Source organism: Pseudomonas sp. GW821-FHT02B10 (assembly GCF_059421865.1).
The window spans coordinates 113134-169507 of record NZ_JBWKVU010000007.1; the positions used below are offsets into that span (position 1 = coordinate 113134).

General features: G+C 61.9%; 56 protein-coding genes and 1 other RNA gene (1 of these 57 cut by a window edge). 21 read left to right on the plus strand and 36 right to left on the minus strand.

Annotation, left to right across the window (positions count from 1 at the left end; translation table 11 throughout):
- Nucleotides 1-93: 93 nt before the first annotated feature.
- Complete coding sequence (gene hmpA, locus AC07VU_RS16910) at nucleotides 94-1275, minus strand: NO-inducible flavohemoprotein (RefSeq protein ID WP_009045495.1); 1182 nt, start codon at nucleotides 1273-1275, stop codon at nucleotides 94-96.
- 156 nt (nucleotides 1276-1431) lie between these two features.
- Between hmpA and norR the strand changes: the two genes are divergently transcribed.
- From norR to AC07VU_RS16935, 5 genes are all read left to right on the plus strand, one after another.
- Nucleotides 1432-2985: a nitric oxide reductase transcriptional regulator NorR gene (norR, locus tag AC07VU_RS16915; protein ID WP_274304565.1), complete on the plus strand. Its 1554-nt coding sequence runs from the start codon at nucleotides 1432-1434 to the stop codon at nucleotides 2983-2985.
- A 272-nt stretch (nucleotides 2986-3257) separates the two neighbouring features.
- Complete coding sequence (locus AC07VU_RS16920) at nucleotides 3258-4160, plus strand: chemotaxis protein CheV (protein WP_009045497.1); 903 nt, start codon at nucleotides 3258-3260, stop codon at nucleotides 4158-4160.
- Nucleotides 4161-4163: 3 nt separating this feature from the next.
- Nucleotides 4164-4655, plus strand: coding sequence for a GNAT family N-acetyltransferase (locus AC07VU_RS16925; protein ID WP_457274839.1), 492 nt, complete (start codon nucleotides 4164-4166; stop codon nucleotides 4653-4655).
- Nucleotides 4656-4870: 215 nt separating this feature from the next.
- A complete protein-coding gene (locus AC07VU_RS16930) occupies nucleotides 4871-5206 on the plus strand; it encodes a hypothetical protein (RefSeq protein WP_274304567.1) in 336 nt (111 codons plus the stop codon).
- Nucleotides 5207-5298: 92 nt separating this feature from the next.
- Nucleotides 5299-6048 (plus strand): YkgJ family cysteine cluster protein, encoded by a 750-nt coding sequence (locus AC07VU_RS16935; protein ID WP_277589562.1) that lies wholly within the window; start codon nucleotides 5299-5301, stop codon nucleotides 6046-6048.
- 244 nt (nucleotides 6049-6292) lie between these two features.
- Here AC07VU_RS16935 and AC07VU_RS16940 read toward each other — a convergent pair whose 3' ends face one another.
- Nucleotides 6293-6535 (minus strand): hypothetical protein, encoded by a 243-nt coding sequence (locus tag AC07VU_RS16940; protein ID WP_495030173.1) that lies wholly within the window; start codon nucleotides 6533-6535, stop codon nucleotides 6293-6295.
- Nucleotides 6536-6774: 239 nt separating this feature from the next.
- Here AC07VU_RS16940 and AC07VU_RS16945 point away from each other — a divergent pair, with 239 nt between their 5' ends.
- From AC07VU_RS16945 to AC07VU_RS16975, 7 genes are all read left to right on the plus strand, one after another.
- Nucleotides 6775-7944 (plus strand): efflux RND transporter periplasmic adaptor subunit, encoded by a 1170-nt coding sequence (locus AC07VU_RS16945; RefSeq protein WP_495030174.1) that lies wholly within the window; start codon nucleotides 6775-6777, stop codon nucleotides 7942-7944.
- Nucleotides 7941-11036, plus strand: a complete 3096-nt coding sequence (locus AC07VU_RS16950) for a multidrug efflux RND transporter permease subunit (protein WP_495030175.1) — start codon at nucleotides 7941-7943, stop codon at nucleotides 11034-11036. The genes AC07VU_RS16945 and AC07VU_RS16950 overlap by 4 nt, the downstream gene beginning before the upstream one ends.
- 9 nt (nucleotides 11037-11045) lie before the next feature.
- Nucleotides 11046-11723 carry a heavy metal response regulator transcription factor gene (locus tag AC07VU_RS16955; RefSeq protein WP_007922121.1) on the plus strand — a complete coding sequence of 226 codons (678 nt, stop codon included), beginning with the start codon at nucleotides 11046-11048 and terminating at the stop codon, nucleotides 11721-11723.
- On the plus strand, nucleotides 11713-13077 hold the full coding sequence (locus tag AC07VU_RS16960; protein WP_495030176.1) for a heavy metal sensor histidine kinase: 1365 nt from the start codon (nucleotides 11713-11715) through the stop codon (nucleotides 13075-13077). The genes AC07VU_RS16955 and AC07VU_RS16960 overlap by 11 nt, the downstream gene beginning before the upstream one ends.
- A 226-nt stretch (nucleotides 13078-13303) precedes the next feature.
- On the plus strand, nucleotides 13304-13528 hold the full coding sequence (locus tag AC07VU_RS16965; protein ID WP_053262556.1) for a hypothetical protein: 225 nt from the start codon (nucleotides 13304-13306) through the stop codon (nucleotides 13526-13528).
- A 231-nt stretch (nucleotides 13529-13759) separates the two neighbouring features.
- Nucleotides 13760-15040 (plus strand): OprD family porin, encoded by a 1281-nt coding sequence (locus AC07VU_RS16970; protein WP_495030204.1) that lies wholly within the window; start codon nucleotides 13760-13762, stop codon nucleotides 15038-15040.
- A 150-nt stretch (nucleotides 15041-15190) separates the two neighbouring features.
- Nucleotides 15191-16678: a diguanylate cyclase gene (locus tag AC07VU_RS16975; RefSeq protein ID WP_495030177.1), complete on the plus strand. Its 1488-nt coding sequence runs from the start codon at nucleotides 15191-15193 to the stop codon at nucleotides 16676-16678.
- A gap of 126 nt (nucleotides 16679-16804) precedes the next feature.
- On the opposite strand, the gene lpxC is transcribed toward AC07VU_RS16975, so the two are convergent.
- The 18 genes from lpxC to rsmI form a co-directional block, all read right to left on the minus strand.
- Nucleotides 16805-17716, minus strand: coding sequence for a UDP-3-O-acyl-N-acetylglucosamine deacetylase (gene lpxC / locus AC07VU_RS16980; protein WP_009045509.1), 912 nt, complete (start codon nucleotides 17714-17716; stop codon nucleotides 16805-16807).
- A gap of 112 nt (nucleotides 17717-17828) precedes the next feature.
- Nucleotides 17829-19019, minus strand: coding sequence for a cell division protein FtsZ (ftsZ, locus tag AC07VU_RS16985; protein ID WP_007922129.1), 1191 nt, complete (start codon nucleotides 19017-19019; stop codon nucleotides 17829-17831).
- A 65-nt stretch (nucleotides 19020-19084) separates the two neighbouring features.
- A complete protein-coding gene (gene ftsA / locus AC07VU_RS16990) occupies nucleotides 19085-20344 on the minus strand; it encodes a cell division protein FtsA (protein WP_007922131.1) in 1260 nt (419 codons plus the stop codon).
- Nucleotides 20345-20358: 14 nt separating this feature from the next.
- On the minus strand, nucleotides 20359-21225 hold the full coding sequence (locus AC07VU_RS16995; RefSeq protein ID WP_007922133.1) for a cell division protein FtsQ/DivIB: 867 nt from the start codon (nucleotides 21223-21225) through the stop codon (nucleotides 20359-20361).
- Nucleotides 21226-21229: 4 nt separating this feature from the next.
- The gene (locus tag AC07VU_RS17000) at nucleotides 21230-22198 is read right to left on the minus strand and encodes a D-alanine--D-alanine ligase (protein WP_007922135.1); all 969 of its coding nucleotides are present in this window, start codon (nucleotides 22196-22198) and stop codon (nucleotides 21230-21232) included.
- Nucleotides 22195-23652: a UDP-N-acetylmuramate--L-alanine ligase gene (gene murC / locus AC07VU_RS17005; protein ID WP_274304574.1), complete on the minus strand. Its 1458-nt coding sequence runs from the start codon at nucleotides 23650-23652 to the stop codon at nucleotides 22195-22197. The genes AC07VU_RS17000 and murC overlap by 4 nt, the downstream gene beginning before the upstream one ends.
- On the minus strand, nucleotides 23645-24715 hold the full coding sequence (murG, locus tag AC07VU_RS17010) for an undecaprenyldiphospho-muramoylpentapeptide beta-N-acetylglucosaminyltransferase (RefSeq protein WP_009045512.1): 1071 nt from the start codon (nucleotides 24713-24715) through the stop codon (nucleotides 23645-23647). Before murG ends, murC begins: the two co-directional genes overlap by 8 nt.
- The gene (ftsW, locus tag AC07VU_RS17015) at nucleotides 24705-25922 is read right to left on the minus strand and encodes a putative lipid II flippase FtsW (RefSeq protein ID WP_007928477.1); all 1218 of its coding nucleotides are present in this window, start codon (nucleotides 25920-25922) and stop codon (nucleotides 24705-24707) included. The genes murG and ftsW overlap by 11 nt, the downstream gene beginning before the upstream one ends.
- Nucleotides 25919-27265 (minus strand): UDP-N-acetylmuramoyl-L-alanine--D-glutamate ligase, encoded by a 1347-nt coding sequence (gene murD / locus AC07VU_RS17020; protein ID WP_277589567.1) that lies wholly within the window; start codon nucleotides 27263-27265, stop codon nucleotides 25919-25921. Before murD ends, ftsW begins: the two co-directional genes overlap by 4 nt.
- 5 nt (nucleotides 27266-27270) lie before the next feature.
- A complete protein-coding gene (gene mraY / locus AC07VU_RS17025; protein WP_007928475.1) occupies nucleotides 27271-28353 on the minus strand; it encodes a phospho-N-acetylmuramoyl-pentapeptide-transferase in 1083 nt (360 codons plus the stop codon).
- Complete coding sequence (locus AC07VU_RS17030; RefSeq protein WP_053262559.1) at nucleotides 28353-29720, minus strand: UDP-N-acetylmuramoyl-tripeptide--D-alanyl-D-alanine ligase; 1368 nt, start codon at nucleotides 29718-29720, stop codon at nucleotides 28353-28355. The genes mraY and AC07VU_RS17030 overlap by 1 nt, the downstream gene beginning before the upstream one ends.
- Nucleotides 29713-31176 (minus strand): UDP-N-acetylmuramoyl-L-alanyl-D-glutamate--2,6-diaminopimelate ligase, encoded by a 1464-nt coding sequence (locus AC07VU_RS17035; protein ID WP_102678599.1) that lies wholly within the window; start codon nucleotides 31174-31176, stop codon nucleotides 29713-29715. Before AC07VU_RS17035 ends, AC07VU_RS17030 begins: the two co-directional genes overlap by 8 nt.
- Complete coding sequence (locus AC07VU_RS17040; RefSeq protein WP_164523783.1) at nucleotides 31176-32900, minus strand: peptidoglycan D,D-transpeptidase FtsI family protein; 1725 nt, start codon at nucleotides 32898-32900, stop codon at nucleotides 31176-31178. Before AC07VU_RS17040 ends, AC07VU_RS17035 begins: the two co-directional genes overlap by 1 nt.
- Nucleotides 32900-33193 carry a cell division protein FtsL gene (ftsL, locus tag AC07VU_RS17045; RefSeq protein WP_009050721.1) on the minus strand — a complete coding sequence of 98 codons (294 nt, stop codon included), beginning with the start codon at nucleotides 33191-33193 and terminating at the stop codon, nucleotides 32900-32902. The genes AC07VU_RS17040 and ftsL overlap by 1 nt, the downstream gene beginning before the upstream one ends.
- A complete protein-coding gene (gene rsmH / locus AC07VU_RS17050) occupies nucleotides 33190-34137 on the minus strand; it encodes a 16S rRNA (cytosine(1402)-N(4))-methyltransferase RsmH (RefSeq protein WP_053262562.1) in 948 nt (315 codons plus the stop codon). The genes ftsL and rsmH overlap by 4 nt, the downstream gene beginning before the upstream one ends.
- On the minus strand, nucleotides 34134-34589 hold the full coding sequence (gene mraZ, locus AC07VU_RS17055; protein WP_003205355.1) for a division/cell wall cluster transcriptional repressor MraZ: 456 nt from the start codon (nucleotides 34587-34589) through the stop codon (nucleotides 34134-34136). The genes rsmH and mraZ overlap by 4 nt, the downstream gene beginning before the upstream one ends.
- Before the next feature lie 308 nt (nucleotides 34590-34897).
- Nucleotides 34898-35251, minus strand: an RNA gene (gene rnpB / locus AC07VU_RS17060) — RNase P RNA component class A.
- A gap of 73 nt (nucleotides 35252-35324) precedes the next feature.
- The gene (gene rsmI / locus AC07VU_RS17065; protein ID WP_178081121.1) at nucleotides 35325-36179 is read right to left on the minus strand and encodes a 16S rRNA (cytidine(1402)-2'-O)-methyltransferase; all 855 of its coding nucleotides are present in this window, start codon (nucleotides 36177-36179) and stop codon (nucleotides 35325-35327) included.
- Between the two features lie 237 nt (nucleotides 36180-36416).
- Between rsmI and AC07VU_RS17070 the strand changes: the two genes are divergently transcribed.
- The 4 genes from AC07VU_RS17070 to AC07VU_RS17085 all read left to right on the plus strand — a co-directional run bounded on the left by AC07VU_RS17070 (nucleotide 36417) and on the right by AC07VU_RS17085 (nucleotide 39875).
- Nucleotides 36417-38228 (plus strand): penicillin-binding protein activator, encoded by a 1812-nt coding sequence (locus AC07VU_RS17070; protein WP_274304577.1) that lies wholly within the window; start codon nucleotides 36417-36419, stop codon nucleotides 38226-38228.
- Nucleotides 38228-38599, plus strand: a complete 372-nt coding sequence (locus AC07VU_RS17075; RefSeq protein ID WP_007928464.1) for a YraN family protein — start codon at nucleotides 38228-38230, stop codon at nucleotides 38597-38599. The genes AC07VU_RS17070 and AC07VU_RS17075 overlap by 1 nt, the downstream gene beginning before the upstream one ends.
- Nucleotides 38600-38706: 107 nt before the next feature.
- On the plus strand, nucleotides 38707-39300 hold the full coding sequence (locus AC07VU_RS17080; RefSeq protein WP_007928463.1) for a phosphoheptose isomerase: 594 nt from the start codon (nucleotides 38707-38709) through the stop codon (nucleotides 39298-39300).
- Nucleotides 39297-39875: a BON domain-containing protein gene (locus AC07VU_RS17085; RefSeq protein ID WP_007928462.1), complete on the plus strand. Its 579-nt coding sequence runs from the start codon at nucleotides 39297-39299 to the stop codon at nucleotides 39873-39875. Before AC07VU_RS17080 ends, AC07VU_RS17085 begins: the two co-directional genes overlap by 4 nt.
- Before the next feature lie 55 nt (nucleotides 39876-39930).
- Here AC07VU_RS17085 and AC07VU_RS17090 read toward each other — a convergent pair whose 3' ends face one another.
- The 7 genes from AC07VU_RS17090 to rplM all read right to left on the minus strand — a co-directional run bounded on the left by AC07VU_RS17090 (nucleotide 39931) and on the right by rplM (nucleotide 44811).
- The gene (locus AC07VU_RS17090) at nucleotides 39931-40347 is read right to left on the minus strand and encodes a ClpXP protease specificity-enhancing factor (RefSeq protein ID WP_053262566.1); all 417 of its coding nucleotides are present in this window, start codon (nucleotides 40345-40347) and stop codon (nucleotides 39931-39933) included.
- Between the two features lie 16 nt (nucleotides 40348-40363).
- Entirely contained in the window at nucleotides 40364-40981 is a 618-nt protein-coding gene (locus AC07VU_RS17095; protein WP_495030178.1) for a glutathione S-transferase N-terminal domain-containing protein, read from the minus strand.
- A gap of 151 nt (nucleotides 40982-41132) precedes the next feature.
- The gene (locus AC07VU_RS17100) at nucleotides 41133-41915 is read right to left on the minus strand and encodes a cytochrome c1 (RefSeq protein WP_007928459.1); all 783 of its coding nucleotides are present in this window, start codon (nucleotides 41913-41915) and stop codon (nucleotides 41133-41135) included.
- A complete protein-coding gene (locus AC07VU_RS17105; RefSeq protein ID WP_007928456.1) occupies nucleotides 41915-43126 on the minus strand; it encodes a cytochrome b in 1212 nt (403 codons plus the stop codon). Before AC07VU_RS17105 ends, AC07VU_RS17100 begins: the two co-directional genes overlap by 1 nt.
- The gene (gene petA, locus AC07VU_RS17110; RefSeq protein WP_007928454.1) at nucleotides 43126-43719 is read right to left on the minus strand and encodes a ubiquinol-cytochrome c reductase iron-sulfur subunit; all 594 of its coding nucleotides are present in this window, start codon (nucleotides 43717-43719) and stop codon (nucleotides 43126-43128) included. Before petA ends, AC07VU_RS17105 begins: the two co-directional genes overlap by 1 nt.
- A 256-nt stretch (nucleotides 43720-43975) precedes the next feature.
- Nucleotides 43976-44368 carry a 30S ribosomal protein S9 gene (gene rpsI / locus AC07VU_RS17115; RefSeq protein ID WP_003228056.1) on the minus strand — a complete coding sequence of 131 codons (393 nt, stop codon included), beginning with the start codon at nucleotides 44366-44368 and terminating at the stop codon, nucleotides 43976-43978.
- A gap of 14 nt (nucleotides 44369-44382) precedes the next feature.
- Nucleotides 44383-44811 carry a 50S ribosomal protein L13 gene (gene rplM, locus AC07VU_RS17120; protein ID WP_007928449.1) on the minus strand — a complete coding sequence of 143 codons (429 nt, stop codon included), beginning with the start codon at nucleotides 44809-44811 and terminating at the stop codon, nucleotides 44383-44385.
- Between the two features lie 246 nt (nucleotides 44812-45057).
- On the opposite strand from rplM, the gene AC07VU_RS17125 reads away from it, so the two are divergent.
- Nucleotides 45058-46095 (plus strand): NADP(H)-dependent aldo-keto reductase, encoded by a 1038-nt coding sequence (locus AC07VU_RS17125; RefSeq protein ID WP_277589572.1) that lies wholly within the window; start codon nucleotides 45058-45060, stop codon nucleotides 46093-46095.
- 54 nt (nucleotides 46096-46149) lie between these two features.
- Here the strand turns inward: AC07VU_RS17125 and AC07VU_RS17130 are convergent, their stop codons facing one another.
- Nucleotides 46150-47286 carry an acyl-CoA dehydrogenase family protein gene (locus tag AC07VU_RS17130; protein WP_007928433.1) on the minus strand — a complete coding sequence of 379 codons (1137 nt, stop codon included), beginning with the start codon at nucleotides 47284-47286 and terminating at the stop codon, nucleotides 46150-46152.
- Nucleotides 47287-47530: 244 nt separating this feature from the next.
- Between AC07VU_RS17130 and AC07VU_RS17135 the strand changes: the two genes are divergently transcribed.
- Nucleotides 47531-48430 (plus strand): GlxA family transcriptional regulator, encoded by a 900-nt coding sequence (locus tag AC07VU_RS17135; RefSeq protein ID WP_172963002.1) that lies wholly within the window; start codon nucleotides 47531-47533, stop codon nucleotides 48428-48430.
- A gap of 47 nt (nucleotides 48431-48477) precedes the next feature.
- Here AC07VU_RS17135 and zapE read toward each other — a convergent pair whose 3' ends face one another.
- The 3 genes from zapE to AC07VU_RS17150 form a co-directional block, all read right to left on the minus strand.
- On the minus strand, nucleotides 48478-49572 hold the full coding sequence (zapE, locus tag AC07VU_RS17140; RefSeq protein ID WP_007928431.1) for a cell division protein ZapE: 1095 nt from the start codon (nucleotides 49570-49572) through the stop codon (nucleotides 48478-48480).
- Between the two features lie 87 nt (nucleotides 49573-49659).
- Entirely contained in the window at nucleotides 49660-51015 is a 1356-nt protein-coding gene (locus AC07VU_RS17145; protein ID WP_457274859.1) for a tryptophan--tRNA ligase, read from the minus strand.
- Nucleotides 51016-51039: 24 nt separating this feature from the next.
- Nucleotides 51040-51669 (minus strand): alpha/beta hydrolase, encoded by a 630-nt coding sequence (locus tag AC07VU_RS17150; protein WP_277589573.1) that lies wholly within the window; start codon nucleotides 51667-51669, stop codon nucleotides 51040-51042.
- 144 nt (nucleotides 51670-51813) lie between these two features.
- On the opposite strand from AC07VU_RS17150, the gene AC07VU_RS17155 reads away from it, so the two are divergent.
- Nucleotides 51814-52248: a Z-ring associated ZapG family protein gene (locus AC07VU_RS17155; RefSeq protein WP_007928428.1), complete on the plus strand. Its 435-nt coding sequence runs from the start codon at nucleotides 51814-51816 to the stop codon at nucleotides 52246-52248.
- A 183-nt stretch (nucleotides 52249-52431) separates the two neighbouring features.
- On the opposite strand, the gene AC07VU_RS17160 is transcribed toward AC07VU_RS17155, so the two are convergent.
- The 5 genes from AC07VU_RS17160 to AC07VU_RS17180 all read right to left on the minus strand — a co-directional run bounded on the left by AC07VU_RS17160 (nucleotide 52432) and on the right by AC07VU_RS17180 (nucleotide 55093).
- Entirely contained in the window at nucleotides 52432-53163 is a 732-nt protein-coding gene (locus tag AC07VU_RS17160; protein WP_009045527.1) for a YiaD family glycine zipper/OmpA-like lipoprotein, read from the minus strand.
- Nucleotides 53164-53277: 114 nt separating this feature from the next.
- Complete coding sequence (locus AC07VU_RS17165) at nucleotides 53278-53922, minus strand: MBL fold metallo-hydrolase (protein ID WP_009045528.1); 645 nt, start codon at nucleotides 53920-53922, stop codon at nucleotides 53278-53280.
- Nucleotides 53923-54038: 116 nt separating this feature from the next.
- A complete protein-coding gene (locus AC07VU_RS17170) occupies nucleotides 54039-54539 on the minus strand; it encodes a methylated-DNA--[protein]-cysteine S-methyltransferase (protein ID WP_009045529.1) in 501 nt (166 codons plus the stop codon).
- 148 nt (nucleotides 54540-54687) lie between these two features.
- Entirely contained in the window at nucleotides 54688-54933 is a 246-nt protein-coding gene (locus AC07VU_RS17175) for a hypothetical protein (RefSeq protein ID WP_172963001.1), read from the minus strand.
- Nucleotides 54923-55093 (minus strand): hypothetical protein, encoded by a 171-nt coding sequence (locus AC07VU_RS17180; RefSeq protein WP_495030179.1) that lies wholly within the window; start codon nucleotides 55091-55093, stop codon nucleotides 54923-54925. The genes AC07VU_RS17175 and AC07VU_RS17180 overlap by 11 nt, the downstream gene beginning before the upstream one ends.
- Nucleotides 55094-55227: 134 nt before the next feature.
- Between AC07VU_RS17180 and AC07VU_RS17185 the strand changes: the two genes are divergently transcribed.
- Both AC07VU_RS17185 and AC07VU_RS17190 read left to right on the plus strand, forming a co-directional pair.
- The gene (locus AC07VU_RS17185; RefSeq protein ID WP_007928422.1) at nucleotides 55228-55911 is read left to right on the plus strand and encodes a response regulator transcription factor; all 684 of its coding nucleotides are present in this window, start codon (nucleotides 55228-55230) and stop codon (nucleotides 55909-55911) included.
- Nucleotides 55896-56374 carry the 5' portion of a sensor histidine kinase gene (locus AC07VU_RS17190; protein ID WP_274304583.1) on the plus strand. It continues 862 nt past the right edge of the window, so only the first 479 of its 1341 coding nucleotides appear in the window; the start codon lies at nucleotides 55896-55898; its stop codon lies off the right edge, out of view. The genes AC07VU_RS17185 and AC07VU_RS17190 overlap by 16 nt, the downstream gene beginning before the upstream one ends.

The window sequence follows — 56374 nt, forward strand, 5'->3', positions numbered from 1 at the left end:
GCTTGAGTACTCGGGGGAAAGCATTGCGAGCGCTGCGCGCTCGATCGCAGGCTGCGAAGAGGCCAGCCTCCGGGCGGAGGCTGGCCGGTGGGGTTACTCCAGCGCCGCGGCCGGGCCGAAGAACTCGTAGCGGCTTTGTTTTTCCGGTACGCCCAGGGCCTTGAGGTGGCGCTTGATCGCCGCCATGAAGGCTTTCGGGCCGAGGAAGTAGGCGTCCAGGTCACGCTCCTGTGGCAACCATTCGGCCAGTTGCTCCTGGCTCAGCAGGCCGACCTTGTCCGCCGCCGGGCTGACGCCGTCGTCTTCGGCGTAGCAGTAGAAGCGCTTGAGTTGTGGATGACGCGCGGCCAGGCCGTCGACCCAATCGCGGAACGCATGCACCCCGCCGTTGCGCGCGCAGTGGATAAAGTGCACCGGACGCTCGGTGGCCAGCGCGGCTTCAAGCATCGGCAGGGTCGGGGTGATGCCGACGCCACCACTGATCAGCACCAGCGGCTTGTCGCTGTCCGCCAGGGTGAATTCGCCCGCCGGCGGGAACAGCTGGATGCTGGCGCCGATCTGCAGCTGGTCGTGCAGGTAGTTGGAAGCGCGGCCACCGGCCTCGCGCTTGACACTGATACGGTATTGGCCGGCGTCGGACAGGGCCGACAGCGAGTAGTTGCGGCGGATTTCCTCACCCTCGAGGAACAGCTGCATGCCGATGTACTGACCCGGCTCGGCGGCGAGAATCGGGCCGTTATCCACAGGCTCGAAATAGAACGAGGTGATTTCCGCGCTCTCCTGCTCGCGGCGGACCAGCTTGAACTCCCGCGCACCACGCCAGCCGCCCGGGGCCTGGGCCTTCTGGTCGTAGATCGCGCCTTCGGCACCGATCAGGATGTCCGCCAGCTGGTTATAGGCCGCGCCCCAGGCGTTCATCACCGCCGGCGTGGCGATCTCTTCGCCCAGCACTTCGGAAATGGCGCGCAACAGGCAACTGCCGACGATCGGGTAATGCTCCGGCAGGATCTGCAGGGCCACGTGCTTGTTGATGATCTTGGCCACCAGGTCGCCCAATTGGTCGAGCTGGTCGATGTGCCGGGCGTACATCAACACGCCATTGGCCAGGGCCCGAGGCTGGTCGCCGCTGGCCTGGTGCGCCTGGTTGAACAGCGGGCGCACTTGCGGATACTCGGAGAGCATCATCCGGTAGAAGTGGGTGATCAGGGCTTCGCCACCGCTTTCCAGCAACGGAACGGTGGATTTGATGATGGCACGATCTTCGACGCTAAGCATAAGTACAACTCCTGAGCTTTCTGACTACTTGCAGGTTGCCCTTTACCAATCAGTTTTCGTGCCAACAATAAAACCTATATAAATCAATTATTTAAAATACATGTAGTCATATCGACAAAGCCGCATTTATAGTCATTAAGACCATACGGAGTCATTATGACCGCAAAATCCCTGCTCACCGCCTTGTTGCCCCTGGTCTCCGACCTGTCCCGCGAACTGCCCGAAGGCGAACGCTACCGCCGCCTGCTGGAAGCCATGCGCGCCCTGCTGCCCTGCGACGCCGCCGCGCTGCTGCGCCTGGATGGCGAATGGCTGGTGCCGCTGGCGGTGGACGGCTTGAGCACCGACACCCTGGGTCGACGCTTCAAGGTCAGCGAACACCCGCGTTTCGCCGCCCTGCTCAGCCACCCCGGCCCTACCCGCTTCGCCAGCGACAGCGAGTTGCCGGACCCTTACGACGGCCTGGTGGATGGCCTGCACGAACACCTGGAAGTCCACGACTGCATGGGCTGCCCGCTGTTTATCGACGAGCGCCCCTGGGGCCTGCTGACCCTGGATGCCCTCGACCCGCAGAGCTTCGAACCCATCGAACTGGATGCCCTGCAGGCATTCGCCAGCCTGGCGGCGGCCACCGTCAACGCCGCCGAGCGCATCGAGCGCCTGGCCCTGCGCGCCGAAGACGAACACCAGCGCGCCGAGGTCTATCGCCAGGCCAGCGGCCAGAACCGCGAGATGATCGGCCAGAGCAAAGCCCACAAACGCCTGCTGGAGGAAATCGGCCTGGTCGGCGGCAGCGACCTGACGGTGCTGATCACCGGTGAAACCGGGGTCGGCAAGGAACTGGTGGCCCAGGCCATCCACGCCGCCTCGCCCCGTGCCGACAAACCGATCATCAGCCTCAACTGCGCCGCCCTGCCCGATACCCTGGTGGAAAGCGAACTGTTCGGCCATGTGCGGGGCGCCTTTACCGGCGCCACCAACGACCGCCGCGGCAAATTCGAGCTGGCCAATGGCGGCACGCTGTTTCTCGATGAGGTGGGCGAGTTGTCGCTGACCGTGCAGGCCAAGCTGCTGCGCGTGCTGCAAAGCGGCCAGCTGCAACGCCTGGGGTCGGACCAGGAACATCAGGTCGACGTGCGGCTGATCGCCGCCACCAACCGCGACCTGGCCGAAGAAGTGCGCAGCGGCCGCTATCGCGCGGACTTCTATCACCGCCTCAGCGTCTACCCGCTGCTGGTGCCGGCCCTGCGCGACCGCGGCCGCGATGTGCTGCTGCTCAGCGGCTACTTCCTCGAACAGAATCGCTCGCGCATGGGCCTGGGCAGCCTGCGCCTGACCAGCGATGCCCAGGCGGCGCTGCTGGCCTACGCCTGGCCGGGCAACGTGCGTGAGCTGGAACACCTGATCGGCCGCAGCGCCCTCAAGGCCCTGGGCAATTGCCGCGAACGACCGAAGATCCTCAGCCTGAGCGCCGCCGACCTGGACCTGCCGGACGCCTCGGCGCCGCTCACGCCCCAGCCCCCGGCTGCGACGGCCATGGCCGACCTTCCCGGCACCGGCGATCTACGGCAGGCCACCGAAAACTACCAGCGCCAACTGATCAGTGCCTGCCTTGAGCGCCACCAGCACAACTGGGCCAGCGCCGCCCGCGAGCTGGGCCTGGACCGCGCCAACCTGGGGCGCATGGCCAAGAGGCTAGGCTTGAAGTGACTCACCTGTAGCCGCCGAAGGCTGCGATCGGCTTGGGCGGCATTGCCACGAAACGGCCACGAACCCGATACATGAGGTGTGACCGAAACGACGCAATGGCTGATCTTGCGAGGACTGCGTCCTCGATCGCAGCCTTCGGCAGCGGCTACGGATTGCGCGGGTCGCGGATATTGGGATTAAGCCTAAAGCCAGCCCTTTGCGCGTCGATAACCCGTTATCGCTAGCTGTTCGCGGCCCATGGCGCGAACCACCTTTTTCCACAGAAGGTTTCTATGTCTTCCAACAAAGCCCGCGCAGACTCTCTTTCGCTTCTGCTGTTCACCTTGCGCAGCGGCAAGCTGATGGCGATCAACCTGCTCAAAGTCAGTGAAATCATTCCCTGCCCACCGCTGACCAAACTGCCGGAATCGCACCCGCACGTGAAAGGCATCGCCACCCTGCGCGGCAATTCGCTGTCGGTCATCGACCTGAGCCGGGCCATCGGCGAACGGCCGCTGGAAGACCCGGAGGGCGGCTGCCTGATCGTCACCGACGTCAGCCGCTCCAAGCAGGGCCTGCATGTGCAGGCGGTGAGCAAGATCGTGCATTGCCTGACCACCGATATCCGCCCGCCGCCCTATGGCTCCGGCGGGGTCAAGTCCTACATCACTGGGGTCACCCAGGTCGACGGCACCCTGGTGCAGGTGCTGGACATCGAGAAAGTCATCCATGGCATCGCCCCGGCGCAGATCGAAACCGCGCCGACCGAGCTGAGCATGCAAGACGCCGAACTGCTGGGGAATGCGCGGATCCTGGTGGTCGACGACAGCCAGGTGGCCCTGCAGCAGTCGGTGCATACCCTGCGTAACCTCGGCCTGCAATGCCACACCGCGCGCAGCGCCAAGGAGGCCATCGACTGCCTGCTGGACCTGCAAGGCACCGCCCAGGAGATCAACCTGATCGTCTCGGACATCGAGATGTCGGAGATGGACGGTTACGCCCTGACCCGCACCCTGCGCGAGACCCCGGACTTCGCCCACCTCTACGTCTTGCTGCATACCTCCCTGGACAGCGCCATGAACGCGGAAAAGGCCCGCCTGGCCGGCGCCAACGCGGTGCTGACCAAGTTTTCCTCGCCGGACCTGACCCGCTGCCTGATCGAAGCGGCCCGTCATGTCGCCGCCCAGAGCGCCTGAGCCGTGGCCGACGACTATTGCCTGCTAATGCGCCGCGACCTGACCGGGCAATCGAATCCCGCCAGTTGGCCAGCCGCCTTCAGCCTCGACAGCTATCGGCCGGAGCTGGCCGCAGCGGTGCATGGCCTGATGCACCTCGGCTACCAGGACGGCGGCGGGCGCGTGCCGGAGCTGGATAGCTGGCGCCAGCGTTTCGAAAGCGACGCCGAATACGACCCGCAACTGTGCCTGGTGGCGCAGGATGCCGAGGGCGTCGTCGGGGTGATCCAGTGCTGGACCAGCGCCTATATCAAGGACCTGGTGGTGCATCCGCGGGCCCGCGGCCAGGGCCTGGGACGGGCCTTGCTGCTGCAGGCCTTCGAGGTCTTCCGCCAGCGCCGCGAAGCCTTTGTCGACCTGCGGGTGCTGGAAGACAACCAGCGAGCCCGCGGGCTGTACGACAGCGTCGGCATGGTCGCGATCCGCCGTGAGCAGGTTCCCCACACGCCGCTGTAACCTGTAGCCGCTGCCGCAGGACCTGCTGCAATCCCTGTAGCCGCTGCCGCAGGCTGCGATAAGGCCGAAGGCCTTCAGCGATCTCAAAACCTTGCGCCCCCTTCGGGCGATCGTCCGAACGCGGCCCGAGCCTGCGGCAGCGGCTACAGCGATTTTCATTGTCGGCGTCTCAGGCATACTCCTGCGCATACCTGCGAACGAAGGAGCGCCCCGCCATGAAAGCCCTGTCCCTGAGCTTCGCCTGCCTCACCGCCCTCCTCGCCAGCCAGGCCCAGGCCTCCAGCCCAGACGCCTGGGCGACCTTCGACAAGCAGGTACGGGCCAGTTGCACCAAGGCCAGCCAGTTGAAGAATGTCAAAGTGCTGGGCAACGCCGCGCAGTTCGACGACCGGGTCGGCTACAGCGCGTTACTGCTTCAGGGCCAGTACCCGCAAAAACACATGAAGGGCCAGATTGGTACCGAGTTGTGCCTGTACGACAAACAGCGCAAGAACGCCCACGTCACCGAGTGGGATTCGATCCGTCCCGCCCTCGAGGCCAAGGGTCGGTGACTGGCGCATAACTTGCTTCGAGAGCGCTATTTAGAGGGCGATGTGAGTCATTCCGTCGCCGCTTCCGCCTTTCGACTATGGCTGCCGGCTCAATGAATACTCGTTTTTCCTGCGTAGGCTGCGGCAAGTGCTGCAACGATCATCACGTTCCCCTGACCCTCGGCGAAGCCCGCCAGTGGGCGCTGGATGGCGGCCAGGTGATCGTGCTGGTGGAAGGCTTCCTGAGCAATGGCCTGGGGCTGCCAGCCCAGCAGCGCGAGCACGCCGAACGGCGCTCCTGCGTGGTGCCCAGCGGCAATGCCCAGGCCCACGTGGCAATCACTTTCGCCGCCTACAACGTCGGCCCCTGCCGGAATCTTGACGAAGACCAGCTGTGCCGGATCTATGAGCGCCGGCCGCTGGTGTGCCGTATCTACCCGATGGAAATCAATCCGCACATCCCGCTCAACCCGGCGATCAAGGATTGCCCGCCCGAATCCTGGGAAAAAGGCCCGGAACTGATCGTCGGTGGCGAACTGGTGGACCGGGAACTGGCCGAACTGATCCAGCGCTCGCGCCAGGCCGACCGCGACGATATCCACAGCAAACAAGCCATCTGCCAACTGCTGGGCATTCACACCACCGCCCTCAAGGGCGACGGCTTTACCGCCTACCTGCCGGACATGGCCGCCCTGGCCGAAGCCATCGAGCGGGTCCAGGCGCAACCGCTGGCGGCGCCGGCCGGCGAGTGGTTGTTCCATGTATCCGGTGAAGATATTGCCGGGCAAGTGCAGGACGCCGGGGCCCAGGTGGTGACCGAGGCGCCGCTCACCTACGCCTTCATTTCCTTGCGGGCAGCATGAAGCCCTGCCGCTGACCCGCAGAGTCTCCGGTGTCCGTCAAATCGTTGCGAGCGTGCCGCTCGTACGCAGACTGCGGCAGCGGCTACACGGATTGGGATATCGCGGCATTCGCGGAACTTGTAGCCGCTGCCGCAGGCTGCGATAAGGCCGAAGGCCTTCGGCGACCTCAAGATCTTGCGCTCCCTTCGGACGCGATCGACCGAGCGCGGCCCGAACCTTCGGCAGCCGCTACAGAAGCTTGGACTCAGCGCTTGCCCATCGAGCGACGGGTGCCGGGCGGCGCCGCGCCTGGGGTCTTGGTGTGGCCGTTGGTGGCGCCGTTCTTGTACCAGGGTTGCTGGGCATTCTTGGCCTGGGCGAACTTGGACGGCTTGAACGGAAACTTGAACGGCGCGATCGCCGGCTTGCCTTCGCCAGGCGCGCTGGCGTCGTCGACCTGGTCGGCGCTGGGCGCGTCGGACACAGGCGGTTGTGCTGGGGTAGTCATGGAAGCTCCGGGTGAAAAGCAAAGGCCGGGCCCGGGGAAGCGGGCCGCGAAGGCCGGCAGTATACCCGCGTTGCGGATCGTTGAGCGGCCGCGACCGTCATCGGCCAAAGGTCATCGGTCGGCCTTTGCTGACAGCGCTGTCAGGCAGGCGTCACGTTGCTGACCGGGTCGGCCGGCTATAAAGGGGCCATCGATTCTGGCCATCCTCCCGTCCCCCTTGCCCCCCGGCGCTGGCGTCCATGCGTAATCGAAAAACAACCCTTGTGCTCGCAGGCGTGCTCGCCGTTCTCGCCGCCGCTGGCCTGTGGTCCCTGCTCAAGCCACCCAGCACCAAGCTGGCGGCGCCGACCGCGGTGCCGGTGCGGGTGATCAGCGTCGCCCAGCAGGATGTGCCGCGGCATGTCAGTGGCATCGGCTCGGTGCTTTCGCTGCACAACGTGGTGATTCGCCCCCAGGTGGACGGCATCCTCACCCGGCTGCTGGTCAAGGAAGGCCAGTTGGTCAAGGCCGGCGACCTGCTGGCAACCATCGACGACCGCTCGATCCGCGCCAGCCTCGATCAGGCCCGGGCGCAACTGGCGGAAAACCAGGCGCAACTGCAAGTGGCCCAGGTCAACCTCAAGCGTTACAAGCTGCTGTCGGTGGATGACGGCGTGTCCAAGCAGACCTACGACCAGCAGCAGGCGCTGGTCAACCAGCTCAAGGCCAGCGTCCAGGGCAACCAGGCCGCCATCGATGCGGCGCAGGTGCAGCTGTCCTATACCCAGATCCGCTCGCCGGTGTCCGGCCGCGTCGGCATCCGCACCGTCGACGAAGGCAATTTCCTGCGCACCAGCGATACCCAGGGCCTGTTCTCGGTGACCCAGATCGACCCGATCGCGGTCGCGTTTTCCTTGCCGCAACAGATGCTGCCGACCTTGCAGGGCCTGCTGGCCGCCGAGCACCCGGCCTCGGTGGACGCCTACCTGGGCGCCGATACCGACTCCGACACGGGCGAGCGCCTGGGCGAAGGTCACCTGAGCCTGATCGACAACCAGATCGACACCAACACCGGGACCATCCGCGCCAAGGCCGAATTCAGCAACCCCGGGCAAAAGCTCTGGCCCGGCCAGCTGGTGACCATCAAGATCCAGACCGCCGTGGAAAAAGCCGCCCTGGTGGTACCGCCCGGCGTGGTGCAACGCGGCCTGGATAAACACTTCGTGTATCGGGTCAAGGACGACACGGTGGAAATCGTCCCGGTGCAGATGGTCTATCAGGACAGCGGCCAGAACATCATCAAGGGCGTGCAAGCCGGCGACCTGCTGGTCAGTGACGGCCAGTCGCGGCTCAAGGCCGGCTCACATATCGAAGTGCTCAGCGAACCGCCGCAACAGATCCAGGCGGCGAACTCGGAGCCACAGCCATGAAGGGCCACGGCTCGATCTCCGCCTGGTGCGTCGACCATCCGGTCGCCACCCTGCTGCTGACCTTCGCCCTGGTGCTGCTGGGCGCCATCGCCTTTCCCCGGCTGCCCATAGCGCCGCTGCCGGAAGCCGAGTTCCCGACCATCCAGGTCACCGCGCAGCTGCCCGGCGCCAGCCCGGAAACCATGGCTTCCTCGGTGGCCACGCCGCTGGAGGTGCAGTTCAGTGCCATCCCCGGCATGACCCAGATGACCTCCAGCAGCGCCCTGGGCTCGACCAACCTGACCCTGCAATTCACCCTCGACAAGAGCATCGACACCGCCGCCCAGGAAGTGCAGGCGGCGATCAACACCGCCTCGGGCAAGCTGCCCAACGACATGCCGAGCCTGCCCACCTGGCGCAAGGTCAACCCGGCGGACAGCCCGGTGCTGATCCTCAGCATCAGTTCCACGCAGATGCCCGGCACTGAACTGAGCGACTACGTGGAAACCCTGCTGGCCCGGCAGATCAGCCAGATCGACGGTGTCGGCCTGATCAACATCACCGGCCAGCAACGCCCGGCGATCCGCGTCCAGGCCTCGCCCGACCGGCTGGCGGCCATCGGCCTGACCCTGGCCGATATCCGCGTCGTCCTGCAGCAGGCCAGCCTCAACCTGGCCAAGGGCGCGCTGTATGGCGAGTCCAGCATCTCGACCCTGTCGACCAACGACCAGCTGTTCCATCCCGATGACTACGGCCAGTTGATCGTCTCCTACAAGAACGGCGCGCCGGTGCAGCTCAAGGACGTCGCCCGGGTCATCAGCGGCCCGGAAAATGCCTACGTGCAGGCCTGGTCCAACGACCAGCCGGGGCTCAACCTGGTGATCTTCCGCCAGCCGGGGGCCAACATCGTCGACACCGTGGACCGCATCCAGGGCGAGTTGCCGCGCCTGGAGGCCATGCTGCCGGCCTCGGTGGACGTGACCGTGCTCTCGGACCGCACCAAGACCATCCGCGCGTCCTTGCATGAAGTGGAAATCACCCTGCTGATCGCGGTGCTGCTGGTGGTGGCGGTGATGGCGCTGTTCCTGCGCCAGCTGTCGGCAACGCTGATCGTCTCCAGCGTGCTCGGGGTGTCGCTGGTGGCCAGCTTCGCGCTGATGTATGTGATGGGCTTAAGCCTGAACAACCTGACCCTGGTGGCCATCGTGATCTCGGTGGGCTTCGTGGTCGACGACGCGATTGTCGTGGTGGAGAACATCCATCGCCATCTGGAAGCCGGCGATGGCATGCGCGAGGCGGCGATCAAGGGCGCCGGCGAAATCGGCTTCACCGTGGTGTCCATCAGCTTCTCGCTGATCGCCGCATTCATTCCCCTGTTGTTCATGGGCGGCGTGGTCGGGCGACTGTTCAAGGAGTTCGCCCTGACCGCCACCTCGACCATCCTTATTTCCGTGGTGGTGTCGCTGACCCTGGCGCCGACCCTGGCGGCGCTGTTCATGCGCGCGCCGACTGATCATCCCCATAATCACCCGGGCTTCGGCGAACGCCTGCTGGCATTCTACGAGCGCGGGCTGCGCCGAGCCCTGGCCCATCAACGGCTGATGCTCGGCCTGTTCGGCCTGACCCTGGGCCTGGCCATCGCCGGCTATGTGTTCATTCCCAAGGGTTTCTTCCCGGTCCAGGACACCGGCTTCGTGCTCGGCACCAGCGAAGCGGCGGCCGACATCTCCTACCCGGACATGGTGGCAAAGCACCTGGCCCTGGCGAAGATCCTCGGCGCCGACCCGGCGGTGGAAACCTTCTCCCACTCAGTGGGCGTCACCGGCAACAACCAGACCATCGCCAACGGCCGCTTCTGGATCGCCCTCAAGGACCGCGGCCAGCGGGACGTCTCCGCCAGCCAGTTCATCGACCGCATTCGCCCGCAGCTGGCCAAGGTCCCGGGTATCGTCCTGTACCTGCGGGCCGGCCAGGACATCAACCTCAGCTCCGGGCCGAGCCGCAGCCAGTACCAGTACGTGCTCAAGAGCAACGACGGGCCGACGCTGAATACCTGGACCCAGCGCCTGACGGAAAAACTGCGGGCCAACCCGGCCTTTCGCGACCTGTCCAACGACCTGCAACTGGGCGGCAGCATCACCCATATCAGCATCGACCGCAGCGCCGCGGCGCGTTTCGGCCTGACCGCCACCGATGTCGACGAAGCGCTCTACGACGCCTTCGGCCAGCGCCAGGTCAATGAGTTCCAGACCGAGACCAACCAGTACAACGTGATCCTCGAACTGGACGCCCAGCAGCGCGGCAAGGCCGAGAGCCTGAATTACTTCTACCTGCGCTCGCCCCTGAGTGGCGAGATGGTGCCGCTGTCGGCGCTGGCCAAGGTCGACCCGCCCACCGTCGGCCCGTTGTCCATCGCCCACGACGGCATGTTCCCGGCCGCCAACCTGTCGTTCAACCTGGCGCCGGGCGTGGCCCTGGGCGACGCGGTGATCATGCTCGACCAGGCGAAAAACCAGATCGGCATGCCCGCCTCCATCGCCGGCAATTTCCAGGGCGCGGCCCAGGCCTTCCAGAGTTCCCTGGCCAGCCAGCCGTGGCTGATCCTCGCGGCGCTGGTGGCGGTGTACATCATCCTCGGCGTGCTCTACGAGAGCTTCGTCCACCCGCTGACGATCATTTCCACCCTGCCCTCGGCCGGCCTTGGCGCACTGATCATGCTCTGGCTGCTGGGCCAGGACTTCTCGATCATGGCCCTGATCGGCCTGGTGCTGCTGATCGGCATCGTCAAGAAAAACGGCATCCTGATGATCGACTTCGCCCTCGAAGCCCAGCGCAAGGGCGGGCTGTCGCCGCAGGAGGCGATCTACCAGGCCTGTATCACCCGTTTCCGGCCGATCATCATGACCACCCTCGCCGCTTTGCTCGGTGCCTTGCCGCTGATGCTCGGCTATGGCGCCGGCGCCGAGTTGCGCCAGCCGCTGGGGATCGCCGTGGTCGGTGGCCTGCTGGTGAGCCAGGCGCTGACGCTGTTCACCACTCCGGTCATATACTTGTGGCTCGAGCGGCTATTCCATCGGCCCACACCAGCGCCAGCGCTGGCAAGCACATCCTGAGGCGGGGTCATGCGCGTTCTGATTATCGAAGATGAAGAGAAAACCGCGGACTATCTGCACCGTGGCCTGACCGAACAAGGCTACACCGTGGACCTCGCGCGCGACGGTGTCGAGGGCCTGCACCTGGCGCTGGAAGGCGACTACGCGGTGATCGTGCTCGACGTGATGCTGCCCGGCCTCGACGGCTTCGGCGTGCTGCGGGCGCTGCGCGCGCGCAAGCAGACGCCGGTGATCATGCTCACCGCCCGCGAGCGCGTCGAAGACCGCATCAAGGGCCTGCGCGATGGCGCCGACGATTACCTGGGCAAGCCCTTTTCCTTCCTCGAACTGGTGGCGCGCCTGCAGGCCCTGACCCGCCGCAGCGGCGGCCACGAACCGGTGCAGATCAGCATCGCCGACCTGTGGATCGACCTGATCAGCCGCAAGGCCAGCCGCGCCGGCACGCGCCTGGACCTGACCGCCAAGGAGTTCTCGCTGCTCAGTGTGCTCGCCCGGCGCCAGGGCGAGATCCTGTCGAAAACCGCGATCGCCGAGATGGTCTGGGACATCAACTTCGACAGCGACGCCAACGTCGTCGAGGTGGCGATCAAGCGCCTGCGGGCCAAGCTCGACGGGCCGTTCGAACAGAAACTGCTGCACACCATCCGCGGCATGGGGTATGTGCTGGAGAACCGCGGTGCCTCGTAATTCGATTGCCCTGCGCCTGAGCGGGCTGTTCACCCTGGTCGCCCTGCTGGTGTTCCTGCTGATCGGCGGCGCGCTCTATCAACAGGTGGACAAGGGCCTGGGCCTGCTGCCCGAGGCCGAGCTGGATGCGCGCTACAGCGTGCTGGAGTCGGCCCTGACGCGCTTCGGCAACCCGGAGCACTGGGCCAAGATCAACAACAAGCTCAAGCTGCTCAGCGAAGAAGACAAGCGCATCCGTTTCTGGGTGGTCAGCGGCGACCCCGCCTACGAATACGGCAACCCCGACCCGCAGATCCGCCGCTTCGCCCAGGGCCCGCTGGGCATGCGCGACCTGACCCTGCCCGGGCATCCCTATCCGCTGAAAGTGCTGGTCAGCCAGCTGCCGGCCAAGGAGCTGCGCCCGCCGCTGCGCTTTCTGATCGCCATCGACACCGAGACCTTCTACGAGACCCAGCACCAGCTGCTGATTGCCTTGATCAGCCTGGCCATCGTCGGCGTGCTGCTGGCCTCGGCGCTGGGCTACTGGGTGGCGCGCATCGGCCTCAAGCCCTTGATCGGGCTGTCCGAAGAGGCCCAGCGCCTGGCCCCGCCGAGGCTTTCCGGACGCCTGCAGCTGTCGTCGCTGCCGCCGGAGCTGACGCAGTTCGCCAACTCGTTCAACTCGACCCTGGAACGAGTGGAACAAGCCTATTCGCGCCTGGAATCCTTCAATGCCGACGTCGCCCACGAACTGCGCTCGCCGCTGACCAACCTGATCGGCCAGACCCAGGTGGCGCTGACCCGCGGGCGTTCCGCCGAGCATTATTTCGAGGTGCTGCAATCCAATCTCGAAGAGCTGGAACGGCTGCGCTCGATCATCAACGACATGCTGTTCCTGGCCAGCGCCGACCAGGGCAGCAAGGCCACCAAGCTCACCAGCACCTCCCTGGCCAGCGAAGTGGCGACCACCCTGGACTACCTGGACTTCATCCTCGAAGACGCCCAGGTCAAGGTCGAGGTGCGCGGCGATGCCCAGGTGCAGATCGAGATCGCCCACCTGCGCCGGGCGCTGATCAACCTGCTGAGCAACGCCGTGCAGCACACCGAGCCCGGGCAGGTGATCCGGGTGCAAATCGATGTGCAGGAACACCAGGTGGCCATCGCCGTGAGCAACCCCGGCCAGGCCATCGCCCGCGAGCATCTGCCACGGCTGTTCGAGCGCTTCTACCGGGTCGACGCCTCCCGCAGCAACAGCGGCGCCAACCACGGCCTGGGGCTGGCGATCGTCAAGGCCATCGCCCTGATGCACGGCGGCGACGTGTTCGTGCGCAGCGATGACGGCATGAACACCTTCGGCCTCTACCTGCCGATCTGAGCTCTCCCTCTCCTCTGTAGGAGCAGCCGGTCGATTGCTCGCGATGGCGGTGCATCAGGCACAGCGCATAGCCCCATCGCCGGCAAGTCTGGCCCCTACAGAAGCGGTGTCAACTATTGCTTTTGGCGTAACAGTGATTATCCTGTTCGGCGCTTTTTCCAGCCGTCTTGAAGTTATATTTTTGTCGCACCTAATTTGAACTTGCTCTGCAAGAAGGTCTTCAGAAATGTCCAACAGTATGGGTATTGCCAGCGCCTTTGTTTTGTCCTCCCTGTTCTTGGCCCCTATGGCCATGGCCGAAGAATCGCAGACTTTCGCCGCGCATAACGCCGCACGCGCCGCTGCCTTCCAGGACGCCCAGGAAGCGCTGGCTGCCAAGCAACAAAACGGCAAGCAGCCGCAGGAGATCACGGCGGAACAACGCCAGCCGGACGTTCAGAAGGACAGCTGACACCTGCTACCGACTCGTTTCCCTCGACAACTTCTCTGCTCTACCCCCCGGAGTAAGTTGTCTTAAAGCCGCTGATAACAGCGGCTTTTTTTTGCCATATAGAACTGACTGTTTCATTCGTTTCACCCAGAACAAGAAACACCCGAATCGACAATAACAACTGTCATCATTCATCCAAGGAGCTTTTTACCGGTGAAGGTCACTTCAACTCTCAGCCCGTTGTTCATTGCAATGGCTGCAACTATCGCCCCCTGTGTCCAGGCCGCCGACGAGGCCAGCCCCGAAGGTTTCGTCGAAGGCGCAAGCCTCAAGCTCAACGCCCGCAACTACTACATGAATCGCAACCGCCACCAGCAGGCTCCCGACAATATCGAATGGGGCCAGGGTTTCCTGGGGATCTTCGAGTCGGGTTATACCCAGGGCACTGTCGGTTTCGGCCTCGATGCCAACGCCATGCTCGGCTTGAAACTCGATGGCGGTGGCGGCACCGACAGCTCGAGCATCCTGCCGGTCAGCGATGGCAGCGGCAAAGCGCCGACCTCGTTTTCCACGGCTGGCGCCACCCTGAAAATCCGCGCCTTCGACACCGAGCTCAAGGCCGGCGATCTGTTCCTCAACAATCCGGTGATCGCCGGTGGCCAGAGCCGCATGCTGCCGCAGACCTTCCGCGGGGTCAGCCTGGCCAACCACAGCTTCGACGGCTGGCTGCTCGAAGGCGGCCAGGCCAGCTTCACCAAGCCCTATAACCAGAGCGGCCGCCGACGTATCGACACGGCCTACGGCAAACTGGCGAATGGCGACGAAAGTCGCCACCTGAACTGGGCCGGCGTGGCCTGGAGCGGCGTGCCCGGGCTGACCAGCAGCCTGTACGCCGCCGAACTCAAGGACATCTGGAACCAGTACTACTACGACCTCGACTACAGCTATGCGCTGAACGAGCTGGTGACCCTGAACCCGGGCTTGCACTTCTATCACACCCAGGACACCGGCGACGCGCTGCTGGGCGACATCGACAACAACACCTACAGCCTGCATTTCACCCTGGGCATCGGTCACCATAGCCTCACCGCCGCTTACCAGCGGGTGAATGGCAACACCCCGTTCGACTACATCAACCAGGGTGACAGCATCTACCTGGACAACTCCCAGCAGTATTCGGATTTCAACGGCCCCAACGAGCGTTCGTGGAAACTCAAGTACGCCTACGACTTCGCCGGCCTTGGCCTGCCGGGCCTGACTTCGGCGCTCTCCTACTCGCGCGGCGAGCTGGACCTGACCAAGGTCGACCCGCACAGCCGTGGCTACGCCAACTGGTACAGCGCCGGCGGCGAGCACGCCAGGCACTGGGAACGCGACCTTGACCTCAAGTACGTGGTGCAGGGTGGCCAGGCCAAGGATCTGGCGGTCCGCCTGCAGTGGGCCACCAACCGTGGCGGCAACGGTTATGGCGCGCTGGACAATGACACCGACGAATACCGGGTGATCGTCGATTACCCATTCAGTGTGTTCTAAGCGCGAATAAGCAAAAGGCCAGCATCATTTTGCTGGCCTTTTTTTTGTCTGCGATTTATACATGCGCCCGCAGGCGCGATCGGTCTCTGCAACTCTGCTTGCTTCATCCGGAAACACCCCTGAAACGTACACACCGCAGAAGTCAGAACCATGAGTGTGAGTAGTGCGACACCCCGCAACACGACCACTTTGAACCGGTCGGAAAGGATGCTGATTCTTGGAAGCTCACTGATGGTCATCTCCATCCTGAGCATCGTGACCTTCTTGCTGATTCGCGAACGCGGCAGCGCCGAAATGGCCGCCACCCGCGCGGCCTCCAACATCGTGCAATTGATCGACGCCGACGTGCTGCGCAATGTCGAGCTGTACGACGTATCCCTGCGTGGCCTGATCAGCGCCTCGCAACGCGACGACCTGAAACAGGTATCGCCGACCATTCGCCATATGGCGCTGTTCGACCGGGCTACCGCGGCCCCTTACAAGGGCAACATCCTGCTGCTCGACTCGCGCGGCGACGTGCTTGCCGACTCCGCCTCGGTCGAACCGCGCCAGGGCAACTTTGCCGACCGAGAGTATTTCCAGTCCCATGTGAATAACCCTGATCCGGGCATGCTGATCAGCCGACCGTTCCGCGCCCGCCCTCCCGAGCTGGATTGGCGCATCAGTTTCAGCCGGCGGGTGTCCGGCGAGCGCGGGGAGTTCCTCGGCGTGGCCGAAGCGGCCATGCGCCTGGACTACTTCAGCCAATTGTTCAAAAGCCTGAATGTCGGCCGCGACAGCTCGGTCAACCTGATCAGTCGCGACGGTATCCTGCTGGCCCAGGAACCACCGCGAGCGGACAACCTGATCGGCCAGGACTTCAGCCAACGGCCCAATTTCATCCGCATCCTGCGCGAGGGGAACGGCAGCTTCAAAGGCATGTCCAGCACCCAGCAGCCGCGCCTGTATACCTTCTCCCAGGTCGGAGACCTGCCGCTGATCGTGATCGTGGCGCTTTCCAGCAATGAAGTCTTCGCCTCCTGGCAGCGCACCGCCCTGGTGGTCGGCGGCGCCACCGGTGCGCTGTGCCTGGGCCTGTTGTGGCTGACCTGGCTGCTTTGCCGGGAATTGCGCCGCCGCCAGAGCGCCGAGCAGGAACTCGCGCAACTGGCCGCCACTGACGCTCTCACCGGCCTGGACAACCGCCGCAGCCTGGACCAGACCCTGGCCCGCGAATGGGGACGCGCGCAACGCTCCCACAGCGCCCTGTCGCTGCTGATGTTGGACGTGGATCACTTCAAGGCCTTCAACGACCGCTACGGCCACCTGCTTGGCGATGAAGCCCTGCGCATCGTGGCCCGGGTGATCAGTGACAATATCCGGCGCCCCGGCGACCTGGCCGCACGCTACGGCGGCGAAGAGTTCGCCGTGGTCCTGCCGGAGACCGATAACGAAGGCGCCCGGCGTATCGCCGAGCATATCCGCCTGGCGATCGAGCGCCTGCCGCCGATCCGGGACGGCGCCTCGCCGATCACCATCAGCATCGGCCTCAGCACCTGGGCGGGCACGCCGAAGTCCAGCCTGGAAGCGTTGTGCTCGATGGCCGACAAGGCGCTGTACCAGGCCAAGGCCGAAGGGCGAAACCGGGTGGTAGGTTAAGGCCTCATCGCGGGTAAGCCTCGCTCCTACGGGTCCCGTGACCTCATCAGCCGTGCAGCAATCTGCAGGCATAAAAAAAGGCCACCCGAAGGCAGCCTTTAAAAACTAAAGGAAAGAGAGTGTTACTTACACGGCCGCAACCGGACGCATGTAAGAGATCGGTGCAGTGCTGGCATCTTCGAAGGTCACGACTTCCCAAGCGTCTTTCTGCTCAATGAGCTTGCGCAGAAGCTGGTTGTTCAGTGCATGGCCCGACTTGAAGCCTTTGAACTCACCTATCAGGCTGTTGCCCAGCAGGTAGAGGTCACCAATTGCGTCGAGGATCTTGTGCTTCACGAATTCGTCTTCGTAGCGAAGGCCGTCCTCGTTCAGTACACCATCCGCGTCGACCACGATGGCGTTTTCCACGCTGCCGCCGAGTGCGAGGTTGTGCTTGCGCAGGTACTCGATATCACTCATGAAACCAAAGGTACGGGCGCGGCTGACTTCTTTTACGAACGAAGTGCTGGAAAAGTCCACGCTTGCACTCTGGGTGCGGTCACGGAAAACCGGGTGATCGAAATCGATCTCAAAGCTCACTTTAAAACCGTCGAAAGGCACGAAAGTGGCGCGCTTGTCGCCGTCTTCCACTGTCACCTCGCGAAGGATGCGGATGAACTTCTTGGCTGCGTCCTGTTCTTCCAGGCCGGCAGATTGAATCAGGAATACGAAGGGTCCAGCGCTGCCATCCATGATCGGGACTTCGGACGCGGAGAGCTCGACGTAGGCGTTATCGATGCCCAGGCCAGCCATGGCCGAGAGCAAGTGCTCCACCGTGTCCACTTTGGTGTCACCGTTGACCAGGGTGGTCGACATAGTGGTCTCACCAACGTTTTCCGCGCGAGCAGGAATCTGCACCACAGGGTCCAGGTCGGCACGACAAAACACAATGCCGGTGTCGACAGGCGCAGGCTTGAGGGTCAGGTAAACCTTCTCCCCGGAGTGCAGGCCTACACCTGTGGCACGGATAATATTCTTCAGGGTGCGTTGTTTAATCATGGCTTGGGCCGCTTCAGCGCAAATTGCGAACTGGTATCAACAAAGGCTGGCGATAATAGCAGACCAGACCTTTGCTGAACACCAATCACCCTAATACCCCTGATACATTCCATCAATCGGCCTGGCGACGCAGGAAAGCCGGGATGTCCAGGTAGTCCAGATCATCTTGCGGATTCAGCTTCGCCGCAGTCGCAGCACTGGCCTGGGCCTGGTTGCGCATGACGGTCGGACGGTCCAGATCACGGTAGTTGACCGACGGCAGTTCCTGACGCGCAGGTGCTGGCGCCTGTGCAGCGGCCATGGAGGTTTGCACGGTATTGTCGATGACCTTCACAGGTTTCTCGATTTTCGCGCCCAGACCTGTGGCAACCACAGTCACGTGCAGCTCGTCGCGCATGTCCGGATCGATAACGGTACCGACCTTGACCATGGCGTGCTCGGAAGCGAAGGCTTCGATGATGCTACCCACGTCGGAGTACTCACCCAGGGACAGGTCGGGACCGGCGGTGATGTTCACCAGGATGCCGCGCGCGCCTTGCAGGTTCACGTCTTCCAGCAGCGGGTTGCGGATCGCCGCTTCGGTCGCTTCACGTGCACGGTTAGGACCGCTGGCGCAGCCAGTGCCCATCATCGCCATGCCCATTTCGCTCATCACGGTGCGTACGTCGGCGAAGTCGACGTTGATCATGCCCGGACGCTTGATGATGTCGGAGATACCGCGAACGGCACCGGCCAGGACGTCGTCGGCCTTGGCAAAAGCCGACAGCAGGCTGGCGTCTTTGCCGAGGATGGTCAGCAGTTTTTCGTTGGGAATGGTGATCAACGAATCGACGCTTTCGCTCAGCGCGCGGATGCCTTCATCGGCGATCTGCATGCGCTTGCGGCCTTCGAACGGGAACGGACGGGTCACCACCGCAACGGTGAGGATGCCCATTTCCTTGGCCACTTCGGCGATGATCGGCGCAGCACCGGTACCGGTACCACCGCCCATGCCGGTCGTGATGAACACCATGTTGGTGCCCGCCAGCACTTCAGCGATACGCTCGCGGTCTTCCAGGGCGGCTTGACGGCCGACTTCAGGATTGGCGCCAGCACCCAGGCCCTTGGTCACGCCGGTACCCAGTTGCAGGATGGTCCGCGCGCCGATGTTTTTCAGCGCTTGAGCATCAGTGTTGGCGCAGATGAATTCGACGCCTTCGATGTTGCTCTTGACCATGTGATTGACGGCGTTGCCGCCGCCACCGCCGACACCGATAACCTTGATTACCGGACTTGCGGGGACGTTGTCTACGAGTTCGAACATTTTCCCTCTCCTTTCATTTCTCTAGTTTTTTCGCCTACTGCTTACAACGGTGTTGCGGTAAATCTTCAGAAATTGCCCTGCACCCAGCTCTTGATGCGATCGAGCAAGGCGGCCTTGGGTTCGTCGCTGCTGTAGCTGTCCCGGCTACCGATGCCGGAGAACGAGATACCGTCGGACTGCTTCTGCAGCCCGTACAACAGCAAGCCCACGCCGGTGGAGTAGATCGGGTTGCGCACCACGTCGGACAGGCCTTTGACGGTGTGTGGCACGCCCAGGCGGACCGGCATGTGGAAAATCTCTTCGGCCAGTTCGACCGCGCCTTCCATTTTCGAAGTACCGCCGGTCAGCACGATGCCGGCCGGGATCAGGTCTTCGTAGCCGCTGCGACGCAGTTCGGCCTGGATCAGGGTGAACAGCTCGTCGTAACGCGGCTCGACCACTTCGGCCAGGGCCTGACGGGACAATTCGCGCGGAGGACGGTCGCCGACGCTTGGCACCTTGATGGTTTCGCCGGCACCGGCCAGCTTGGCCAGGGCGCAGGCATAACGAATCTTGATTTCTTCGGCGTACTGGGTCGGCGTACGCAGCGCCATGGCGATGTCGTTGGTCACCTGGTCGCCGGCAATCGGGATCACCGCGGTATGGCGGATCGCGCCTTCGGTGAAGATCGCGATGTCGGTGGTGCCGCCACCGATATCCACCAGGCACACGCCCAGCTCTTTCTCGTCGTCGGTCAGTACCGAATACGCCGAGGCCAGCTGTTCGAGAATGATGTCGTCGATTTCCAGGCCGCAGCGACGCACGCACTTTTCGATGTTCTGGGCGGCATTCACCGCGCAGGTCACTACGTGCACCTTGGCTTCCAGGCGTACGCCGGACATGCCCAGGGGCTCGCGCACGCCTTCCTGGTTATCGATCACGTAATCCTGCGGCAGGGTGTGCAGCACCCGCTGGTCGGCCGGAATCGCCACGGCCTGCGCCGCGTCGAGTACCCGCTCCAGGTCCGCCGAGCTCACTTCGCGATCACGAATCGCCACGATGCCGTGGGAGTTCAGGCTGCGAATGTGATTGCCCGCCACACCGACGAACGCCGAGTGGATACGGCAACCGGCCATCAGTTGCGCTTCTTCTACCGCGCGCTGGATCGATTGAACGGTGGACTCGATATTCACCACCACGCCCTTCTTCAGGCCGCGCGATGGATGGGTGCCGATACCGACGATTTCCAGCGTGCCATCGGCCGCGACCTCGCCTACCAGCGCCACCACCTTGGAGGTGCCGATATCCAGACCGACGATCATTTTGCCGCTTTGCACGTTTGCCATGGTCCTGCCTCTTCTTAATTCTTCGCGACGGCGGGTTGGGCCGTCGTGGGCGCTACAGGTTCCCGCCAGCCGACGGCCAGGCCGTTGGCATAACGCAGATCGATGCGCGCGATGTTCGTAATCTGTTCTTTCAGCGTTTTTTCATAAATGGCAATGAAGCGGCGCATCTTCTCCACCAGGTGATCGCGTCCGAGCAACAGTTCGATACCAGGACCGGCGCTGCCGGCCCCCGTGGTCAGGAACCAGCTGCCGCGCTCGCGCAACTCCAGACGGGCAATGGAGAAACCCATCGGGCGAAGCATCTGGCTCAACACCTGGTACTGCTGCATCACCTGCTGCTGGGCCCGCTGCGGGCCGAACAACTGTGGCAAGTGCTCGTAGTTCGCCAGCTCACGCGGGGTGAAGGCCTGGCCCTGGTTGTTCAACAGCGCCTCGTCGCCCCAACGGGCCACCGGCAACTGCTCTTCCAGGCGAATCACCACCTGGTCCGGCCACACACGCCTTACCTCGGCATGAGCGATCCATGGCATCTGTTCCAGCTCGGTACGCATGCTCGCCAGGTCGATGGTGAAGAAGCTCGCCGCGACGTAGGGCGCGATCCGCTGCTGCACCGCCTGCTGGCTGATGTAACTCAGGTCGCCCTGCACCGCGACCTTGGTGATCGGCCGGTCGGCATAGGGCAACAGGCGCTGCGCGCCCTCGTAAGTGCCGAAGCCCAGCGCGACCAGCAGCACCGGCCACATCAGGCTTTTCAGCACGCCAAAGTTGGCTTTCGGCAGGCGCGCCGACATCGGCTCCTTGGCCACCATCCGGCTGGCACCACGCGGCACCGGCTTGCGGCCGGGAGCGGGTTGCTGATGACGTAGCTGGGCGCCTTGCATGGCCTTAACCTCGCGGCTCTGCGTTACTGACGACACTCTCCGCCAGGATGGCCAGAACCAGCTGCTGGAAATCCAGACCGGCGGCACGGGCCGCCATCGGAACCAGACTGTGATCGGTCATGCCGGGAGCGGTGTTCACTTCCAGGAACCAGAACTGGCCATCAGCGTCCTGCATCACATCGGCACGCGCCCAACCGGCGATACCGAGCGCCCCGCAGGCTTTCGCCGTCAGGTCCATGAGCTCCTGCTCTTTATTGCTGTCGAGGCCACACGGAATCCGGTACTGGGTATCGGAAGCCAGGTACTTGGCGTCGTAGTCGTAAAACGTGTGGGGCGTGCCCAGGGCGATCGGTGGCAATACCTGGCCGCGCAGCGTGGCGATGGTGAACTCCGGACCTTGAATCCATTGTTCAACCAAGACTTGCGAGTCGTAGGTGCTGGCCGCTTTCCATGCGTCGATCAGTTCGGACGCGGATGTCACTTTGGCCATACCAATACTGGAACCTTCATGCGCCGGTTTGACGATCAAAGGCATGCCCAGTTCCGTAGCCGCAGAAATACAATCGGCCTCGGAGCCAAGTACGGCGTGGCGTGGCGTCGGAATACCGAGGCTGTGCCAGACCTGCTTGGTACGCAGTTTGTCCATCGCTAGCGCCGAAGCCAGGATGCCGCTGCCGGTGTAGGGAATACCCATGCATTCCAGCAGGCCCTGCATGCTGCCGTCTTCGCCGCCACGACCGTGGAGGATGATGAAGGCGCGATCGATCTTCTCGTTCAGCAGGCGCTGCAGGAAGTCGTCACCGACGTCGATGCCGAAGGCGTCCACACCAGCGCTCAGCAAGGCTTCGAGCACGGCGTTACCGGACTTCAGCGAGACTTCGCGCTCGGCGCTCTTGCCGCCGAACAGCACGGCGACGCGACCGAAATCCTTCGGCGCGAGGGTCGAAAACAGAGAGGCGTAGGCGGCGGTCATTTCGACTTCCCCTGACCGGAAGGCACGGCGCCCGCGAACAACGGGCTGCCCAGCAGCTTCGGCGCAAGACCGCCGATATCACCGGCGCCCTGGCACAGCAGGATGTCGCCGGCGCGCAGCAGCGGCTTGACCAGCGGCGCGAGGTCGACCCCACGTTCGATGTAGATCGGGTCCAATTGACCGCGCTGACGGATGCTGTGGCACAGCTGACGGCTGTCCGCCCCCGGGATCGGCTCTTCGCCCGCTGGATAGACTTCCATCAACAGCAGGACGTTGGCGTCCGCCAATACCTGGACGAAATCGTCGTATAGGTCGCGGGTGCGGCTGAAACGGTGCGGCTGGTAGACCATCACCAGGCGACGCTCAGGCCAGCCACCGCGCACGGCCTTGATCACTGCCGCGACTTCGGTCGGGTGGTGGCCGTAGTCGTCCACCAGCATCACGTTGCCGCCATCCACCGGCAGTTCGCCGTAGACCTGGAAGCGACGTCCCACGCCCTGGAAGCCCGACAGGCCCTGGACGATGGCTTCATCGCTGATGCCTTCGTCGGTGGCAATGCAGATGGTCGCCAGGGCGTTCAGCACGTTGTGGTTACCCGGCATGTTCACCGAGACATCCAGCGGCTCGCGATCGGGACGCAGCACGGTGAAGAAGGTCTGCATACCCTGCTGGCGTACATTGATCGCGCGCACGTCGGCGCCTTCGTTGAAACCGTAGGTGACGGTCGGACGCTTGACCTGTGGCAGGATCTCGCGCACCACCGGGTCGTCCAGGCACAGCACGGCCAGGCCATAGAACGGCAGGTTGTGCAGGAATTCGACGAAGGTTTTCTTCAGCTTGTTGAAGTCACCGTCGTAGGTCGCCATGTGGTCGGCGTCGATGTTGGTCACCACGGCCACCAGCGGCTGCAGGTGCAGGAAGCTGGCGTCGCTTTCATCGGCTTCGGCGATCAGGTAGCGGCTGGTGCCCAGCTGTGCATTGGTGCCAGCTGCATTCAGCCGGCCACCGATGACGAAGGTCGGGTCCAGGCCACCGGCGGCGAACACCGAGGCCAACAGGCTGGTGGTGGTGGTCTTGCCGTGGGTACCGGCAACGGCGACGCCGTGGCGGTAGCGCATCAGCTCGGCGAGCATTTCCGCGCGCGGCACCACCGGGATGCGGCGTTCCAGGGCGGTGGCCACTTCCGGGTTGGAGGTGTTCACGGCGCTGGACACCACCAGTACATCGGCGTTGGCGGCGTTCTCGGCACGGTGGCCGATGAAGATCTGCGCACCAAAGGACTCGAGGCGCTCGGTGACCGGCGACGCCTTGAGGTCGGAGCCGGAAACCTGGTAGCCCAGGTTCAGCAATACTTCGGCGATCCCGCACATGCCCACGCCGCCGATACCGACGAAGTGGATGCGACGGATACGGCGCATTTCCGGTTGTGGCATGGCTTTCTGATTCTCAACCATGGGCCACCTCCAGGCAGATATCGACCACGCTACGGGTGGCATCGGGTTTGGCCAGGCGACGTGCGGCGTCGGCCATGCTGTTGAGTCGTTCCGGTTGCATCAAAACCTCTGTCAGGCGAGCGGCAAGGTCCGCTGCGCCAGTCGTTCTTTGCGGCATCAGGAAGGCAGCGCCTTCACGAGCCAAATAATCGGCATTGCGGGTCTGGTGATCGTCGATGGCGTGAGGCAAAGGCACGAGCATCGAAGGCAGACCGGCGGCAGCCAGTTCACTGACGGTCAACGCGCCTGCGCGACAGACCACCAGGTCAGCCCAGCCGTAGGCTTGGGCCATGTCTTTGATGAACGGCTGCACCTGCGCCTCGACGCCGGCGGCGCGATAGCGCTCTGCAGTCACTTCATCGTGGTTTTTGCCGGCCTGATGAAACACTTCCGGACGCAGCTCGGGGGAGACCAGCGCCAGGGCTTCAGGCAGCAACTTGTTCAACGGCTCTGCTCCCAGGCTTCCACCCAGGACCAGCAAACGCGCCTTGCGTCCGGCCAGGGCCTCGCGCGGTGTATCGAGGAACAGCTCGGTGCGCACCGGGTTGCCGGTGGTACGCCGGCTGCTGGAGGCACCAAAGGTGTCCGGGAAAGCTTCGCAGACTCGGGCCGACAACGGCACCAGCAGCCGATTGGCGGTACCGGCGACCGCGTTCTGTTCATGAACGATCACTGGCACGCCGGACAGTTTTGCCGCGACGCCACCAGGGCCGGTCACATAACCACCAAAGCCCAGCACGCAGACCGGCTTGAGCTGACGAATGATCCGGCGCGCCTGCAGCACTGCCTTGAGCAGTACGAATGGCGCCTTGAGCAGCGACAGCTTGCTCTTGCCCCGCAGGCCGCTGACGTTGATCAGGTGCAGTTGCAGGCCGGCATTCGGCACCAGTTCGTTTTCGATGCCGCGCGGGGTGCCGAGCCAGTGCACGGTATAACCGCGCGCCTGGAATTCGCGGGCACAGGCCAGCGCCGGGAACACGTGACCGCCGGTACCACCGGCCATGATCAGCACATTAGCGCCCATGGCTTGGCTCCTCGGCGAAGTCGCTCTCGCTGAACTCCATCTCTTCGCTGCCCAGGTGGGTCCGACTCTCCCACTCGATGCGCAGCAACAGGCCAAGACAAGCGCAGCAGATCACCAACGAACTGCCGCCATAACTGAGGAACGGCAAGGTCAGACCTTTGGTCGGCAACAGGCCGACGTTCACCCCGATGTTGATCAGGAACTGGCCGATCCACAGGAACGACAAGCCATAAGCGACATAGGCGGCAAAGAACTGCTTGGCTTTCTCGGCCCACAGGCCGATGTACATGCCACGGATACAGACGAAGACGAACAACGCCACCGTGCACAGGGAACCCACGGCGCCCAGCTCTTCGGCCAGGACCGAGAACACGAAGTCGGTGTGGGCTTCCGGCAGGTAGAACTGCTTCTGCACGCTGTTGCCCAGGCCAACGCCCAGCCATTCGCCGCGGCCGAAAGCGATCAAGGCCTGGGACAACTGGTAGCCCGCGCCGAACTGGTCGGCCCAGGGGTCGGCAAAGTTGGTCAGGCGCGCCATTCGATAGGGCTGCATCTGAATCAGCAGGACCACCGCCGCGACCGCCAGGACCACCATCAAGGAGAAACGGAACAGCCCGACCCCACCGAGGAACAGCATCGCCGCCGCGGCCCCCATCATCACCACGGTGGCACCGAAGTCCGGCTCCATCAGCAGCAGGCCAGCCATCGGCAACAGGACGATGAATGGCTTGAAGAAGCCCATCCAGCTTTCGCGCACTTCTTTCTGGCGACGCACCAGGTAACCGGCGAGGTAGATCACCACGAACACTTTGGCGATCTCGGAAGGCTGGACGTTGAAGAAACTGAAGCCGATCCAGCGCATCGAACCGTTCACCTCGCGGCCGATCCCCGGGATGATCACCATCACCAGCAAACCGAAGGCACCGAGCAGCATCATCCAGCCCAAGCGTTGCCAGGTGGCGATCGGAATCATCATGGTGACGATGCAGGCACCCAGGCCCAGCACCACGTAGATCAGGTGGCGAATCATGTAATACAGGGCGCTGCCCGATTGCACCGCCGCCACTTCGGTGGAGGCCGAGGCGATCATGATCAGCCCGAGGCCGAGCAGCGTCAGGCATCCGGCGAGCATCGGGAAGTCGAGGTCGACGCCGCGCCCGGTGATGATCGGCGATGGATAAGGCTTGATGATGTCTCTCAGGTTCATGCCAGATCCTCCACGGCGCGGACGAACTGGTGACCACGGTCTTCGTAATTCTTGAACATGTCGAAACTGGCGCAGGCAGGCGACAGCAGCACCACGTCGCCGGACTGGGCGGCGGCACGGCATTGCGCCACGGCGTCGACCAGGGAGCCGACACGAATCAGCGGCACGGCATCGCCGATGGCCTCGCCGATCTTGTCGGAATCGCGGCCCATCAGGATCACGGCGCGGCAATTGGCCGCCACCGGATCGCGCAGGTCCTTGAACTCGGCACCCTTGCCGTCGCCACCGGCGATCAGCACGATCTTGCCTCCGATGTCCGCGCCCAGGCCTTCGATGGCCGCCAGTGCGGCACCGACGTTGGTGGCCTTGGAGTCGTTGTAATACCCCACGCCATCCAGGTCGCGAACCCACTGGCAGCGGTGCTCGAGGCCGGCGAAGGTGCGCAGGGCCGAGAGCATGGCATCGAACGGCAGGCCGACCGCATGTCCCAGGGCCAGCGCCGCCAGGGCGTTGGACTGGTTATGGGCGCCACGGATCTTCAGCTCGCGCACCGGCATCAGGTTCTGGAATTCGAAGGCCAGGTATTTCTCGCCATTCTCTTCACGCAGGCCGAACGCCTTGAAATCGGGTTTGCTCAGGCCAAAGGTCCAGCACGGCAGGCCTTCGCCGATCAATGGCCGAGTCAGGGCATCCTGGCGGTTGAACACCACTTGCCGGGCGCCACGGAAGATCCGGTGCTTGGCCAGGTGATACGCCGGCAGGCCGCTGTAGCGGTCCATATGGTCTTCGCTGATGTTCAGCACGGTGGCCACTTCGGCCCCCAACTGGTCGGTGGTTTCCAGCTGGAAGCTGGACAGTTCCATGACATACAGCTCGACATCGTCGCTGAGCAGGTCCAGGGCCGGCGTGCCCAGGTTGCCGCCGACAGCGACCCGCTTGCCCGCCGCCGCGGCCATTTCCCCCACCAGGGTGGTCACGGTGCTTTTCGCGTTGGAACCGCTGATGGCGACGATCGGCGCCTTCGCGTTACGCGCGAACAGCTCGATATCGCCGGAGAGTTTCACCCCACGGGCGGCGGCGGCTTGCAGGGCCGGGGTCGCCAGGGCCAGGCCGGGGCTCACGTAGAGCTCGTCGGCGCGGCACAGGAAGTCGACGTCCAGCTCGCCACAACGCACTTCCACATGCGGATAGTCACGGCGCAGCGTGGCCAGTTCCGGTGGATTTTCCCGCGTATCGGCGACAGCAAACGACACGCCCCGGTTCGCCAGGAAGCGAACCAGGGACATGCCGCTCTTGCCGAGGCCGACAACGATGCGGAAGTGGTCAGAAGCGATCAGAGACACTCGTTCTACCTCAGCTTCAGGGTGGCAAGGCCGATCAGCACGAGAATCACGGTGATGATCCAGAAACGGACAATCACACGCGGCTCGGGCCAGCCCTTGAGTTCAAAGTGGTGGTGAATCGGCGCCATGCGAAATACACGACGACCGGTCAATTTGAAGGAAGCAACTTGAATGACCACCGACAGGGTTTCCATCACGAACACACCGCCCATGATGAACAGAACGATTTCCTGGCGAACGATCACCGCGATGGTGCCCAGGGCCGCGCCCAGCGCCAGCGCGCCGACGTCGCCCATGAAGACTTGTGCCGGGTAGGTGTTGAACCACAAGAAACCGAGCCCGGCGCCGATCAGCGCGCCGCAGAACACAATCAGTTCACCCGCGCCCGGAACGTAAGGAATCAGCAGGTACTCAGCGAATTTCACGTTACCCGACAGGTAGCAGAAGATGCCCAGGGCGCCGCCTACCATCACGGTCGGCATGATCGCCAGGCCGTCGAGGCCATCGGTCAGGTTGACCGCGTTGCTGGAGCCGACGATCACGAAATAGGTCAGGACCACGAAGCCGATGCCCAGCGGAATGCTGACGTCCTTGAGCATGGGGATCAGCAAGGTGGTTTCGACCGGGGTTTGCGCGGTGACGTACAGGAAGATCGCCGCGCCCAGGCCAAATACCGACTGCCAGAAGTACTTCCAGCGGCTCGGCAGGCCACGGGAGTTCTTCTCGATCACCTTGCGATAGTCATCGACCCAGCCAATGGCGCCGAACAGCAGGGTGACCAGCAACACCACCCACACATAACGATTGCTCAGGTCAGCCCACAGCAGGGTGCTGATACCGATTGCCGAAAGAATCAACGCGCCGCCCATGGTCGGAGTACCCGACTTGGAGAGGTGCGATTGCGGACCGTCATTACGCACGGCCTGGCCGATCTGACGGGTCTGCAGAGTGCGGATCATCCACGGCCCCAGCCACAAGGACAGCACCAGTGCAGTCAGTACCCCGAGAATCCCGCGCAGGGTCAGGTACTGAAAGACCGCGAAGCCTTTGTAGAACTGTTGCAGGTACTCCGCTAGCAGCAGCAGCATCAATGTTTCTCCGTGCTGGAACCACACAAAGCCGCGACGATGTTTTCCATCACCGCGCTGCGCGATCCCTTGATCAAAATAGTGGTGTTTGTATCTTGCTCGGCACCCAGGGCGGCAATCAGCTCGGCCTGGCTGGCGAAGTGTCGGGCGTGCTCACCGAAGGCGGCGACCGCGTGGGCCATCATTGGACCCACGGCATAGAGCGCCGACACCTTGCCGGCGGCATAAGCACCCACTTCGCGGTGCCCCTGCTCCGCCCAATCGCCCAACTCGCCGATATCTCCGAGCACCAGGACGGTGCGACCGGAAAAGCCGGCGAGTATATCAACGGCCGCGCACATTGACGTGGGGTTCGCGTTATAGGTGTCGTCGATTACCCGCATACCGTTTTTCGCCAGTTGGGCGACAGTGCGGCCCTTGACTGGCTGCACCGCGTTGAGCCCGGTGGCGATGCCGAACAGGGACACGCCCAGGGCATGCGCGGCGGCGGCAGCGGCCAGGGCATTGGCAACGTTATGGGTACCCAGCAGGTTCAACTGGACACGCTCAGAACCGTTGCCCGCGTGCAGGGTGAAGTTCGGACAGCCACGGGCATCACGCTGGATATCCGAGGCGTAAAAGTCGGCGGCATTGTTGGTCAGGGCAAAACTCAGCACCTGACGGCCAGCGGCGCGGCCTTTCCAGATCGGGAAGGCCTTGTCGTCGAGGTTGAGCACAGCGGTACCGGAAGCATCCAGCCCTTCAAGGATCTCGCCCTTGGCCTCGACGATTTTCTCCGGCCCGCCAAACTCACCCACATGAGCGGTACCGGCATTATTGATGATGGCGACCTGCGGCTTGGTCATCGCCACGGTGTAGGCAATTTCGCCAATGCGCGAAGCCCCCAGCTCGATCACGGCCGCGGTGTGCTCTGGGGCCAGTTCCAGCAGGGTCAAGGGCGCGCCCAGGTCGTTGTTCAGATTGCCGCGTGTGGCAAGCACCGGCCCGCGCGTGCGCAGGATGCTCGCAAGCATTTCCTTGACTGTGGTCTTGCCGCTGGAGCCGGTAATCGCCGCTACCGGCTTGGTGAAAGCCGCGCGATTCAACGCCCCCAGTTGGCCGAGCGCCTGCCGGGTATCGCTGACCAGCAGCTGCGGCAGCGTGCTGTCTGGCACTTCGCGTTCGACCAGGGCCCCGACGGCGCCTTTGGCGGCGACTTCATTCAGGTAGTCGTGCCCGTCGAAACGTGGGCCGGCCAGGGCAATAAAGAGTTGGCCCGGCTTGATCGCCCGGCTGTCGATGCTCACGCCATCGAAGCTGCAATCGCCAGCCAGCAGACGCCCCGCCAGCGGTCCGCTCAGTTCACTGAGTTTCAGGGCCTTAAGCATGGGCCACCTCCCACGCGGTCAGCGCTCGATCGGCTTCCACCAGGTCGGAGAAGTCGAGACGCACGCCATTGATTTCCTGATAGTCCTCATGACCTTTACCGGCCAGGACAATCACGTCGTCCGCCGAAGCGCCGGCGACCAACTGGGCGATGGCCAGGCCGCGACCGGAAACGAACTCGACCTTGTCCACTGCGCTGAAGCCGGCACGAATGTCGTCGAAAATCTGCGCCGGATCTTCCGTGCGCGGGTTGTCGTCGGTGACCAGCACGCCGTCGGCCAGGCGCTCGACCACTTCCGCCATCAGCGGACGCTTGCCGCGATCGCGATCGCCGCCGCAGCCGAACAGGCACAGCAAACGGCCCTTGGCATGGGGACGCAGGGCCAGCAATACTTTTTCCAGGGCATCCGGGGTGTGGGCGTAATCGACCACCACCAGCGGTTGCGAACCACCGCCCAGGCGCTGCATGCGACCGGCTGGGCCTTCCAGTTTCGGCAGTACGTGAAGGATTTCGTCGAGGGCGTAATCCAGGCCGAGCAAGGCGCCGACAGCGGCCAGCACGTTGCTCAGATTGAAACGACCGAGCAAGGTGCTACGCAGATGATGTTCGCCCTGCGGAGTCACCAGGGTCGCACGCACGCCTTCGTCGTCGAATTGCGCTTCGCGGCAGTACAGATAGGCCCGCGGATCCTCGAGACTGTAGGTAATCAACCGCGAATCCTGTTCGTCACTGGCCAGCAGCCGACCGAAGTCATCGTCGAGGTTGATGACACGGCACCCCAGATCGGTCCAGCCGAACAGCTTGGCCTTGGTGGAGCCGTAGGCTTCCATGGTGCCGTGATAATCCAGATGATCGCGAGACAGATTGGTCAGCACCGCCACGTCGAAGGCCAGAGCACTGACTCGCCCCTGGTCCAGACCATGGGACGACACTTCCATCGCCACGGCCTTGGCGCCGGCCTTTTTCAGGTCGGCCAGGGTGGCCTGCACGGCAATCGGGTTCGGCGTGGTGTGCATGCCGCTTTGCAGCGCGCCATAAAAACCGCTGCCGAGGGTGCCGACAATGCCGCAGTGCTGGCCCAGCAGATCGAGTGCCTGCGCCACCAACTGGGTCACGCTGGTCTTGCCGTTGGTACCGGTCACGCCAATCAGGTTGAGGTTGCGGCTCGGGTCGCCATAAAAACGCCCGGCGATATCCGACAGCTGCGCCGCCAGGCCTTTGACCGGAATCAGCGGCACGTCGGTAATCGGCAGGACGGTCGCGCCTTCGACTTCATAAGCCACCGCGGCCGCACCGCGCTGCAAGGCGTCGGCGATGTGCGCACGACCATCGAACTTGCCGCCAGGCACCGCGAGAAACAGATCGCCGGCGCGCACATTGCGGCTGTCCAGGGTCAGTTCGCGAATCAGCAGATCACGACCAGCGTGGGCGAAAATCTTGTTCAGGCTAAGAGACATCAGCCGCGCCCTCCTTTAGCTGGTGCCGCATTGGCTTGTTGGGTAGGTGGCAGGTTGTCCGGCGAGATATTCATCAGACGCAGGGTGCCGGACATCACTTTGCTGAACACCGGCGCCGATACCAGACCACCGAAGTAACCGGCCTTGCTCGGCTCGTCGATCACCACGACGATGGCGTAGCGCGGATCGCTCATCGGGCCGAAACCGGCGAACAGCGAGCGGTAGGAGTTCTCGGCATAACCCTTGGTACCGACCGAAGTCTTACGTGCAGTACCACTCTTGCCGGCCACGTGATAAGCCGGTACCTGGGCACGGAACACACCGCGCGGAGCCTCGATCACCTGCTGCAACATGCCTTGCATGGTCTTGGCGACCTTTTCCGGAATCACCTGGGTGGTTTCCGGTGTCCTGTCGGTTTTGATCAGGGTCAGCGGAGCGATGCGACCGTTGTTGGCCAGTGCCGAGAAGGCGTGAACCAACTGGATCGCGGTCACCGAGATGCCGTAGCCGTACGACAGCGTGGCGGTCTCGGCCTTGCGCCATTCACGATAATTCGGCAGGTTGCCGACTCGTTCGCCCGGGAAACCGAGGCCGGTGTCCTGGCCAAGACCGATTTTCTGGGCCAGGCGGAAGATGGCTTCGCCACCGATATCGAAGGCGATCTTGCTCATGCCAACGTTACTGGAATTGATCAGAATCCCGGTCAGGTCGAGTACCGCACCTTCAGTCTTGGATACGTCACGAATGGTGTATTTACCGATCTGCAGCGTGCCTGGATACACCTCGACGGTGTCGCTCGGTTTCCAGCGCCCGGTTTCCAGCGCCGCGCTCATGGAGATGGCCTTCATGGTCGAACCCGGCTCGAACACGTCGATCATGGCGCGGTTACGCATCATCGCTGGTTGCAGGTTGCGACGGTTGTTCGGGTTGTAGGTCGGCTGGTTGACCATGGCCAGGATCTCGCCGGTCTTCACGTCCATGATGACCAGGCTGCCGGCCTTGGCGCCGTTCTCGACGATGGCATTGCGCAGCTCGCGGTTGGCCAGGTATTGCAGGCGCAGGTCAATCGACAACGCCAAGGGCTTGCCGGCCTTGGCGTTTTTGGTGACCTGGACATCCTTGATCAGTCTGCCGCGCCGGTCCTTGATGACCTGGCGCTTGCCCGGAACTCCGGCGAGCCACTCGTCATAAGCCAGTTCGACCCCTTCACGGCCGCGATCGTCGATGTCGGTAAAGCCGACCATGTGCGCGGTCACTTCGCCGGCCGGGTAGAAGCGCCGGAACTCTTCGATGCCATATACCCCCGGCACCTTGAGATCGAGAACTTGCTGGCCCTGCTCGGGCGTCAGGCCGCGCACCAGGTAGATGAATTCTTTATTGGCTTGCGCTTCAAGGCGCTCGGCCAGCGCCTTGGGGTCTTGCCCCAAGGCAGCAGCCAATGCCGGCCACTTGTCCTTGGCCAGCTGCATTTCCTTGGCGTTGGCCCACAGAGTGGTCACTGGCGTACTGACCGCCAGCGGCTCGCCGTTACGGTCGGTGATCAAGCCACGGTGAGCCGGGATCGGAATATGCCGAACGCTGCGTGCATCGCCCTGCCCCTTGAGGAAGTCGCGATCGACGACCTGCAGGTCGATGATGCGCCAGGCGATCGCCGCCACCATGATGCCGAGCAAGCCCAGCACCAGGCGGAACCGCCAGGGGAAGAGTGCGCCTTCAAGCTTCATCATGGCGCCACCATCTGGACTTCTGCCGCGCCGGGAATGCGCATTTTCAGTTGTTCGGTGGCCAGCACTTCGATCCGGCTATGGGCGGTCCAGGTGCTTTGCTCGAGAATCAGCCGTCCCCACTCCGCTTGTGCCTTGTCGCGCACACTCAACTCGCCGTATAGCGTGTTGAGCAGTTGGCGATTCCAGTGGGCGCTATAGGACACCGCAATCGCGGACACCAGGACGCCGATGAACAGCAGAAGCATGAAAAAGCTTCCGCCTGGAAGTGGCTTGGCGAAAAGCTTGCTCACCGCAGCTTCTCCGCAACGCGCATGACAGCACTACGGGAACGCGGGTTGGCCTTGAGCTCGGCATCGGAGGCCGTCTGCGCTTTGCCATGGACTTTGATTTTCGGCTCGAAAGCCACGTGGCGTACCGGCAGGTTGCGAGGCAGGTTATCCGCCTCGCCCTTCACCAGCTTGCGCATGAACAATTTGACGATGCGGTCTTCCAGCGAGTGGAAACTGATGACCACCAGACGGCCGCCGACCTCCAGGCACTCCAGCGCGGCTTCGAGGCCGGCTTCCAGATCGCCCAGTTCGTTGTTGACATGAATGCGCAACCCCTGGAACGCACGGGTTGCCGGGTTCTTGCCCTTTTCCCAGGCCGGGTTGGCGACTTTCAAGACTTCCGCCAGGTCGGCGGTGCGTTCGAACGGCTTGATATCGCGGCGCTCAGCCACGGCGCGGGCCATACGACCGGAGAAACGCTCTTCGCCATATTCCTTGAATACGCGGGCGATTTCTTCCACCGGCGCGGTGTTGACGAACTCCGCCGCGCTGATGCCGCGGGACGGGTCCATGCGCATATCCAGGGGACCATCATTGAGAAAACTGAAGCCACGCTCAGGATCGTCGAGCTGCGGCGAAGACACGCCCAGGTCGAGCAGCACGCCGCTGACCTTGCCATCCAGGCCACGCTCGGCCACCTCCGAGCCCAGCTCGGCAAAGCTGCGCTGCACAACGACAAAGCGGCCGTCTTCGGCCGCTAGCGCTTGCCCGGTGGCAATCGCTTGAGGATCTTTGTCGAATCCGAGCAGCCGGCCATCCGGCCCGAGCTTGCTGAGGATCAGACGACTATGACCACCGCGACCGAAGGTGCCATCCAGATAGCAGCCATCAGGACGTACGGCGAGAGCCTCGACGGCTTCGTCAAGCAGTACGGTGATGTGGTTAAAGCCGCTATCAATAGTCACAGGATCAAATCACGCAGTTCATCAGGCATGGCGCCCGGTTGTTGAATAGCTGCCAGGTCCGCTGCGGAAACAGCATTCCAGGCATCCTCGTCCCACAGTTGGAACTTGTTTAGTTGGCCTACCAACATTGCGCGCTTATCCAACTTGGCATATTCGCGCAGACGCGGCGGAACCAGAAAACGACCACTGCCATCGAGTTCGAGGTCGACGGCATTACCAATCAGCAAACGCTGCAAGCGACGGTTTTCTTCACGCAGCGAAGGCAGCGCGCGCAGCTTGGTTTCAATAATTTCCCACTCGTCGAGGGGGTAGACACACAAACACGGATCAACGGCATCAATAGTGACGATAAGTTGCCCGGAACTACGCGAAACGAGCTCGTCACGGTACCGACTCGGCATGGCGAGACGGCCCTTTGCGTCGAGACTGATAGCGTTAGCTCCGCGAAACACGTCAGCGTTTCTCCAAATTTTAGCGTTTTACGTCCAAAAAACCCACTTCATGCCACTTTCCGCCACTTGCGCACACTATAGGAATGCGCCCACCACACCGTCAAGGCACGGAGCGACGGAAAAGCCTTATAGAACGGAGATTTAGGAGACTAAAAGGAGGGGTAACGGGAATTTGGCGAAGGATTTGGTGCAATAACTTCAATCAGCTCAAGAAGCTGTATCGCGAAGTTAAAGTAATTTGTTAAGAGTAAGATCTTTTCGGTATTACAAAAGCGCTTCTGCTATTGATTCAAGCAGGGAGGGAAAAGGTGGAGAGTCGATCTGTAAGCCGGGTTCTGTCGAGGACAGTCATTCCTCTACAATGGCCATCACTGGACATCTTTAGCAACCTACCCGGTTCCAGCGCGGGCCACGCCTTGGAACCCTATTTGGTCTTGCTCCGAGTGGGGTTTACCTAGCCACGAACTGTTGCCAGACGTGCGGTGCGCTCTTACCGCACCTTTTCACCCTTACCGGCACCGAAGTGCTTAGGCGGTTATTTTCTGTGGCACTTTCCGTAGGCTCGCGCCTCCCAGGCATTACCTGGCACTCCGCCCTATGGAGCCCGGACTTTCCTCCCCCCTCTAATTTTCATAGAGGGCAGCGACTGTCCAATCGACTCTCCGCCGCGCAGGTTAACGGCAGAGCGGCGGAAGAACAAGTGATAAAAGCCTTTTGCCATTCCGCCGATCGCGTTTACTCGCCTTTCTGTTTATCCAACGCCACTTGATAGAGCACATTCTTGCGCACGCCGGTAATTTCCGCCGCCAATGCCGCGGCACGCTTGAGCGGCATCTCGTTGAGCAGCAGGTCGAGAACCCGCATCGCCTCACTGCTCACAGCCTCGTCGCTCTCCGGCGCAGACCATCCCGCTACCAGTACAACGCATTCGCCGCGCTGCTGATTGCTGTCTGCCTCGACGAAAGCCCGCAACTCCGAAAGCGGCAGCCCCTTGAGGGTTTCAAAGGTCTTGGTCAGCTCCCGGGCCAGCAATGCCGGACGCTCGCCACCGAACACCGACTCCATATCCTGCAAGCACTCGAGAATACGGTGTGGCGCCTCATAGAAAATCAGCGTGCGCGGTTCTTCCTTTAATAGCTCAAGGCGCCCGCGCCGCCCTACCGCCTTGGCCGGCAGAAAGCCCTCGAAGATAAAACGATCGGAAGGCAGCCCCGCCGCCGACAAGGCCGCAATCAGAGCGCAGGCCCCAGGAACAGGAACGACATTGATACCCGCCGCACGCGCCTGACGCACCAGGTGGTAACCCGGATCGGAGATCAACGGCGTGCCCGCGTCGGAAATCAGCGCAACGCTGTCTCCCGCCAACAGACGCGTGAGAAAACGGCTGCCTTCATCCCGTTCGTTATGCTCATGGCATGCGGCCAGCGGCGTGGAAATCCCGAAGTGCTGCATCAAGCGTTGCGAGTGGCGCGTGTCTTCGGCGGCAATCAGCGCCACCTCACGCAAGATCTTCAAGGCCCGGGCACTGATGTCGTCCAGGTTGCCGATGGGCGTCGCCACCACATAAAGCGAGCCAGCAGCGGAATTCAAAGGACCTGGAGCAGTCAAAGCGCACACCTCTTGATCGGTAAAAGCGCCATTGTAGCGCGTAGAAGCCTTCGGAATGCGTGTCGCAGGCACCTCACGCCTGCGACAGCGCCAGCCGCTCTAAAGCACTGCAACATTTGCTCGACCTAAAATAGACGGTTTATTGCCAGTAACATCGCGCCCCGGCCAGTGCTTGGGTACAATTCCACGCTAATTTGATCGAGTATCAGGAACACTTACATGATCGCTTGCCTGCGGCTGTTCTCTGCCTTATGCCTTGCTGCCCTCCTGGCAGCTTGCGCCAGCTCGCCCTCCTCCAGCCTTGGCGAACTTCCACGGACCCCGGATGCCAGCATCGAGCAACTGCTCGAACAGGCCGCCAACAGCAAAACACCCGACAAGGCAGCCCTGCTGCGCTTGAGCGCTGCCGACCTGGCCTATCGCCAGGGCAACGCCGGCCAGGCCGCGCAAATCCTGCAACAAGTGCCGATGGAGCAACTCAAGCCCGGCCAGCAGGTTTTCGCCAGCACCCTGGCCGCCGAACTGGCCATGACTCGCAACCAGCCAAAGGCCGCCCTGACTGCCCTGAGCCACCCGAGCCTGCAACGCCTGAGCGAACTGCCGGAAGAGCAGCAAATCCGCACCGGCACTGTCCACGCTCGCGCACTAGAGGCTGACGGCCAGGCCCTCGCCGCGGCACGGGAGCGCATTTTCATTGCGCCACTGCTCAAGGACGACGCCGCGAGCAAGAACCACGAAGCCATCTGGGCATTGATTGCCAGCCTGCCGACCGATCAACTGCAAGCCGTCGGCAACGATGACCTGGGCGGCTGGATGAGCCTGGCGCTGGCAGTGAAGACCGCCGGCACCCTGGAACAACAGCAGGCCGCCATCGACAACTGGCGCGCACAGAACCCCAAGCATCCGGCGGCCATTCAGCTGCCGCTGCCGCTGACTAAACTCAAGGAGCTGGCCAGCCAGCCGCTGTCCAAGATCGCCCTGCTGTTGCCACAGGAAGGCCCGCTGGCCGCGGTCTCCAAGGCCCTGCGCGACGGCTTCATGGCCGCGCACTATCAGGCTCAGCAAGCCGGTCAGAAGCCTCCCAGCATCGAGTTCTACGACAGCTCGCGCCTGACCTCGCTGGATGACTTCTATCGCAAGGCCCAGGCAGATGGCGTGCAACTGGTCGTCGGCCCGCTGGAAAAACCGCTGGTCAAACAGCTTGCCGCGCGCCCGCAACTGCCTATCACCACCCTGGCGCTGAACTACAGCGAAGGCGAACAAGGCCCCGCGCAACTGTTCCAGTTCGGCCTGGCCGCCGAAGATGAAGCTCGCGAAGTCTCCCGCCGCGCCCGCGCCGACGGCCTGCACCGCGCTGCGGTCCTGGTGCCACGCGGCGAATGGGGTGATCGTGTGCTCAAGGCTTTCCGTCAGGACTGGGAAAGTAACGGCGGTAGCGTGGTCGGTATCGAACGCGTCGATCAGCCGGTAGCCCTGGCCCAGCAGATTGCCGACCTGTTCCAACTGCGCCAGAGCGAAGCCCGCGCCAAGAGCCTGCAGAACGCCGCTGGTACTCAAGTGGCCGCACAACCTTCGCGTCGCCAGGACATCGAGTTCATTTTCCTGGCATCCACTCCGCAACAGGCACAACAGATCAAGCCGACCCTGAACTTCCAGTACGCCGGCGATGTACCTGTCTACGCCACCTCTCATGTCTTCAGCGCCAGCGGCGACCAGAACCAGTACAACGACATGAACGGCATACGCTTCTGCGAGACGCCTTGGCTGCTGGATGCCAATGACCCGCTGCGCCGACAGGTCGCCGCGCAGTGGCCACAAGCCGGTGGCAGCCTGGGTCGACTGTATGCGATGGGCGCCGACGCCTACCGCCTGGCACCACGCCTGGGGCAACTCAAAGCCCTGCCGGACAGCCGCATCGAAGGCCTGTCGGGCAGCCTGACCATGAGCCCGAGCCAGCGCGTTCAACGCCAGCTGCCATGGGCCGAGTTCGTCAGCGGCCAGATCACTCGCCTGCCTGACACCCAGCGCTAATGCCACAACGATCACGTCAGCAAAGCGGTCAGGATGCCGAAGCCCAAGCGCTCCGGCATCTTGAACAACAAGGGCTGCGCCTGCTGGCGCAGAACTGGTTGTGCAAACGCGGCGAGCTTGATCTGGTCATGCTTGACGGCGATACAGTAGTATTCGTCGAAGTCCGCTACAGACAACACACGCAATGGGGTGGAGCACTAGGCAGCATCGACGCACGCAAGCGTCAGAAACTGATACTCGCCGCACAGTTTTTCCTGCAGCGCGAGTCGCGCTGGTCCAACCACCCTTGCCGTTTCGATGTGGTCGCCATAGACAGCGCCCCAGGTACAACCACTCATTTGAACTGGCTACGGAATGCCTTTGAAAGCTGATCGACGCTCTCGGGCCGAGCCGGACATTTTCACTCAACATTTTTGCTCTTTGCTTTGCGGGCAGCACATTCATGTGCCAGAAAGCCGCGCCACTTAAGGTCACACAGATGGACATGCAATCCCGAATTCGCCAGCTTTTTCAGGCCAGTATCGACACCAAGCAGCAGGCGATGGACGTACTTGCACCGCACATCGAGCAAGCCAGCCAGGTCATGGTCAACGCCCTGCTCAACGAAGGAAAAATGCTTTCCTGCGGCAATGGTGGCTCGGCCGGCGATGCCCAGCACTTCTCCTCCGAACTACTCAACCGTTTCGAGCGCGAGCGCCCGAGCCTGCCAGCCATTGCACTGACCACCGACAGCTCGACGATTACCTCGATCGCCAACGACTACAGCTACAACGAAGTCTTTTCCAAGCAGATTCGCGCCCTGGGCCAGCCTGGCGATGTCCTGCTGGCGATCTCCACCAGCGGCAACTCGGCGAATATTATTCAAGCGATCCAGGCCGCACATGATCGCGAAATGATTGTCGTAGCATTGACCGGTCGCGATGGCGGCGGCATGGCGTCCCTGCTATTGCCGGAAGATGTCGAGATTCGCGTACCGGCCAATGTCACTGCACGCATCCAGGAAGTCCACCTGCTGGCGATCCACTGCCTCTGCGACTTGATCGACAGCCAACTGTTCGGGAGTGAAGAATGACCCCTAATCGCCTTGGCCTACTGGCCCTGACCCTAGCCTTGAGCATCAGCGGTTGCAGCTCGGTGATTACCGCCACCCGCGAAAGCCCGATCGAAGATGACCGCGGCACCCGCACCTTCGGCAGCAAGATCGATGACTCACTGATCCAGACCAAAGTCGAAGTGAACGTCGCCAAGGCCAGTCCGGATCTGGACCACAATTCGCACATCGTGGTGACCAGCTTCAACGGTATCGTCCTGCTGGCTGGCCAGACCCCGCGCGCCGACCTCAAGACACTCGCCGAGCAGGCCGCCAGCGCCGTGCAACGGGTGAAGAAAGTCCACAACGAACTGCAGGTTCTGCCGCCCTCTTCCCTGCTGGCCCGGCAGAACGATGCCTGGCTGACCACCAAGATCAAGACCCAGATGCTGACCGATGCCAGCATTCCAGGCTCGCGCATCAAGGTCGTGACGGAAAACGGCATCGTCTACCTGCTGGGCCTGCTGACCCAACAGGAAGCCACCCAGGCGACCAATCTGGTACAGGGCGTTTCCGGCGTGCAGAAAATCGTCAAACTGTTCGAGTACATCGACTGATGTGAACGAAAGGTACAGACACAAAAAAGGCGATCCGGATGGATCGCCTTTTTTATTACTTCACGACCTTCAGACTGGGTCGACCGCTTGGACGCGGCGGCTCGTTATCCGGTGGTGGAATATCATCATCCGGCTCAACTTCATCGTCCTCGTCATCCACGGGCGACTCCAGATCGAACACCATACCCTGACCATTCTCCCGGGCGTAAATGCCCAGGATCGCCGGCACAGGGACGTACAAGCTATGCGGGACGCCACCGAAGCGCCCCTCGAAAGTCACCACCTCGTTATCCATGTGCAAATGACGCACGGCACTCGGCGAAATATTCAGGACGATCTGTCCGTCACTGGCGAAACCCTGAGGCACCTGCACCGCCGGGTATTCGGAATTGACCAGCATATGCGGGGTGCAATCGTTGTCCACAATCCACTCGTAGAGCGCGCGGACCAGATAAGGTCGACTGGAGTTCATAGCGGCTCCTTAAGCCTTAGCGCATGTCGCGTTCGACGCCAGACAGACTTGCCTGGAACGTCTCACGGGCGAACTGGCGCTCCATGTAATCAAGCAACGGCTTGGCTTGCCGTGGCAATTCAATACCCAGGATCGGTAATCTCCAGAGTATTGGTAATAGGCAGCAATCCACCAGACTTTGTTCCTCACTGAGGAAAAACGGCTTCTCCGCGAACAGCGGTGAAACGCCAGTCAGGCTCTCGCGCAGCTCTTTGCGAGCATGAGCCCGAGCGGCTTCCTTGGTCCGGGAATCCAGGATCAGATCCACCAGCCCACACCAATCACGCTGGATCCGGTGGATCAGCAGACGGCTGTTGGCACGCGCCACAGGGTAAACCGGCAGTAGTGGCGGGTGCGGGTAACGCTCATCCAGATATTCCATCACCACGGTCGACTCCCACAACGCCAGGTCACGATCGACCAGGGTGGGCAGGCTGCCGTAAGGGTTCACTTCGATCAGCTTCGGCGGCTGACGCCCCGCCTCCACACTGATGATCTCGGCGCTGACACCCTTCTCTGCGAGCACGATACGTACCCGGTGGGAATAGTGGTCGGCGGGGTCGGAGTAACAGGCCAACCGATTGGTCACGCCCATGGCGGTCCTCCTCGCTTGTTGAAATTATCGGAAGCAGAAAAACGAGCGCGCCCAGAGGACGCCTCCCGTAACGCCTGGATGATCCAGACTCGTTACACCTTCAGAGACGCCCTTGGGCGCGCACGATTAACAGCAATGAATTACAGCTTTATCAATGAACGTCTTTCCAGTATTCGCGCTTGAGCAGATAGGCGAACACGAAGAAGAAGGCCAGATACAGTAACACATAGGTGCCGATACGTTGATGCTCCAGCTTGACCGGGTTGGCCGAGTAGGCCAGGAAGGTCACCAGGTTCTTGACCTTCTCGTCGAACTGCTCTTCGTTGAGCGTGCCGGTTTTCGGCAGCACGGTCAGTTGGTCGCAGGCTTCATGGGTCAAAGCGGTACCGGTCAGCGGATCGTATTGCTTCTTGCCGTCTTCGACGATCTGCACCTGTTTGCAGCCAACAACCTGGCGACCCTGCAGGCCGACCAGGACGTTAGGCATACCCACGTTCGGGAAGACCTTGTTGTTCACGCCCCATGGACGCGCAGGGTCTTCGTAGAAAGAGCGCAGGTAGCCATAGAGCCAGTCGGTACCACGCACACGAGCCACCAGGGTCAGGTCGGGCGGAGCCGCACCGAACCAGGTCTTGGCGTCAGCTGGCTGCATGCCGATGCTCATGTGATCGCCGATTTTCGCACCAGTGAACACCAGCTTGCTCATCATCAGATCGTGAGGAATCCCCAGATCGTCGGCAACGCGCTCATAGCGTTGGAACTTGGCGCTGTGGCAGCCCATGCAGTAGTTGGCGAATGTCCGTGCGCCATCCTGCATGGCGGCCTTGTCGGAGACGTCGATGTCGACTTTTTCCAGCTCGGGACCACCGTGTTCGGCCGCGAAGGACAGTACAGGCATAGCAGCAAGAATCAGTACAGCAAATAGCTTTTTCATCAGCCAGTCACCCTTTCCGGAACCGGTTTGGTCTTCTCGAGCCTGGTGTAGAACGGCATCAGAATGAAGTAGGCGAAGTACAGGAAGGTACATACCTGCGACAGCAGCGTGCGACCCGGTGTCGGTGCCAGAACGCCGAGGATCCCCAGGATCACGAACGAGATGCAGAACACCACCAGCCAGATCTTGCTCAGCCAACCCTTGTAGCGCATGGATTTGACCGGGCTGCGATCGAGCCATGGCAGCACGAACAACACGGCGATCGCCGCGCCCATCGCAATCACACCCAAGAGCTTGTCCGGAACCGCGCGCAGAATCGCGTAGAACGGGGTGAAGTACCAAACCGGGGCAATATGCTCAGGCGTCTTGAACGGGTTGGCCTGTTCGAAGTTCGGCTTCTCTAGGAAATAACCACCCATTTCCGGGAAGAAGAACACGATCGAGCAGAAGATGAACAGGAACACCACCACGCCGACGATGTCTTTCACGGTGTAGTACGGGTGGAAAGCGATGCCATCCAGCGGTACGCCGTTTTCGTCTTTGTGCTTCTTGATGTCCACGCCATCCGGGTTGTTCGAACCCACTTCGTGCAGCGCCAGGATGTGCAGCACTACCAGACCGAGAATCACGATTGGCAGGGCCACTACGTGCAAGGCGAAGAAGCGGTTCAGTGTAATACCGGAAATCAGGTAGTCACCACGAATCCACTGGGTCAGGTCGTTACCGATGACCGGGATCGCACCAAACAGCGAGATGATCACCTGGGCACCCCAGTAGGACATTTGCCCCCAAGGCAGCAGGTAGCCCATGAAGGCTTCGGCCATCAGCGCCAGGTAGATCAGCATGCCGAACAGCCACACCAGCTCACGCGGCTTCTGGTAAGAACCGTAGAGCAGGCCACGGAACATATGCAGATAGACCACGATGAAGAACGCCGAGGCGCCAGTGGAGTGCAACAGACGCAGGATCGAGCCGTACTCGACGTCGCGCATGATGTATTCGACGGAAGCGAAAGCCTCTTCCGCCGACGGGGTGTAGCTCATGGTCAGCCAGACACCGGTGACGATCTGGTTAACCAGAACCAGCAGAGCCAGGGAACCAAAGAAGTAGAAGAAGTTGAAGTTCTTCGGGGCGTAATACTTGCTGAGATGGTCTTCCCACATTTTGGTCGCGGGGAAGCGCGCATCAACCCAGTCCATGAACTTGCTCATCACGCTTTCTCCGTATCGACGCCGATGACAATAAGGTCGTCCGACTCATAGGAATGCGGGGGTACTGGCAGGTTCAAAGGCGCAGGTTGCGACTTGTAGACGCGGCCAGCCAGATCGTAGTGGGAACCGTGGCAAGGGCAGAAATAGCCACCTACCCAATCCTTGCCCAGATCCGCAGGCGCCACTTCAGGGCGGAAAGTCGGTGAGCAACCCAGGTGGGTGCAGATACCGATCAGTAGCAGAATCTCTGGCTTGATCGAACGCACTTCCGGGTCGACGTAGGTTGGTTGGACAGAGTTCTTGGAGTCGGGGTCGGACAGTTGACCCTCGATCTTTTTGAGATTCCCCAGGATTTCCTGTGTGCGGCGGACGATGAATACCGGCTGACCACGCCACTCAGCAATCATCTGCTGACCTGGGTCGATCTTGCTGATATTCACTTTCACCGGTGCCCCTGCGGCTTTCGCCTTGGCACTGGGAAACCATGACCCCACGAACGGGACCGCAGCCCCCACCGCTCCTGCAGCACCCACCACGGATGTGGCTGCTACAAGGAAGCGACGCCGGCCTGCATTCACGCCGTCATTGCTCATTCAGTCCTCTCCCATCAGCTTTGTGGCCTGTTAAATCAGGCATCTACTAAGTAAAAATCTGAACTTATAAAAATTTTGCCGAATGGTAATGAAAAGCCCCTACTCTGACAAGGTAATTACCAACTTGGCCCTGCCCCAAGCCCTGTAGTATAGGGGCTCTGCAGATGTGGCAAGTTGTCACAGCGCAAAATAATCGCCCATAAAAAAACGCCCAGCTCCGTAAGGAGACTGGGCGTTTTTTGAACGCGAAAGCGAATTAACGCTTCGAGTACTGCGGACGCTTACGCGCTTTACGCAGACCAACTTTCTTACGTTCAACTTCACGTGCGTCGCGGGTTACGAAACCGGCTTTACGCAGAGCGCTGCGCAGAGTTTCGTCGTAATCCATCAGAGCGCGAGTGATGCCGTGGCGGATTGCGCCAGCTTGGCCACTCACACCACCGCCGATAACGGTGACGTAGATGTCGAACTTCTCGACGGTCTCGGTCAGTTCCAGCGGCTGACGAACTACCATGCGGGCAGTTTCGCGGCCGAAGAAGTTATCCAGGGAGCGGTTGTTGATGGAGATGTTGCCAGTGCCCGGACGCAGGAAAACGCGTGCGGTTGCAGTCTTGCGACGGCCAGTGCCGTAATTTTGAGTCGCCGACATAATGAACTATTCCGTTAAATCTTCAGTTCTTGGGGCTGCTGAGCAGTATGAGGGTGTGCAGCGCCCGCATAGACTTTCAGCTTACGGTACATGTCGCGACCCAGCGGGTTCTTAGGCAGCATGCCTTTTACCGCGGTCTCGATCACGCGCTCAGGGGCTTTGGCGATCAGCTTTTCAAAGTTGATCGACTTGATGCCGCCCGGGAAACCGGAGTGGGAGTAGTACATTTTGTCAGTGGTTTTAGCGCCAGTAACACGTACTTGCTCAGCGTTGATCACGACGATGTAGTCACCGGTGTCGACGTGAGGGGTGTACTCAGGCTTGTGCTTGCCACGCAGACGGCTCGCGATTTCGGTGGCCAGACGACCCAGGGTCTGACCAGCAGCGTCGACGACAAACCAGTCGCGCTTAACTGTTTCCGGTTTAGCAGTAAAAGTTTTCATTCTTTATAGCCTCAGGGGCCGCCCTGTAAATTAGACGGCGGATCTTACTGAATAGTGCGTACTTTGACAAGTCAAAGGCAGCCGGATACAGACGCTATCGGGGGCTCGGGTCAGCGCGTCCGTTATACGGCAAGATTCTTCGGCAGGCGGCGCATCACTTCCACTGCAGAAAGAGCTGCGGAATTATGCAGATTGCGAAAAAAAATTCAACCTGCTTTTATGATTGTTTTGCCGAAGGAGCACCCGATGGACTATCGCCAGCTAGGCCGGACCGACCTGAACGTGAGTGCAATCTGCCTGGGAACCATGACCTGGGGCGAGCAAAACAGCGAGTCCGAGGCCTTCGCCCAGATCGAACGGGCCAAGGCTGCGGGGATCAATTTCATCGACACCGCGGAGATGTACCCGGTGCCGCCAAAGGCCGAAACCTACGCCACCACCGAGCGCTACATCGGTAACTGGTTCAAGGCTCGCGGCGATCGCGCCGACTGGATCCTGGCGAGCAAGATCGCTGGCCCCGGCAACACCATCGACTACATCCGCGACAACCAGCTCAAACACAACCGCAAGCACATAGTCCAAGCCGTGGATGCCAGCCTCAAGCGCCTGCAGACCGACTGGATCGACCTCTACCAGTTGCACTGGCCAGAGCGCAGCACCAACTTCTTCGGCCAACTGGGCTACAAGCACAAGGAAGAAGACTTCACCCCGCTGGAGGAAACCCTCAAAGCCCTGGATGAGCAAGTCAAGGCCGGCAAGATCCGCCACATTGGCCTGTCCAACGAAACGCCCTGGGGCACAATGAAGTTCCTGGCCCTCGCCGAGAGCCGCGGCTGGCCACGGGCGGTATCGATCCAGAACCCCTACAACCTGCTCAACCGCAGCTTTGAAGTGGGCCTGGCGGAAATCGCCATTCGCGAACAATGTGGATTGCTGGCCTATTCGCCACTGGCGTTCGGCTTCCTCTCCGGCAAATACGAAGGCGGCGCGCGCCCGGCCAAAGGCCGCCTGAGCCTGTACAGCCGCTTCAGCCGCTACTTCAACCCGCAATCGGAAGCGGCCTGCAGCCGCTATGTCGCCCTGGCCCGCGAGCACGGCCTGGATCCGGCGCAAATGGCCCTGGCATTCGTCACCCAGCAACCGTTCGTCACCAGCAACATTATTGGGGCGACCACCCTCGAACAACTGGACAGCAATATCGCCAGTCTCGAGCTGAAGCTGTCGAATGAGGTGCTGGCCGGCATCGAGGCGATCCACAAGGACCACCCGAATCCGGCGCCGTAACCCGCTCGTAGGAGCGAGCCTGCCTGGCTCGCTCCTACGCGCAACCCAATGCCGCTACAGGGAACGCGCAATGATTTCCTTCATGATCTCGTTGGTCCCGGCATAGATCCGCTGCACCCGCGCATCCGCCCAGGCCCGGGCCACCGGGTACTCCCACATGAAGCCGTAACCGCCGTGCAACTGCACGCATTCGTCGAGCACCTTGCATTGCAGGTCCGTGCCCCAGTACTTGGCCATGGCGGCGGTCGGTACATCGAGCTTGCCTTGCAGATGCAATTCCAGGCAGCGGTCGACGAAGACCCGGCCGATCTGGATCTCGGTGGCCATTTCCGCCAGTTTGAAGCGGGTGTTCTGGAAGTCGGCGATCGACTTGCCGAATGCCTTGCGCTCGCGGGTGTACTCCAGGGTCCACTGCAATGCCGCCTCGGCTGACGCCAGACCGCCTACCGCCACCGTCAAACGCTCCTGCGGCAACTCCTGCATCAGGTAGGCAAAGCCCATTCCGGCCTGCCCCAGCAGGTTTTCCTTGGGCACACGGACGTCCTGGAAGAAAAGTTCGGAAGTGTCCTGGGCCTTCATACCGACCTTTTCCAGGCGTTTGCCCTTGGAGAAACCGGGCGTATCCGCCTCCACCAGGAACAGGCTGGTGCCCTTGGCGCCGGCCTTCGGATCGGTCTTGGCCACGACAATCACCAGATCGGCCAGATAACCGTTGGTGATAAAGGTCTTGGAGCCGTTAATCACATAGTCGTCACCGTCCAGCACCGCAGTGGTCTTGACCCCCTGCAGGTCGGAGCCGGCGCCCGGCTCGGTCATGGCGATGGCCGTGACCATCTCGCCGGACACCAGTTTCGGCAGGTACTTGTGCTTAAGCTCCTCGCTGCCGTAATGCAGGATGTAAGGCGCGACGATATCGGAATGCAGGGAGAAGCCGATACCGGTCAGACCAAGGCGCCCTACCTCCTCGATCACTACCGCGCTATAGAGAAAGTCAGCCCCCAGTCCGCCGTACTCCTCGGGGAGATGGGAGCAGAGCATTCCCGCCTCACCGGCCTTGTTCCACAAGGCGCGGTCGATGTAGCCCTGTTTTTCCCATTGCCCGTGGAATGGCACGGCCTCCTTTTCCAGGAAGGTACGTACGCTGTCACGAAAGAGTTCGTGCTCGGAGCTGAACAAGGTTCTGGGGATCATGGGGCCACCTGTCGTTATTGTTAGCCGGGATTGGCCCACAGAGCCTAAGCCCACGCGTACGACACAGGACACTGGACACATCCGACAAAAAATAAGACGATCCAGCCGTCTGGTGACCACTTTCCCCTATAAGAACAATTGAATTATGTCTAACCAAACCTCCACGCCCTTGCGGCGCGTCAGCATCCTGGCCATCGACCGGGTTTTCGCCTCCACCCTCATGCAAGCCAAGGATTTCTTCCATCTGGCCAGCCTGCGCTACGGCAAGCAGCTGGGCCAGGGCCTGACCCCGGCCTTCGAAACCCGCCTGGTCAGCCCCGATGGCAAACCGGTATGCAGCTTCAGCAACGTGATCATGCCGGTGGACGGCGGCCTGGAAGATACCGACGTGATCATCCTCCCGGCGTTCTGGGACGATTTCGAAACCCTCTGCCAACGTTATCCACAGATCCTGCCCTGGCTGCGCCAGCAACACGCCCGCGGCGCCGTGCTCTGCGGCGAGGCCACCGGGGTGTTCTGGCTGGCCGAAGCCGGGTTGCTCGACGGCAAGGAAGCCACCACTTACTGGCGTTTCTTCAATGCCTTCAGCGAGCGCTTCCCCAAGGTCCAGCTCAATCAAGACAAGCACCTGACCGACGCCGACAACCTGTATTGCGCCGGCGGCACCACTTCGGCCTGTGACCTGTACATCTATCTGATCGAGCGTTTCTGCGGCGCCAACGTGGCCCAGGCCGTGGCCCGCGACATTCTCTATGAAGTGCAGCGCAGCTATTCCCCGGGGCGTATCGGCTTTGGCGGCCAGAAGCTGCACCAGGACGTGATCATCCTGCAGATCCAGCACTGGCTCGAAGAGCATTTCGCCGACAAGTTTCGCTTCGAGGACGTGGCCCGCGAACATGGCATGAGCATTCGCAATTTCATGCGCCGCTTCCAGACCGCCACCGGCGACAAACCCCTGCATTACCTGCAGCGCCTGCGCATCGAAACCGCCAAGGGCCTGCTCTCGGGGACGCGCAAGAGCATCAAGACCATCAGCTACGAGGTCGGCTATGACGATGCGAGCTTCTTCGCCCGCCTGTTCCGCCAGCACACCGAGCTATCACCGAACCAGTACCGGCAGCAGTTTCACCAACAAGCCGCGTAAATGAAAAAGGGCCTGCAATGCAGGCCCTTCTTTTTATCCGGAAACCGTTAAGGCTTGTGCGCCCGCGAGAGGAACTCGTGGGACTGCATTTCCAGCAGACGGCTGAGGGTGCGCTGGAACTCGAAGGTCAGGCGGCCGCCGGTGTACAGATCCTTGAGCTCGACTTCAGCGGAAATGATCAGCTTGACGTTACGATCGTAGAACTCGTCGACCATGTTGATGAAGCGACGGGCGATATCGTCAGTAGCGACGCTCATCTGCTCGACACCGCTGACCAGCACGGCATGGAAGATCTTGCCCAGCTCGATGTAGTCGTTCTGGCTGCGTGGGCCATCGCACAGTTCGCGGAAGTCGAACCAGGCCACATCATCGCAGGTACGCAGGGCGCGGATTTCGCGGTTCTCGACGATCAGCACATCGTTTTCCACCGCCTGGGTGCATTCCGGCGTCAGCGCACGGAAGCTCTTGCGCAGGCTTTCGTGGGCCGCTTCGTCCAGCGGGAAGTGGAACAACTCGGCCTGCTCCAGGTGACGCAGACGGTAGTCGACGCCACTGTCGACGTTGACGATCTCGGTGTGCTGCTTGATCAGGGCAATGGCCGGCAGGAAACGCGCACGTTGCAGGCCGTCCTTGTACAAGCCGTCCGGTACGATGTTCGAGGTAGCCACCAGGGTCACGCCGTTCTTGAACAGCTCTTCCATCAGCGTGCCGAGGATCATCGCGTCGGTGATGTCGGAAACGAAGAATTCGTCGAAGCAGATCACCCGGGCTTCGTCGGCGAAACGCTTGGCGATGATGGTCAGCGGGTTCTTCTCGCCGCCCAGGGTCTTCATCTCTTCGTGCACACGCTTCATGAAGCGGTGGAAGTGAGTACGGACCTTCTGCTTGAACGGCAGGGCTTCAAAGAAGGTATCGACCAGATACGTCTTGCCACGCCCTACTCCGCCCCAGAAGTACAGGCCCTTGACCGGCACCTGGTCTTTCTTGCCAAACAGCTTGCCCAGCAGGCCCGGCTTGTTGTTCGACGCGGCGATCAGATCGTCGTACAAGCGCTGCAAATGACGCACGGCGGTTTCCTGCGCGGCGTCGTGGAAGAACTCCGGGCGTTTCAGATCAGCTTGATATCGTTCTAGGGGCGTCATAATTCGTTAGCAAGGCAACAAAAACGGGCCGTCACTGTAGCGACGGCCCTTGAGAATGGCAATCAGCCCTTGGTCGGGAGATTGCGATTAGTCCTGCACAGGCGCCAGGGCGACGCGCAGCGCCTCGATCGCCGCATCGCGGGCCGCCGTGTCGGCAAAGGCCGGGCTGTCGGCCACGCACTCGCCTTCCAGCCACACGCTGAAACCCAGCGCTTCACTGCGCAGATCCAGAGCCTGGCCGGATTGCAGTTGCTTGGTCACCGCACCTGCGGTCTTGCCGTCGGCGAAGTTGCGCGACAGCAACAGTTGCTCGCCATCGGCGGCCAGCAGGCGGAAGCGGAAGCTGCCGTCGTCTTCGCGGAAGCTGACGAAGCGCGCGGCCTTGGCCGCTTTCTTCTTGGTGGTCGCCGCCACTTGTACCTGATTGACGAACGAACGCAGGCCCACGGCCTCACGCAGCTCGTTGAGGAATGGCGTGGCCACGGCGCGGGCTTTCTTGGCACCGGCCTGGAGGATGTCTTCCAGGTCGGAAGGACGCTCGATCAACTGGTGATAACGCTCGCGCGCCTCGCCCAACTGGTTGTCCAGCAGCTGGAACAGACGATTCTTCGCCTCGCCCCAACCCAGGCCCTGCAGCAGCTCGCTGCGGAATTCGTCGGCCTGGGCCGGCGTCGCGAAAGCCTGGAACAGGGTGAACAGGTGCGCGCTGTCCGGGTCCTTGGCTTCGCCAGGAGCGCGGGAGTCGGTGACGATGCGCGAGATCGCGTCCTTCATGTCCTTGGCGCTGCTGAACAACGGGATGGTGTTGTCGTAGCTCTTGGACATCTTGCGGCCATCGAGGCCCGGCAAGGTGGCAACGCTTTCCTCGATCAGCGCCTCGGGCATGGTGAAGAATTCCTTGCCCTGGCCGAACAGGTGGTTGAAGCGCTGGCCGATATCGCGGGCCATTTCCACGTGCTGGATCTGGTCGCGACCGACCGGCACCTTGTGGGCGTTGAACATCAGGATGTCCGCGGCCATCAGAACCGGGTAGCTGTACAGGCCCATGGTGATGCCGGCGTCCGGGTCTTCACCGGTCTCGACGTTTTTATCCACCGAAGCCTTGTAGGCGTGAGCACGGTTGAGCAGGCCCTTGGCCGCCACGCAGGTCAGCAACCAGGTCAGTTCAGGGATTTCCGGGATGTCCGACTGGCGATAGAAAGTCACGCGCTCCACATCCAGGCCACCGGCCAGCCAGGTCGCGGCGATTTCCAGGCGCGAGCGCTGGATACGCAGCGGGTCATCGCACTTGATCAGCGCGTGATAGTCGGCCAGGAAGTAGAACGAGTCGGCATTGCTGTCGCGGCTGGCGAGGATCGCCGGGCGGATGGCGCCAGCGTAGTTGCCCAGGTGCGGCGTGCCGGTGGTGGTGATGCCGGTGAGGATGCGCGTACGAGTAGTCATGGGTAATCGCTTATCAGACTGCAATCAATTCGAGAGTCGTGGCAGCACCAGATCCTTGAGATCGGTGAGCTTGCCATGAAAAAAGTGTCCGCATTCTGCCACTTTCAGCAGCTCATGGGGGCGCTCAAGCGCGTCGGACCAGTCATAGACCAGCTGCGGATCGACCACTTCGTCGGTTTCCGGCTGGATCAGGGTCAGCGGGCAGTTCTGCGGCAGCAGGTCGCTATCGCGCAAACGCATCACGGCGGCAGCAACCATGAACAGGTGCTTGAGCGGCTCGCCGCGGACCTCCAGGCGCCCGCCGAGGCTGGCGGCGACGAAGCCGCCGAAGGAGAAGCCGAGCAGGGTCATCGGCAAGTCCGGGTGCTTGGCCCGCAGCCATTCGGCAGCCGCCTGCGCGTCGTCGACTTCACCGCTGCCCATGTCGTGGCTGCCTTCGCTGGCGCCGACACCACGGTAGTTGAAACGCAAGGTGATCAGGCCGGCGTCACGCGCCGTACGTTGCAGGGTCGAGACCACCTTGTTGAGCATGGTGCCGCCCTGCACCGGGTTCGGATGACAGATCAGCGCCACGCCACGGGCGTCGGCGACATCCAGATACAAGGCTTCCAGTTGGCCGACCGGGCCGGCAATCACTACGGGGGTTTCACGCATAAGCAAGGAAGGAACTCCGTGACCTCGAATCGGGTCGACTCGTCTAGCAAATTGTCTGTGCCAATCTATTGCGAGTGAATCGCGGTATACAGCGCAGGTTCGAGCCGTTAACGTAAAGCAAAGCCGTTTATAGAGGAAGGACTCGTGGAACACTCGCTCCTAGTTTGGTTGTTGCCGACTCTTGCCCTGATCGCGGGTGTCGCCATTGGATTTCTGGTCGCTCGCCTGCTGCCGAATGCCGCGCCTAACCGCACGCAACGTCAGCTGGATGATATTCAGGAACGTTTTGACAGCTATCAGAACGAAGTGGTCACCCACTTCAACAGCACCGCCACCCTGGTGAAAAAACTCACACAAAGCTATCAGGAAGTGCAGGACCACCTCGCCGAGGGCGCCAACCGCCTGGCCCTGGACGAGTTGACCCGCCAACGCCTGCTGGCCGCGCTGCACTCCGACTCGGTGCAGGCTCCACGGGAACGCCTGACGCCACCGCGCGACCAGGAACCGCCACGGGACTACGCGCCAAAGACGCCTAACGCGCCTGGCATGCTCGACGAGCATTATGGTCTGAAGAAGTAATCAGGCTTCGCGTCCAGTAAAAAGCCCCCGGACAATTCGGTTGTCCGGGGGCTTTTTTGTATCTGGTGATTTGATAGCGGCTGATCGGACCTCTTCGCGGGCAAGCCTGCGAAGAGGCCGGCAAAGGCCACACACAAAAATGCCCGATCACAGGATCGGGCATTTCTTCATTCAAACGATCAGTTACGGATACTGCTGAACCGTACCCGGCTGTTGCTGCTGACCACCATACTGCTGGCCAGGAATCGCCTTGAGGTTCACTTCCACTCGACGGTTCTGCGCACGACCATTGACGTCGCCGTTACTGGCGATCGGGTTATCCGGGCCAGCGCCACGGGCCGACAGGTTGGCACCGCTGACACCTTGCGAGGTCAGGTAGGTCGCCACGCTCTGTGCGCGACGCTGGGACAGGTCCATGTTGTGCTGGCGGCTGCCGGTGCTGTCGGTGTAGCCGACGATTTCGATCTGGTTCTGGTTGAACTCCTTGAGGGAGTTGGCCAGGTTGTTCAGCGGCTGATAGAAGCTTGGGGCGATGTTCGCCGAATCGGTGGCGAAGGTGATGTTGCCCGGCATGATCAGTTTGATCTGATCGCCCTGGCGCTGCACTTCGACCCCGGTATTGGCCATGCTGGCACGCAGTTTCTTTTCCTGCTGGTCGGCGTAGTAACCGTAGCCGGCGGCGGAAGCACCGACTACCGCGGCGCCGATCAGCGCGCCCTTGCCACGGTTGTTGTGGTCGATGGCGGCACCGGCCAGCGCACCGGCCAAGGCACCCAGGCCACCGTATTTTGCAGTTTTGCTCATGCCCGTGGAGCCGTCGGCCTGCCCCTGATTGTCATAGGGGTTAGGCGAAGCACAGCCGGACAACAAGGCCACAGCGGTAGCAACAACGATCAAACGACGCGAGGTGAACATGGAGAAGCTCCTACTTTTTTCATTCTGTGATGCAGCGGACGTTGGCAACAGACCTTTGCAGGCGTTTGAACACGGCCAATGACAAAAATTCCGTGAAACTTTTGACAGCAAAGGTCAGGCCCTGACAAAGGGATTTTCACGCATTTCATCGCCCAGGCGGGTGTCCGGACCATGCCCGGCCACCACAGTCGCGTCTTCGTCGAGGGTGTACAGACGCTGCTTGATCGAACGCACGATGGTGGCCTGGTCGCCCCCCCACAGATCCGTGCGCCCTACCCCGCGCTTGAACAACGTGTCGCCGGCAATCAGCAGCTTAGCCTCTGCGAACCAGAAGCTCATGGAACCTGGGGTATGTCCCGGCGTATGCAGGGCCACGCCGCAACCGCAGGCCAGTTCTTCGTCGTCCGCCAGCCAGCGATCCGGTGCCGGTACCGGCGTGTAAGGCACGCCGAACATGCTGCACTGCATCTCCAGGTTGTCCCAGAGGAACTGATCCTCCTTGTGCAGGTGCAGGGTTGCGCCGGTTTTTTCCTTCATCTGTCCGGAGGCCAGGAAGTGATCCAGGTGCGCATGGGTATGAATGATGCTCACCACCTTCAGCCCCAGCGCGTCGAGCCGCGCCATGATCAGGTCGGGATTGCCGCCCGGGTCGACGACTATGGCCTTCTTTGTAACAGGGTCGCCAATGATCGTGCAGTTGCACTGCAAGGGACCGACGGGGAAGGTTTCGCGAATAAGAGCAGGCTTGGCGGCTTCCATGGGATGTTCCTGAAGAAATCGATAGGCCATTCTCGCACAGCTTGCAGCCGCTGCTTTGCCGCGCAATGCAGACAACGACAACTGCCGCCACGCCCCGGGGCGGCAATCATTCACAGTCAAAACGCCAACTGCAGGGTTTCCTCGCCTTCCAACGCCAGCAGAAACTGCTTGGCCTGCAGGCCGCCGGCAAAACCGGTGAGGCTGCCCGAGGCGCCGATCACCCGGTGGCAAGGCGCGATGATCGAGATCGGGTTCCGGCCATTGGCCGCACCGACTGCGCGCACGGCCTTGGGACTGCCCACCTGCGCGGCAATCTGGCTGTAGCTGCGGGTTTCACCGAAAGGAATGGTCAGCAGCGCCTGCCAGACCTTGCGCTGGAACTCGGTGCCGACAAAGTCCAGTTCCAGTTCGAAGCGATCGCGGCTGCCGGCAAAGTACTCCTTGAGCTGGCGCTCGGTTTCCAGCAAGACCGGATGATCGTCGGCAGGCTGCAACGGGCCGAGACGCACCCGGTTTTCGCGTTCGTTCTCCCAGAGAATCGCGGCGAGCTTCGTGCCTCTGGCAACCAGGGTCAGTTGACCGACGGGCGAGTTGATCAATTTGAATACGCAAGACATGGCAAGCCTCCTTTATCTTCCAGGGAGATCAGGCCCGGACCTGGCCTTCATCTCGGTACGCCTGCACTGTAGATCGACATTCAAGCGCAAGAACTACGTTTCTTGCGCTTGAACTCAGTGCCGGATTTTCCTGGGGCCGCTACATCGGCTACTCATCCTCTTCGATCAGATAACAATTGTCACTGCTGCTGCGCCGGCCGTGGGGATCGACGATAAAAGCCCCGCGCCCGTTGCCGCACTCCAGCAGATGCACCGGCGACAGCTCACGCTGTTGATCGATACGCGCATTGAGCCGGACGATATAGGTGCCCAGCGCAAGCGCCACGCAAAGAATCAGCAACAGGCACAACACCAACTGGTCGGTGTAACCCGCGCAGGTCTTTTCAGAAGGCATAGGCAATAGAGCCCGATCCTGCTGCCAGCCCGCCCCCATTCCCGGTCAAGAACCCTGACAGCGGCCCACCCCGCCCAGGCGCGCCACACAAGGCACAGGCCATCAGGCCGATGACAATCAAGACCAGCAGAATGCCTTTGACGACGGGAGACAGGTTCATGGTGGCGCTCTCTTGGTGTAAAAGCCGCCACCCTAGAGCCCGGCGGGTTAACGCCAGGTAAACATCGGTAAAAAACGCGCCGGCTCCGTTATCCTCTGGGCCACTGAGCGACACAGGTCCAAGGGGACGTTCCCGTGCATATCCACCTGCTGCTGGTCGAGGACAACCTCGACCTGGCCAACACCGTCATCGAATACCTGGAGATCAGCGGGATCGTCTGCGATCACGCCAGTAATGGCCAGACCGGCCTGAACCTGGCGCTGAGCCAACACTATGATGTGATCCTGCTGGACATCATGCTGCCGCGCCTGGACGGCCAACAGCTGTGCAAACAGCTGCGCGAACAGGGCAAACAGACACCGATCCTGATGCTTACCTCGCTGGATGCCCTGCCGGACAAGCTCGCCAGCTTTGCCATGGGCGCCGACGATTACCTGGTCAAGCCCTTCGAACTGGCCGAACTGGTGGCCAGGATCCGCGCCCTGAGCCTGCGGCGCAGCGGCCAGGCCAGCCGCCTGCAAGTGGCCGACCTGACCATGGATCTGTCCACCCGCAAGGTCAGCCGCGCCGGACAGGAACTGCACCTGTCGCCCACCTGCTGGACCCTGCTGGAATGCCTGATGCGTGCCAGTCCCGAGCCGGTGGGGCGCGAACGTCTCGAGGCAACGGTCTGGGGCGACGAGCCGCCGGACAGCAACACCCTCAAGGTGCACATGCACCGCTTGCGCAAGGCGGTGGACAAGGATTTCAGCCAAACGCTGATCCACACTATTTCTGGCGTCGGTGTGCAGTTGAGGACCCCATGCGTAAAGGGCTGAGTCTGAAATGGGTGATCAGCGGCAGTTTCCTGCTGTTGATCGCCGTGGTGCTGCTGATCTACAGCCAGCTGCTATCGAGCTATAGCATCCGAGGCCTGCTCTATACCGCCAGCGCCATGATGGAAGAAGAAGCCCTGTATTTCGTCAGGCACTACAAGAAAGACCCAAGCCTTGCCCCGCCGCAGAACTACTTCTTCAGCAGCGTTATCGGCAAGGAAGCGCTGCCGCCGAAAATTCGCCAGTTACTGGATACGCCGCCAACTCTGTCCTTCGGCGCCGTGCAGGTGTTCGGTGAACTGGACGCCGATGGACAGGATGAAGTCAAGGCGATCCTGGCCCAGCCCCTGGGTGACGGCAAAATCCTCTACATGTTCGATGTCGACCACGACCATGAAGAAGGTGGCGAGGTCGAGACCCCGTTGTCGGATGCCTATCTCGATCACGAACTGAACAGCATTAATGT

Bases quoted from the DNA above. Each gene is read 5' to 3' on its own strand.
- hmpA (WP_009045495.1), bottom strand. From the start codon at position 1,275: ATGCTTAGCGTCGAAGATCGTGCCATCATCAAATCCACCGTTCCGTTG.
- norR (WP_274304565.1), top strand. From the start codon at position 1,432: ATGACCGCAAAATCCCTGCTCACCGCCTTGTTGCCCCTGGTCTCCGAC.
- AC07VU_RS16920 (WP_009045497.1), top strand. From the start codon at position 3,258: ATGTCTTCCAACAAAGCCCGCGCAGACTCTCTTTCGCTTCTGCTGTTC.
- AC07VU_RS16930 (WP_274304567.1), top strand. From the start codon at position 4,871: ATGAAAGCCCTGTCCCTGAGCTTCGCCTGCCTCACCGCCCTCCTCGCC.
- AC07VU_RS16935 (WP_277589562.1), top strand. From the start codon at position 5,299: ATGAATACTCGTTTTTCCTGCGTAGGCTGCGGCAAGTGCTGCAACGAT.
- AC07VU_RS16940 (WP_495030173.1), bottom strand. From the start codon at position 6,535: ATGACTACCCCAGCACAACCGCCTGTGTCCGACGCGCCCAGCGCCGAC.
- AC07VU_RS16945 (WP_495030174.1), top strand. From the start codon at position 6,775: ATGCGTAATCGAAAAACAACCCTTGTGCTCGCAGGCGTGCTCGCCGTT.
- AC07VU_RS16950 (WP_495030175.1), top strand. From the start codon at position 7,941: ATGAAGGGCCACGGCTCGATCTCCGCCTGGTGCGTCGACCATCCGGTC.
- AC07VU_RS16955 (WP_007922121.1), top strand. From the start codon at position 11,046: ATGCGCGTTCTGATTATCGAAGATGAAGAGAAAACCGCGGACTATCTG.
- AC07VU_RS16965 (WP_053262556.1), top strand. From the start codon at position 13,304: ATGTCCAACAGTATGGGTATTGCCAGCGCCTTTGTTTTGTCCTCCCTG.
- AC07VU_RS16970 (WP_495030204.1), top strand. From the start codon at position 13,760: ATGGCTGCAACTATCGCCCCCTGTGTCCAGGCCGCCGACGAGGCCAGC.
- AC07VU_RS16975 (WP_495030177.1), top strand. From the start codon at position 15,191: ATGAGTGTGAGTAGTGCGACACCCCGCAACACGACCACTTTGAACCGG.
- lpxC (WP_009045509.1), bottom strand. From the start codon at position 17,716: ATGATTAAACAACGCACCCTGAAGAATATTATCCGTGCCACAGGTGTA.
- ftsZ (WP_007922129.1), bottom strand. From the start codon at position 19,019: ATGTTCGAACTCGTAGACAACGTCCCCGCAAGTCCGGTAATCAAGGTT.
- ftsA (WP_007922131.1), bottom strand. From the start codon at position 20,344: ATGGCAAACGTGCAAAGCGGCAAAATGATCGTCGGTCTGGATATCGGC.
- AC07VU_RS16995 (WP_007922133.1), bottom strand. From the start codon at position 21,225: ATGCAAGGCGCCCAGCTACGTCATCAGCAACCCGCTCCCGGCCGCAAG.
- AC07VU_RS17000 (WP_007922135.1), bottom strand. From the start codon at position 22,198: ATGACCGCCGCCTACGCCTCTCTGTTTTCGACCCTCGCGCCGAAGGAT.
- murC (WP_274304574.1), bottom strand. From the start codon at position 23,652: ATGGTTGAGAATCAGAAAGCCATGCCACAACCGGAAATGCGCCGTATC.
- murG (WP_009045512.1), bottom strand. From the start codon at position 24,715: ATGGGCGCTAATGTGCTGATCATGGCCGGTGGTACCGGCGGTCACGTG.
- ftsW (WP_007928477.1), bottom strand. From the start codon at position 25,922: ATGAACCTGAGAGACATCATCAAGCCTTATCCATCGCCGATCATCACC.
- mraY (WP_007928475.1), bottom strand. From the start codon at position 28,353: ATGCTGCTGCTGCTAGCGGAGTACCTGCAACAGTTCTACAAAGGCTTC.
- AC07VU_RS17030 (WP_053262559.1), bottom strand. From the start codon at position 29,720: ATGCTTAAGGCCCTGAAACTCAGTGAACTGAGCGGACCGCTGGCGGGG.
- AC07VU_RS17035 (WP_102678599.1), bottom strand. From the start codon at position 31,176: ATGTCTCTTAGCCTGAACAAGATTTTCGCCCACGCTGGTCGTGATCTG.
- AC07VU_RS17040 (WP_164523783.1), bottom strand. From the start codon at position 32,900: ATGAAGCTTGAAGGCGCACTCTTCCCCTGGCGGTTCCGCCTGGTGCTG.
- AC07VU_RS17070 (WP_274304577.1), top strand. From the start codon at position 36,417: ATGATCGCTTGCCTGCGGCTGTTCTCTGCCTTATGCCTTGCTGCCCTC.
- AC07VU_RS17075 (WP_007928464.1), top strand. From the start codon at position 38,228: ATGCCACAACGATCACGTCAGCAAAGCGGTCAGGATGCCGAAGCCCAA.
- AC07VU_RS17080 (WP_007928463.1), top strand. From the start codon at position 38,707: ATGGACATGCAATCCCGAATTCGCCAGCTTTTTCAGGCCAGTATCGAC.
- AC07VU_RS17085 (WP_007928462.1), top strand. From the start codon at position 39,297: ATGACCCCTAATCGCCTTGGCCTACTGGCCCTGACCCTAGCCTTGAGC.
- AC07VU_RS17090 (WP_053262566.1), bottom strand. From the start codon at position 40,347: ATGAACTCCAGTCGACCTTATCTGGTCCGCGCGCTCTACGAGTGGATT.
- AC07VU_RS17095 (WP_495030178.1), bottom strand. From the start codon at position 40,981: ATGGGCGTGACCAATCGGTTGGCCTGTTACTCCGACCCCGCCGACCAC.
- AC07VU_RS17100 (WP_007928459.1), bottom strand. From the start codon at position 41,915: ATGAAAAAGCTATTTGCTGTACTGATTCTTGCTGCTATGCCTGTACTG.
- AC07VU_RS17105 (WP_007928456.1), bottom strand. From the start codon at position 43,126: ATGAGCAAGTTCATGGACTGGGTTGATGCGCGCTTCCCCGCGACCAAA.
- petA (WP_007928454.1), bottom strand. From the start codon at position 43,719: ATGAGCAATGACGGCGTGAATGCAGGCCGGCGTCGCTTCCTTGTAGCA.
- rpsI (WP_003228056.1), bottom strand. From the start codon at position 44,368: ATGTCGGCGACTCAAAATTACGGCACTGGCCGTCGCAAGACTGCAACC.
- rplM (WP_007928449.1), bottom strand. From the start codon at position 44,811: ATGAAAACTTTTACTGCTAAACCGGAAACAGTTAAGCGCGACTGGTTT.
- AC07VU_RS17125 (WP_277589572.1), top strand. From the start codon at position 45,058: ATGGACTATCGCCAGCTAGGCCGGACCGACCTGAACGTGAGTGCAATC.
- AC07VU_RS17130 (WP_007928433.1), bottom strand. From the start codon at position 47,286: ATGATCCCCAGAACCTTGTTCAGCTCCGAGCACGAACTCTTTCGTGAC.
- zapE (WP_007928431.1), bottom strand. From the start codon at position 49,572: ATGACGCCCCTAGAACGATATCAAGCTGATCTGAAACGCCCGGAGTTC.
- AC07VU_RS17145 (WP_457274859.1), bottom strand. From the start codon at position 51,015: ATGACTACTCGTACGCGCATCCTCACCGGCATCACCACCACCGGCACG.
- AC07VU_RS17150 (WP_277589573.1), bottom strand. From the start codon at position 51,669: ATGCGTGAAACCCCCGTAGTGATTGCCGGCCCGGTCGGCCAACTGGAA.
- AC07VU_RS17160 (WP_009045527.1), bottom strand. From the start codon at position 53,163: ATGTTCACCTCGCGTCGTTTGATCGTTGTTGCTACCGCTGTGGCCTTG.
- AC07VU_RS17165 (WP_009045528.1), bottom strand. From the start codon at position 53,922: ATGGAAGCCGCCAAGCCTGCTCTTATTCGCGAAACCTTCCCCGTCGGT.
- AC07VU_RS17170 (WP_009045529.1), bottom strand. From the start codon at position 54,539: ATGTCTTGCGTATTCAAATTGATCAACTCGCCCGTCGGTCAACTGACC.
- AC07VU_RS17175 (WP_172963001.1), bottom strand. From the start codon at position 54,933: ATGCCTTCTGAAAAGACCTGCGCGGGTTACACCGACCAGTTGGTGTTG.
- AC07VU_RS17180 (WP_495030179.1), bottom strand. From the start codon at position 55,093: ATGAACCTGTCTCCCGTCGTCAAAGGCATTCTGCTGGTCTTGATTGTC.